Here is a 46,525-nt window from a genome sequence, read left to right as displayed (position 1 = left end):
GGTCCCTGCCGGGGGGACCACCGGCGGCGCAGCCGTACGGTCAGGCTCCGGACGCCTCCAGCATGGCGCCGCGCTCCACGACCTTGATGCGCTCACGGCCCTGTTCCGCACCGAGAGCCTGCTCGTGAGCGTCCAGGCGGTGCCAGCCGTCACGCGTGGTGTAGCGGACACCGCGCGCCTGGAGGAAGGCGACGACCGCGTCCGGATCAGGCTGCGTCGGGGCCGGCAGCAGGCCCGCGGCCCGGTCCTCCAGCAGACAGGCGACCGTTTCGTTGGCGTCGCCCTTGGTGTGGCCGATCAGGCCGACCGGTCCCCGCTTGATCCAACCGGTGACGTACACCGAGGGCATCGGCTCCGCACCCTCGACAACCCGTCCGGCGACATGAGGGACCGTGCCGGAGGTGGGGTCGAACGGAAGCTTCGGCAGTTCGTCCGAGTAGTACCCGACCGCCCGGTAGACGCTCTGGACGTCCCAGTCGGTGAATCGTCCCGTGCCGCGGACGTTGCCGGTGCCGTCCAGCTCCGTCCGCTCCGTCCGCAGGCCGACCACGCTGCCGTCCTCCCCGAGAACCTCGACCGGGGACTCGAAGAAGTGCAGGAACAGCTTGTGGGGCCGGTCGCCCACGTCCCGGATGGCCCAGTTCTCCAGGGTGGAGGCAACCATGTTCGCCTGCTTGTTTCCCCGCCGTGTCTCGACCGATCCCGCGTCGTACTCGATGTCCTCGGGGTTGACGATGACCTCGATGTTGGGGGAGTGGTCCAGCTCCCGCAGCTCCATCGGGGAGAACTTGGCCTGCGCCGGACCGCGCCGCCCGAAGACGTGCACCTCCAGCGCCTTGTTCGCCTTGAGGCCTTCGTACACGTTCGCCGGGATCTCCGTGGACAGCAGCTCGTCCGCGGTCTTGGCGAGCATGCGCGCCACGTCCAGGGCCACATTGCCCACCCCGAGAACGGCGACCTTCTCGGCCGTCAGCGGCCAGGTGCGCGGCACCTCGGGGTGCCCGTCGTACCAGGAGACGAAGTCGGCCGCACCGTAGGAGCCGTCGAGGTCGATCCCCGGTATGTCGAGGGGGCGGTCCGCTTCGGCGCCGGTGGAGAAGATCACGGCGTCGTAGAAGGAGCGCAGTTCGTCGAGGCCGATGTCATGGGGGTAGTCGACGTTGCCGAACAGCCGCAGCTGCGGCTTGTCCAGTACCTGGTGCAGCGCGGTGACGATGCCCTTGATCCGGGGGTGGTCAGGGGCCACTCCGTAACGGATCAGGCCGAAGGGGGCGGGCATGCGCTCGAACAGGTCGATCGATACACCCGGGTCCAGTGCGCACTCGGATTTCAGCAGCGCGTCGGCTGCGTAGATGCCGGCGGGGCCGGCTCCGACAATGGCGACGCGGACAGGGCGTGTCATGGGGCTGTTGTTCCTTCGTTCCATGGGGCGGTTGAACGCGGGCAGAGAGCATTGGAAGTAAGGCTTGGCTTAGTACTCTCCACCCCACACGCTATGTCCTGCCCCCACCGGCCCTCCGACCGGGGGGCCATCCGGGAGGTGACAACCCCGCTTGCCCGCCTCCGCGCCGACCGCTCCGCGGAGCCCGACATGCAGCGCGGCGTTCCCGGGCGACCAGGGACGCGCCTGCGGAAGTCACTCGTCGAGCCGGGCCGCGTAGCGCAGACCTCCCAGTACATCGGCGCGCATACAGTGGCCCGCAGCCCGCCCGTGCGATCACGCGCGAGCGGCGTGGGCAGCCCCGCAGTGGGCTCGGGGACCGAGTTGCTCCCGGGCTGTACGGCGCGCTGTGAAGTCCCGTGGACCGCCCGGCCGGTGGCGACGGCGCGTACCGATGCAGACCGGACGTTGAACAGCCGTACTCGGGTCCTGTCCCGGAACCGTCCACGCGCACCGAGTGGTCGCTTCCGCGAGCGGTCTGCGGCCAGGCCGAGCAGCTGATCCACGGGACCCGGCGTTGCCCGCCACCCGCTCGATCCAGCAGGATGAGTGGGAATGGATCATGCCGGAGCGAAGGGGAGCGCATGGCTGACCAGTGGGTGAAGCTCGAACTCGATCTGACGACATGCCCTGTGCAACGGTTCGAACCGTATCTGTCGGCGTGTCGCGGAGCCGGCATCCGATTGACCACGCTGGCAGCGTTGGGTGACACCCCCGATCATCGCCGCACACTCTATGAGCTGAACAAGGAGTGTTCCGCCGACATCCCGGACAGGGGTGAGTTCTACACATTCGACGAATATGTCCAGCAGCGGATCGAGGTCCCGTCCTATGATCCACGCGGCATTGTGATCGCTCTGGACGGCGACACATGGGTGGGGATGTCCGCGTCGTCGAAACACAGCGGTTTCGTCTTCAATGAGATGACGGGTGTGAGAGCCGGCTATCGCGGCCGTGGCATCTCCGTCGCGATGAAGGCGTTCGGTCTGAGCTTCGCGGAGCTGTGTGGCGTAACCACGGTCCGGACTCTCCATCACCCCGCGAACGCGAATGCCATCGCCATGAACCGGACCATGGGCTACGTCGACGCGGAGTGGGAGCTATGACCGGGGCCGGACAGCCCGGCAGCCGGTGAGTGTTCCATTCCGCCGACAACGGCAGCCCTCGGCTCGCCACCGGTAGGCCGGTCACGTGTCGCGGTGAGGCCGCAAGTCCCGCCGTTGGTCAGCGGGGCGGGGATGGGCTCAGGGCCGGCCGCTCGGCTACGGCCACCTGTGCCGCGCGCATCAGGTGTGCGCCGACCCGGTAGCCGGGGCGCAGCACCTCGGTGCAGGTCGCGCCGGTGGTGCCGGAGGCGGTGGTGGAGGTGAGGGCTTCGTGGATGTGGGGGTCGAACGGTTCGCCTGCCTCGCCCACGCTGTGCAGGCCCAGCGCGGCGAGGTGGGACTCCAGAATCCCGGCGACTCGGTGGAAGCCACCGGTGACGTGGCCCTGTGCGCGGGCCCGGTCGATGGCGTCCAGGACGGGCAGCAGCCCGGCGAGGACATTGGCGACGGCCACCTCCCGGATCGCGAGGCGGTCCCTCCGTACACGTTTGCGGTAGTTGTCGTACTCCGCCTTGACCCGCTGCAGGTCCTCGGTGCGCTCGGCCAGGTCCGCCTCCAGCTGCCGGATGCGGTCCTCTGGGCCGGACGGACTGCGGGCGGCGTACCTGCCGGCAACCGGTGGGCCGGCCGTCGCCGCCGTGTGTGCCGACGGTGTGGCCTCCTGACCTTCGGGTCGGCGGGGCCGGAGAGCGACGGGATCGATGCTCCTGCGGTCGCGGATGACCACGAGGGGTGGGAGATCCGGACGCGGGGGCCGGGCCGGCTGCTTCATCACGTGCCTCCCTTCGCGGTGTCGTCGTCCACGATCTCCGCGTCCACGACTTCTTCCTCGCCGCCCTGTCCGGCGTCGGCAGCAGGACCGGGGGGCTGATCCGTCCGGGCCTGCGAGTAGAGGGCGGTGCCGATCTTCTGAGCAGCTGTGGCTGCTCGTTCCACGGCGGAACGGAGGGCGGCGGTGTCGTCGCCCTTGAGCTTCTCCTTGACGTCGGCCAGCGCGTTCTCCACGTCCGTCCTGACGTCCGCGGGGATCTTGTCAGTGTTCTCGGCCAGGAGCTTCTCGGTGGTGTAGACGAGGTGTTCGGCGCTGTTACGGGTGTCGGCGGCCTCCTTCTGGCGGCGGTCCTCCTCCGCGTGGGCCTCGGCATCGCGCATCATCCGCTCGATGTCGTCCTTGGGCAGCGCGGAACCACCGGTGATGGTCATCTTCTGTTCCCTGCCGGTGCCGAGGTCCTTCGCGGCGACGTGCATGATGCCGTTGGCATCGATGTCGAAGCTGACCTCGATCTGCGGGAGGCCGCGCGGGGCCGGGGGCAGGCCGGTCAGCTCGAACACGCCGAGCTTCTTGTTGTAGGCCGCGATCTCGCGTTCGCCCTGGTAGGCCTGGATCTGGACGGACGGCTGGTTGTCCTCGGCCGTGGTGAAGATCTCCGAGCGTTTGGTCGGGATCGTGGTGTTGCGTTCGATCAGTTTGGTCATGATGCCGCCCTTGGTCTCGATACCCAGGGACAGCGGGGTGACGTCCAGCAGCAGGACGTCCTTGACCTCGCCCTTCAGGACACCGGCTTGCAGGGCCGCGCCGATCGCGACGACCTCGTCCGGGTTCACACCCTTGTGCGGTTCCTTGCCCGTCAGCTCCTCCACCAGTCCCGTGACGGCGGGCATCCGGGTGGAGCCGCCGACCAGAATGACGTGGTCGATGCCGGAGACCTTGATTCCAGCGTCCTTCACGGCCTGATGGAACGGGTTCTTGCAGCGCTCCAGGAGGTCCGCGGTGAGCTTCTGGAACTGGGCACGCGTGAGCTTCTCGTCGAGGTGCAGCGGGCCCTCGGCGGAGGCGCTGATGTAGGGAAGATTAATGGTCGTCTCGGTCGCCGCGGACAGTTCGATCTTCGCCTTCTCCGAGGCCTCGCGCAGCCTCTGAACGGCCATTTTGTCCTTGGCGAGGTCGACCCCGTAGTTGTTCTTGAACTGCTTCACCAGGTGGTCGACGATCCTCTGGTCCCAGTCGTCGCCGCCCAGGTGGGTGTCGCCGTTGGTGGACTTCACCTCGACGACGCCCTCGCCGATGTCCAGGAGGGACACGTCGAACGTGCCGCCGCCGAGGTCGAAGACAAGGATCGTCTGGTCGCTCTCCTTGTCCAGACCGTACGCCAGGGCCGCAGCGGTCGGTTCGTTCACGATCCGCAATACCGTGAGACCGGCGATCTCCCCGGCCTCCTTCGTGGCGGTGCGCTGCGAGTCGTTGAAGTACGCGGGCACCGTGACCACGGCGTCGCTCACGTCCTCACCCAGATAGGCCTCCGCATCGCGCTTGAGCTTCTGCAGGACTCTCGCGGAGATCTCCTGCGCGGTGTAGCGCTTCCCGTCCACGCTGCCGGAGTCCGGGAACCGCCAGGCCGCCTCACCCATGTGCCGCTTCACCGACCGGGCGGTGCGCTCCACATTGGTCACCGCCTGCCTCTTGGCGACCTCGCCGACCAGCACGTTGCCGCCCTTGGCGAATGCCACAACGGACGGGGTTGTCCGGGCGCCCTCGGCGTTCGGGATCACAGCCGGTTCGCCGCCCTCCAGAACGCTGACGACAGAGTTCGTCGTACCGAGGTCGATACCGATCGAGCGTGCCATGATCCCGCTCCTTCTCCATGCTCCTCGTCGGGCAGGTGCCGGGGCTGCTCCGCGGCGCCCGGGGCGCGGCGTCCGGGCCCGGCGAATCGCGGTCGGCATCCGCACCGGCCGGTTTCGGCCTCGAACGTGCCTTTCACCCTCAGATTCCGGGATACGTCGACTGCCAACCGCTGTCAACGCGGCCCTGCGCCGAAGCTTCGAAGCGACGCCGCCGGACCGTGAGCGCGGAGACCGAGTGGGGCCTCGGACCGCACTCGCCACGTCCGAAGGGGAAGCCCTCATGACCTCCATGTTGCCTTGATGACCCGACCGACCGGGACCGACCCTGCCCCCGACGGAGGCCTGCCTCCGCTGCCGCACCGACGAGGCGCCCACCGAGTGCCTGCCCCGCCTGCGCGGGAGGGTGGGTATGCCCTCTGCGTCGTAGGTATGCGGCTACGGACCACGGCTGCAGAGGAGGCCGTGCGCCGCCTCGGCCACGAGCAGCCCTGCAGCTGGACGGGACCGTCAGGACGCCGCGCCGTGGCTTCACGGCTCGTGTCCGGACTGCATGTGTCGGGTCCGGGCGATGAGCAGGGCTACGTCGTCGTGGTCGTCCCGGTGGCGCAGCGCGCCCAGCAGGAGGTCGCAGGTCTCCTCCAGAGGACGGCGGGGGGTGCTGAGCAGGTCGGTGAGCGCCTGGAGGCGGTCGTCGATGTCCTGGTCGCGGGTCTCGACCAGCCCGTCGGTGTAGAGGACCAGTTCGTCGCTGACACCCAGATGGAACTCGATCGTCTCGAAGGGAACGCCGCCGACACCCAGTGGGGCTCCGGTGGGCAGGTCGAGCAATTTCGGCACGTGACCCGGCCGGGTCAGCACGGGAGGCAGATGGCCGGCAGTGGCCATGCGGCAGCGCAGGAGGTGCGGGTCGTAGACGGCGAAGACGCAGGTGGCCATGGCGCCGTCCAGACCCACGGCGATGTCGTCGAGTTGAGCGAGGACGGCATCGGGTTCCAGCCCGAGTGCGGCGAGGGTGCGAGCGGCGATGCGCAGCTGGCCCATGGTCGCGGCCGCGTTGATGCCGCTGCCCATCACATCGCCGACCACCAGCGCGGTCTGCTCACCGGGCAGCGGGATGACGTCGAACCAGTCCCCGCCGGCCTCGTCGGCCGCCGCAGCGGGTTGGTATCGGTAGGCGATCTCCAGTCCGGGCCTGGGAGCGGGCTCGGAGGGCAGCAGGTGGCGCTGCAGGGTGAGCACGGCGCGGCGTTGACGCTGGTACCAGCGGGCGTTGTCGATGGATACCGCCGCGCGGGCGGCGAGTTCTACAGCGAGGACTTGATCGTCGTGGTCGAAGGGCTGCTGATTGCGGGCGCGCTTGAGGTCCAGCACGCCGAGGACCTCACCGCGGGCGATCAGCGGCACCGCGAGATAGGAGTGCAGGCCCGCCTCCTTCAGCAGGGTGGCGGCCTCCGCGTCGCGGGCGATGCGGGCAAGGTCGCTCTCCCGCACGCGGGACACCAGGACGGGGCGGGCGGATCTCGCGCTCTGCGTGACCAGCCGGGTGGCGTCGTAACTCGCCAGTTCGCCGACCGGGTCGGCGGCCCGGACTGCCGGCGTGGGGTAGGCGGTCTTCACCGCGAGCGCACGGAACGACGCCGTGTCGCCGTCGTCGTGGGGTTGCGTGCCCCCCAGCACGGAGTCGAGGACGTCGACGGCGACTATGTCGGCGAACTCCGGCACGACGATGTCGGCCAGCTCCCGGGCGGTGACCTCGAGGTCGAGGGAGGTGCCGATCCGCGCGGACGCGTCGGCGATCAGGGCCAGGCGCCGCCGAGTCCGGACGGCGGCGGCAGCTGCCCGCAGCTGCTCGGTGACGTCCACGATCGAGGTGGCCAGTCCGATCACTTGTCCGGACGCGTCCTCCAGCCGGTAGAACGACACACGCCAGGCGTGCTCCGTGCCGGGGTCGGCCGCGGTGCGGCCGGTGGTGAACTGGTTCAGCCGAGGCACGCCGTCCGCAAGCACGCGCCGCATCGCCGATTCGGTGGCGTCGGCGTCCAGGAACGACAGCACCTCGCCGACGCGTCGGCCCAGGTGCTGCTCGGCGGGCAGGCCGTTGATGCGCTCCAGCGCCGGGTTGACCAGCACGTACCGCAGGTCGGTGTCCATGACCGCAAGGCCCATCGGGGATTGCGACACCAATCGCATGGACAAGGCCAGATCACGCTCCACCCGTTGCAGCGTGGCGCGGTCGGAAGCGATGCCCAGTGCGTAGAGGTGGCCGTGCTCGTCCTCGAGACGCATGTTGCGGAACTCGGCCAGGCGGGTGCTGCCGTCCTTGTGGCGCACCGGGAATACCCCGGCCCAGGCCCCGCAGCCCGCCATCACCTGCGCGAACAGCGACGTCACCCGCTCTCGATGCTGTTCCTCGATGAGCAGGTGGATCGCGCTGCGGCCCAGTGCCTCCCCGGCGGTGTAGCCGAACAGTTCCTCGGCCTGAGGGCTCCACAGAGCGATCCGGCCCTCGGCGTTCAGGACCACCGCGGCCACACCCAGCACATCGAGCAGCCCGCCCGGAGCGGCCGAAGGATCAGCCGCTCCCGGCGCAGCGTCGCCCAGCAGGCCGTCGGCCTCTGTCACGGCCGGACCCTCCTTCCCCTCAGAGGTCCATCACACCGCCCGCGCGAACAGCCTCGCCGCCCTGGCTCCCGTGCATAGCTTTCAGTGTGTCCATCGTCCCCCTACCAGCCGCCACCGGCAGATCCGAACCGGGATTCGGGGCCGTCGCCCGAAGGGGTGTTGCCGGGGCGTCGGACCGCTCAGCTTCCTGCTGCAGCTCCGTGCACGGGAGCTGGGTGTGAACCAGGGGAGGGATCGGGGCAGCATCTATGCTCCTACCCGGCCGGCCCGGGACTCCAGGTAGCGTTGCTCGGCGATGCTGGCGGTGGACTTCGCGGCGCGCCGGTAGTGCTCGTACGCCCCGGCCGTGTCGCCGGTCTTCTCCAGCAGATGCGCCCGCACGGACAGCAGCCGGTGGTGCCCGGCCATCCGCTCGTCCCTGTCCAATGTGGACAGCAGGGCCAGCCCGGCCGACGGGCCCTCGGTCTCGGCGAGCGCGATCGCCCGGTTGAGGGTGACCATCGGGTTGGGCGCGATCCGTTCCAGGATGAGGTAAAGGGTGTGGACCTGCGGCCAGTTGGTCTCCTCGGCCGTCGCCGCGTCGGCGTGCGTGGCGGCGATGGCGGCCTGCAGTTGGTAAGGCCCCAGCGCCGGGCCGGCCAGCGACGTCTTGACCAGCTCGGTGCCCTCGTCGATCAGCCTGCGGTCCCATCGCGTACGGTCCTGCTCGTCCAGCGGCACCAGGTCGCCGGCCGCGGTTGTACGTGCCTCCCGGCGGGCGTGGGTCAGCAGCATCAGCGCGAGCAGCCCGGTCACCTCGCCGTCCTCGGGCAGCTGCGTGTGCACCATCCTGGCCAGCCGGATCGCCTCGTGCGCGAGGTCGGCGCGGTGCAGCTCGCTGCCCGAGGAGGCGGTGTAGCCCTCGTTGAAGATCAGGTAGAGCACGTGCAGGACAACCCGTAGTCGCTCCTCGCGCTCCGCGCCCTCCGGCAGGCTGAACGAGCTCCCGGTGGCCTTGATGCGCTGCTTGGCCCGACTGATCCTGGCCGCCATCGTGGCCTCCGGCACCAGGAATGCGCGGGCGATCTCGGCAGTGGTCAGGCCGCCGACCGCCCGTAGCGTCAGGGCGGTCTGGGAGGCCGCGGTCAGCGTCGGATGGCAGCACAGGAGCAGCAGGACGAGCGTGTCGTCGGTGTCCGGTACGTCCTCGGGCACCACCTCGGTGGCCGTCGCCGACTCCCGCTCGCGGCGCGCGTGGTCACTGCGCATCTGGTCGATGAGCCGCCGGGACGCGACAGTCACCAGCCAGCCGCGCGGATTGTTCGGCACTCCCTCGGCCGGCCACTGCACGGTGGCGGCGAGGACGGCTTCCTGTACGGCGTCCTCACACCCTTCGAACTGGCCGTGCCGACGTACCAATGCGCCAAGGACCTGCGGCGTGAGCTCACGCAGCAGGTCCTCGATGGCTCGTGCTGTCATGCCTCCAATTGTCCGTCAGCGAACATCACCTGCCGCACCTCGACCCCGAGACCCTCGATCGTGGTGTCCGGGATCTGCGATGCCAGTTCGATCGCCCGCTCCTTGTTCTCGCAGTCGATCAGGTAGAAGCCGCCCAGATACTCCTTGGACTCCAGGAAAGGTCCGTCGGTCACCACCGGCTGGCCGTTGCGTACGGACACCACAGCGGCCTGGGACGGATCGACCAGCGCCTGCGTGGTGATCAGCTCGCCGGACTTCTTCACCGCCTCGATGAACCTGCCGTGGCCGTCGCCGATCGCCGCCTTCTCCTCGTCGGTCAGCGCATCCAGTACGGCCGGGTTGATGTGCATGCTGATCAGGAACTGCATCTTGTACTCCTCGTGGTTCGCGGGCCCCGGCTGGGCCCTTCGACCGGTTGGTCGGAGCCGCCGTCGTCGTCTTGACATCCCCCGCCCGAACGTTCGCATGAGTTTTCTCCATCGCATCGCCCGGATCGCGAGGTCGTCATTTCTGGTGACGCCCCACCGTGGCAGACGCGAGAGATTTCCGTCCGTGCTGATGTCAAGAAGCTCTCGACCGCTCCGACCAACCGGCGAAACGTCGAGAGAACAGGGAGTTTCGGATATGCGAGTCAACCGGGCGTGGCTGGGACTGGTCGTCCTCATGCTGCCGACATTGCTCGTCGCGATGGACATGACGGCGTTGCTCCTCGCGCTCCCACGGCTGAGCGCCGACCTGGGTGCCACCAACGTCCAGCAGCTGTGGATCAGTGACAGCTACGGATTCATGGTGGCCGGCATGGTCATCACGATGGGTACGCTCGGCGACCGGATCGGCCGTCGACGGCTGCTGATGATCGGCGGAGCGGCGTTCGCGGTGCTGTCGGTCGTGGCCGCCTTCGCGGCCGACCCGCTCACACTGATCGTCGCGCGTGCGCTGCTGGGCGTCGCCGGCGCGACCCTGGCGCCGTCCACACTTGCCTTGATCACCAACATGTTCCGCGACGAACGGCAGCGTGGGCAGGCCATCGCGATCTGGGCGACCTGCCAGTTCACCGGCGGCGCGCTCGGACCCGTACTCGCCGGATTCCTGCTCCAGCACTTCTGGTGGGGATCGGTGTTCCTGGTCGCCGTGCCGGCGATGGCGTTGTTGCTGCTCGCCGGGCCGGTCCTACTGCCGGAGTACCGCAGCGACCGGGCCGGCCGACTGGATCTGGCCAGCGTCGGTCTGTCGCTCGTGGCAGTACTTTTGATGGTCTATGGCATCAAGCAGTTGACCGTCGAGAGCGAGCCGGCCGGTTCGTCGGTGGCCCTCGTCGTCGGCGCCGCCATCGGATTCCTGTTCGTACGCCGACAACTGCGGCTGGAGACGCCGCTGCTCGACCTGCGACTGCTGCGCAACCGCCCGTTCACGGCCGTCCTCGTCGCGCTGGTCTTCGCCGGCATCGCCATGGCCGGTACGGGCCTGCTGGTGACCCAGTACCTGCAGAGCGTGCTGGGCTACTCGCCGTTCGCGTCGGCGGTGCTGTTCGCCCCCATGGGCCTGGGCGTGGCGGTCGGCACCATGACCGCGCCGGCGCTGGGCCGGCGGATGAAGCAGACGACCGCGATCGCCGGCGGGCTGGTGGGGTCGGCGCTGGGCAGCCTGCTACTGGTCGGCGTCGACGGTGCGGGCGCCCTGCCGCTGGTGATGATCGGCATCGCCGTACTGGCGCTGGGCACCGGTCCGCTGTTCGCACTGGGTACCGGGCTGGTCGTCGGGTCCGTACCGCCGGAGCGCGCAGGCTCGGCGGCGTCGATGTCGGAGACCGGTAATTACTTCGGCGGCTCTCTCGGCTTCGCGCTGCTCGGTGTGGTGGCCGCGGTGGTCTACCGCAGCCGGACGGACGGCACATCCGACTCGCTGGCCGGCGCGGTCTCCGCCAGCGAGCGCCTTCCCGCCGGGCAGGGCGCGGAACTGTTGCACACCGCGCGGGAGGCGTTCACCGCCGGCCTGCACGTGACGGGTGTCGTCGCCGCGGTCATCTTCGCCGGGCTGGCCGTACTGGTCCTGACCATGCGCCCGGCTACCCGGACCACCCCGGCCGCACTCCCCGACTACGAGGCCACTCGTTCATAGAATCCTGCCGAGGTCGAGTCGTGGTTGTCGTATCCGAACGCGGCACTCCGTTGTCGCCTCCACCGATGACGAGCATGTTCGGTCGGGAAGGGGTGGGCGGCGGCGACGAGGGTGACGTGCCGGTGCCGGCGAGAAGAGTCATCCAGTTCGACCACGCCACCGTGTCGGCGGACCTCACCGAACGTCGACGGCCCTGACACCATCGGCGTGGTATCAGGGCCGTCCCGCGGGTCCGGCGTGGGGCACCGGATTACTGCAGTTGTCTAGCACATTGCTGCAGAGGGGATGTGAGAGACACGCGCGCTCGAAGCGACGTGACCTCTTACGAGCGATGGGTCCGCCAGGCGCTTGGCCGATGGCCCGGCTGAGCTGCGCCTTCATTCCGGGCCGGTGACTTCTTCCGTCGATGGCCCGGGCCATGGTGGCGATCGCAGGACGTGCATGGCATGCCGACGCCGTCCTGGTCCACGAGAGGGGCGTGGTCGGTCGGGGTGGTCGGGGTGGGGTGCCGGTGACGGCTGTTCAGGGCGGTGGGTGAGGTTTTTCGGTGTGCGGGGGCCGGGCGACATGCTGCCGACAGGGTGATCGGACGTCATCAAGTCGCCCAGAAGGCCTAATCATGTGCCAAATAAGCTTATTTTTACATGTATTGACGGCGTGTCATGTGGCGATCGACGGGCGGAGCGGGGCGTGCGTACACCCGGTCGGCCCCCTGGCGATACGTCCGAGATGCCAGCTAAAGGCGCCATAAGTACGTTCGTCACAGGCCGGTTGCCCGGCCGACCCTCAGAGACAAGGGAGAAGTGACATGAAGACGCGTACCGTCGCCGTGACCGCTGCCGCAGTGGGTGCGGCGGTCATCGCCACTACCGGCATCACCTACGCCTCGGCCGCCGGATCCGCCCCGGCTGCTGCCCCGTCCGTCCAGCAGGCCGCCCCCGACGCGGCTCCGCTCGGTGGTGAAGGCGGTGGCAACGCCGGCAACGGGGGCAAGGGGAACGAGGGCAAGGGGAACGAGGGCGGCTACGGCGGTGGCGGCTACGGTGGTGGCAACGAGCGTGGTGGTTTCCGCTACAAGGAGGAGGGCCGGATCTTCATCAACGAGCGGTCGTACTCGGCTCGTGGTGAGGACGGCTGCATCACGGTGGTGAGCGGTCTGGGTGCCCGGAGCTTCAACGTCCGTAACGACAGCCGCCGGACTGTTGAGTTCTTCCGCGGGGCGACCTGCGACAACGGTTCCCCGGTTGCGACGGTCGGTCCCTGGAGCACCAGCAACGGTGTCTTCACCCGTCAGCACATCCGTGGCGGCGTGTTCGTCAAAAACGGTGTCGTGGGCAGCTTCCGGGTGGTCCGGGACCACTACGGCAGGGAGTGGTGAGGGACCACCTCCACAGGTGGTGACGCGGGTATCTGTATGACATGGAAGCCCCGGCCCGTCGGAATCGGGCCGGGGCTTCCGGTATGCGGGGGTATCCCTCGGCACACCCCCGGGGCGGGTCGGTATCCGGTTCGTCGTGGGCCCATTGCCGCGCGTGCCCGGTGGGCGGCGTCCTTGCAGAGCCCTGCCGGGCATGCTTCCGCCAGGGTCGCCTCGGCAGGCGACGCGGGGTGCGGTCACCGCAGACCGGAAGCCGGCCGGAGCGCACGCCCGCGTTGCTGGAGGCCGCCAGCGGCAAGGCCGGCCACGGCGTCGGGGTGCTCAGGTTCTTCGCAGAGCTCGGCCATGCATTGACGCGGAGCAGCGCACGCAGATCAGTGATGCGCTCACTGCGTCCGGCGTACGGGCCGAGAAAGGTGTGTGCCCGGGGGCCCGGCACGCCCTCTTCGTCCCCGGACGTGAGGGCGCGTCAACCGCATCAAGATGCATCGGACGCCGGACGCCGGACGCCGGACGCCGGACGCCGGACGCCGGACGCCGGACGTCGGCCGTGTCGGTTTCACGCTCCGACGCAAGCGCGGCCTGTCGGCTCTCGGATCGATGTCAGCCGTGTCAGGCGCACCTGTCACGGGAGGAAGTGGAGACCGTCTGTGGCTGGACGGTGCTCGTGCCCCTGTCCCTCGACGAGGAGATCTGGTTGCCCATCAACTCCGGCTACACGGATTCGACCATGGTCGCCGGCGCTCCTCAGGCCCTGGCGATCGCGGAGAAGCTGGCGGCAGCTGTCGACCTGCCGGCCGAGACCCCGGCGATGTGCGACAACCTCGACCTGACCGCGTGGTTCATGGACGGAGCAGCGAAGGAACTGGCCGCCGTTCGACCGGGGTCGTGGGGCGGTGACCTGGACACAGCCTTCTACGTCGCACTGTTCCTGCGCGCTGCCCAGCATTCGATCCGGCGTGGCTGCCCCATCGTCTACATCTGATATTTGTCCTCGGTGCCGCTGGCCTCCTGACGCATATCACTCACAGCAACGTGGTGACGGAAGTTGAGGCAGGACGATGAATGGCTACCGGGGCCGCTACATGCTTTCCACGAAGCTCCGGAGCGGGCTGATCAAGGCGTCGGCAGCGATTCCCGCCGCTTCTCGCCGGCGCCCTGCGCGAGCAAAGGAGCGCTCTGCGGCAGGCTGAACAGGTCTTGGGGACTCTGCGGGCTCGGGCTGCGACCGTCTGTGACGTGCCGACATCGGGGCAGAGGTGCCTGGGGCGGCCGGACGAACAGCCGCAGCCCCGATCGTCACAGGCGACATCGATCGGGGCGGACTGGTGCTGATCCGGCCCGGCTCGCCTCCGCCGCGGCTGTCCCGGCGCGATGGCCCGCCTGGCCGCTGCCACCTACGCCGCCGCGGTCTGTGGGCGGTCTCCAGTGCCGCTTCACCTACTGGTGGAGGAGACAAGCGAAGCCTCAAAAGAGTACAAATGTCATATGAGCGAGAAATCGGAAAATCTGCAAGGCGTAGATGAGTGGGCCGACCGAATCCGGGACGCCTCGTCCGGGGCCGATACCCAGGCTGTCCGCAAGGTCGTCAGCGACATCTACCGCGCCGCCCAGGATGAACTCGACAAGAAGCGGGCGCAGGCTGAGTACGAACGCGAGGAGTAGCCGTTCGAGCTCATTCCGTGTCCGGAGTTGAGCCGAGGGGGACGTGCGACCCGGAACGGCGGGACCGGAGGTTGTCCGCCGCCGACCGCCGGATCGATGCTGGTCTGAACGTGCTGGTCATGGCGAGGACGGCGGTCTGCGTGGTGGCCGGGAAGGGGCCCTTCCTCCCGGATCTGTGAATGAGTGAGGCGGGGAGGGCCTCACTCTTCGGCGCTGTCACGATCGACGGGAGGCGCGTCGCTTCCCAGGCCTCGGTCGACTCCGTGAACCGCTTCCGCGGCCTGCGTATCCGTTGGGCGGCCAAGGCCGACATCCAACCAGGACTTCCTCACTCCAGGCTCTGCGGCCATCTGCCGGCAACGCCTGCGTCCCGCATTGCGTGAGGAGTTCAAGACGCCTGCTTGCCGGCCTGCCATTCCGGCGCAAGGACCGACGGATCGTCGTCGTGCCGCTTCCCCCGGTGAAGGTGGCTCTCCCGCAGTACACCGTCTTTGGTCATCCCGAGCCGCCACAGCGATGCCGGCGGCGGCCCGATGTCCCGGACCGGTCCGGGTGGCGAAACCTGTGCTCGGCTTCAGGAGCAGCGGCTCGGACCACTCCCGCGGCCCGTCCGGCATGATCCGCGGCGACACGCCCACGGCCCATCAACGGGCAACCGGCCTCCCAGCGGCAGTCGGAAAGGTCGCAGCCGCTCGATGGCGTGAGCGCCGCATATGCATGGGTGGCCAAAGGTCCTGAAACTTCGTCGACCGCTGCGAGGGGGCGTGCGCCGTCGTGGTGCCGGTTGGTGCGGGTGTGGCCGGTCTGGGGTGGTGAGGGTGTGTTGGCTGTGGCGGGACGGTGATGGGCGGGGCGGTGGGGCGCTGGGTGATGGTTGTTCAGCGTGGAGGTGGGGTGTGGTCTTTGGGTGTTGTGGGGGGTGATGGGTTGGGGTGGGGTGCTGCCGAGAGGGTGAGGGGGTGGGCGCATGTCGCCCGGAAGGGCTAATCCTGTGCCAGGAGGGCTTACTTGCCTATTATTTGATGACCCGTCAGATAATTCTGGAGTGGACGGGGGGTGGGGTGCGTACACCCGGTCGGCCCTGTGGTGTCATGCCGTGGATCTATCCCGATATGACAGGTAATGGCGCGGTAAGTACGTTCGTCTCAGGTCGGCTGCCCAGCCGACGTCTCTGAGACAGGAAGAAGTGACATGACCACGCGCACAGTCGCTGTAACCGCTGCCGTAGCAGGCGCAGCGGTTCTGGCTACTACCGGCATTACGTATGCCTCGGCTTCCGGGTCCGCCCCGGCAGTTCAGCAAGCTGTTGCTCCGCTGGCTGACGGCGGCAACGGGAACGGCAACGGCAACGGCAACGGGAACGACAGAGGGAACGGCAACGGGAACGGCAACGACAGGGGCAACGGGAACGGCAACGACAGGGGGAACGGCAACGGGAACGGGAACGGTTACGGGAACGGGAACGGGAACGGTTACGGGAACGGGAACGGTTACGGGAACGGCAACGGAGGCAAGGGGAACGAGGGCGGCTACGGCGGTGGCGGCTACGGTGGCGGCAACGAGCGTGGTGGTTTCCGCTACAAGGAGGAGGGCCGGATCTTCATCAACGAGCGGTCGTACTCGGCTCGTGGTGAGGACGGCTGCATCACGGTGGTGAGCGGTCTGGGCGCCCGGAGCTTCAACGTCCGTAACGACAGCCGCCGGACTGTTGAGTTCTTCCGCGGGGCGACCTGCGACAACGGTTCCCCGGTTGCGACGGTCGGTCCCTGGAGCACCAGCAACGGTGTCTTCACCCGTCAGCACATCCGTGGCGGCGTGTTCGTCAAAAACGGTGTCGTCGGCAGCTTCCGGGTGGTCCGGGACCACTACGGCAAGGAGTGGTAAGGAACCACCTCCACAGGTGGTGACGCGGGTATCTGCATGACATGGAAACCCCGGCCCGTCGGAATCGGGCCGGGGTTTCCGGCATGGGAGCGCCTGTGGGCGTGGCCCCGTTCGGGGCGGTGGTACGCGCGGCGGGTACCCGGTGCCCTGTACATCGGCTTCCGCCATACTAACTTGATCTTCAACCTCGGAGGTCGAACGCGAGGGCGGCCTTCGGCACCTCAACTACTCACAACCGAAGCAGGCCCACGCCGCGACCGACGGGGGCCGCACCGCGATCGGTCGCAGCTCGACCTCGCCGGCCGCCTCGACTTGGACACCCGATCCTGGACGCAGCCACGTTTCTCGTCCACCCCGCCCTGACCCGCCACCACCGCCAAGCAATGGCCGGCCTCGTCCGCACCGACGTCAGGCCCCTGGTGGTGACACCCTGAACGCGAAGTGGAGCCCAGACCTCAGGGTCAGGGGACGAGGACGGTCAGGGAGGTGCTGGTGAGCTTGAATCCGAGCTTCTCGTAAAGATGACGGGCGCGATTGCCGTCACTCACCACCAGCGCCATCTCCGTGAGACCGGAGGCCGCGGCGTCTGCCAGCATCCGGCGCAGAAGCACGGAGCCAAGACCGGCATAGCGGGGATCTGGCCGGCGGAAGACGGTCGCGATCCACGGAAGGCCGTCACGGTTCGTAACGATGACTCCGGCGATCACGCGGTCTGCTTCATCTGTCGCCAGTGTGCTGCAGGGCATGACCGGCCCCAGCACTTCGCCGGTCAGCAGCGGGGCCAGCTGTGTGTCCAGTGCCTGCTCGTCGCTTCCGTGCGAGTGATCCGGATGTTCGGGAGAGAAAGCAGCCCGCCACGCCGGGAACAGGTCACGGGCCGGACGGTCGCAGGGGGCGATGCGGAGTCCGTCGGGCAGGTCGGTGGTCGACCACTCGGACGGGGAAGGGCCGGAGGCCAGGTCAAAGTGCATGCTGTGGGCGTGTCGCATGACATGTGCGCCGTGCTGCATCAGTTGTTCGCCAAGTTCCACGGATCCTGACACGGCCCACCCGGACATGCTGGTGAGGATGGACGGCACTGGATCGGGGCCGACCACCTCGGCGAGGTCGGCCCAGGGATGACCGTCGCGAGTGCCTTGGATGTAGGTCAGAACCGGCAGCCCATCGGGGCCGGTGAGGGTCTGGCGTTGTTCGTCGTGCAGGGTCACTTATGTGTGCCTATCGGTAGCGAAATCGCTTTCAGTCGACCCATGCTCCGGTGTCCGACTCGAATAGGCAATCGAAATTCGGTTACATCGGCTCAGCGGCTTGCTGGGGGGCTTCCTCGCTCGTCCGGCGGTTGGCCAAGTCCGGGTCAAACGCGGGGCGTGATCATCTTCCGGACCACGTCGACCCGCAGCTCGCCGGCCGCGCTCAGCGGTCTGCCGGCCGGCTTCGCCGCTCCCACGGTCTGCCGGGCTCCCGTCTGCTGCCGTCCGGAGGGAGGACGGCCCGGTGACGGCGGTGGGCGGTGCAGCGATCGACCGCACTCCGGCTGGTTTCGAGGAGCTTCACGGTGGCGACGGCCATGGCCGGAAGCCGGCGTCGTTCACACAGGTGGCGAAGAGGCGATACGCATCACAGGTCCTCTCCGGCCGGCGCGAGACGGGCCTCGGCCGCGTCCCAGGCGGCGGGGTCGCCGCCGGGCGTGTAGTGGCGCAACTGCTGGGTGTCCGCGACCAGTCGGCGCATCGAGGAGAGGTCACCGACCAGACCGGCGGCCCTGGCCTGGACGAGGATGTTGCCGAGCGCGGTGGCTTCGGCGGGGCCCGCCACCACCGGCAGCCCGCAGGCGTCGGCGGTCAGTCGGCACAGCAGCTCGTTGCGCGAACCGCCGCCCACCAGATGGACCTGAGTGATGTCGTGGTCGGCGAGCCGCGCGGCCTGCCGCAGGACCCGACGGTGGGCCAGTGCCAGGCTCTCCACGATGCAGCGCACCAGGGCGCCCTGACTGCCGGGGACAGGCTGCCCGGTGCGGCGGCAGTAGGCGCGGATCTGCTCCGGCATGTCACCGGGGGCGAGGAACTCCGGCGCGTCCGGGTCGACCACCGAGACGAACGGCCGGGCCCGGCCGGCCTCGGCGAGCAGCTCGGGCAGTCCCGTCGGCAAACCCTGCGCCGCCCAGGTACGGCGGCACTCCTCCAGGAGCCACATGCCCATGATGTTGCGCAGGTAGCGGATGGTGCCGTCGACGCCGCGCTCGTTGGTGAAGCCGGCCTTCCGGGACTCCTCGCTCAGGATGGGGGAGTTCAGCTCCAGTCCCGCCAAGGACCAGGTGCCGCAGGAGATGTACGCGAAACGGGGGTCGGCGGCCGGTACCGCGACGACGGCGGAGGCGGTGTCGTGGGAGGCGACCGTGGTCACCGGGGTGCTGGTGCCGAGTCCGGTGTACGCGGCGACGTGCGGCAGCAGGGTGCCCGCGGAGTCACCAGGTGCGCGCAGCGGCGGCAGCAGGCCGGGGGCGAGGGAGAGCCGGTCGAGGAGGTCGGGGCGCCAGGTGCCGGTGCGGGCGTCGAAGAGTGCGGTGGTGGAGGCGTTGGTCTCCTCGGCACCGACGGTTCCGGTCAGCCAGTGGATGAACAGGTCGGGGACGAGCAGCAGGGTACGGGCGGCGTCCATCTGGGCGGTTCCGGCCGCGGAGGCGAGCTGGAAGACGGTGTTGAAGGGCAGGTGCTGAAGGCCCGTGATCCGGTACAGCTCCTGGGCGTCGATCCGGGAGAACACGGTGTCGGCGGCACCGTCGGTGCGGCTGTCGCGGTAGTGGAAGGGGTGCCCGAGCAGCGCGCCGTCACGGTCCAGCAGCCCGTAGTCCACCGCCCAGCTGTCCACCCCTACGGAGGCGATTCGACCGTCGGTACTGCGGGCGGCCCGGCGCAGCCCGTCGAGGACCCCCTGGAAGAGGGCGAGTACGTCCCAGTGCAGCCCGTCGGACAGCCGCACCGGTGTGTTGGCGAAGCGGTGCAGCTCGGTGAGGACGAGGCGGTCCGGCGCGACTTCGCCGAGGACGACTCGTCCACTGGTGGCACCCAGGTCGGCCGCGGCGAACAGGGCGGGTGACGCGGAGGGGGGTGGGGTGGTGGTCATGAGGTGGCTCCTCCGCGGGGCGTGCGGTGGTGTCGATGGAGGGGGCGGGCCCGGAGCGGCGTGACGTGGCCTTGCCGGCCCGGCAGGGAACCGGGCGCGCGGGGCCCCTGCCGTCCTCGGCCCCGTGGGCGTGGGCGCACGGGGACGTCCGGAGGGCCTGTGCGGTGGTGAACCGTCCGGACGTACCCCGTGCGGGGGAAGCCGGGGCCGGCGGTGCGGGGCCGGCGCCGGCGGGGTCGGCGGGCTGTCACCGGCCGGGCGCGGTGCGCCCTTGGCCGGTGACAGCGTTTGCGTTATCGCAGGAAGGCGGCGGCGACGCCGGCGTCGACCGGGACGTGGAGGCCGGTGGTGTGTGTGAGGTCCCCGCCGGTCAGCGCGAACACCGCGTTCGCGACGTGCTCGGGGAGTACCTCGCGCTTGAGCAGGGTGCGCTGGGCGTAGAACTCGCCGAGCTTCTCCTCCTCGATGCCGTAGGTCGCCGCGCGCTGCGCGCCCCAGCCGCCGGCGAAGATTCCGGAGCCGCGGACCACGCCGTCCGGGTTGACGCCGTTGACGCGGATGCCGTGCTCGCCCAACTCGGCCGCCAGGAGCCGTACCTGGTGGGCCTGGTCGGCCTTGGTGGCGGAGTAGGCGATGTTGTTGGGGCCGGCGAAGACCGCGTTCTTGGAGGCGATGTAGACGATGTCGCCACCCAGCTCCTGCTGGATCATCACGCGGGCCGCCTCGCGGGAGACGAGGAAGGAGCCGCGGGCCATGATGTCGTGCTGGAGGTCCCAGTCCTTCGCGGTGGTCTCCAGCAAGGGCTTGGAGATGGAGATGCCCGCGTTGTTGACGACCAGGTCGACGCCGCCGAAGGCCAGTACCGCTGCCTTGAACGCCTCGGTGATCTGTTCCTCGGAAGTGACGTCCACGGTGACCGCGACGGCCCTGTCGGGGCCGCCCAGCTCGTCCGCGACCGTCTGCGCGTTCGTCGCGTCGAGGTCCGCGATCACGACGCACGCGCCCTCGGCGGCCAGTCGGCGGGCGATCGCCCTGCCGATGCCGCTGCCCGCGCCCGTCACCAGCGCGACGCGTGTGGCGAGCGGCTTGGCCTTCGGCATCCGCTGGAGTTTGGCCTCCTCCAGAGCCCAGTACTCGATGCGGAACTTCTCCGATTCCTCGATCGGCGCGTATGTGGAGACGGCCTCGGCTCCGCGCATCACGTTGATCGCGTTGACGTAGAACTCGCCGGCCACGCGCGCGGTCTGCTTGTCCTTGCCGAAGGAGAACATGCCGACGCCGGGGACGAGCACGATCGCCGGGTCGGCGCCGCGCATCGCGGGGGAATCGGGCTCCGCGTGCCGCTGGTAGTAGGCGGCGTACTCCTCGCGGTAGGCGGCGTGCAGTTCCTTCAGCCGGGCGGCCGCCTCGTCCAGGGGCGTGGCCGGTGGCAGGTCGAGGACGAGCGGGCGGACCTTCGTACGCAGGAAGTGGTCCGGGCAGGAGGTGCCCAGCGCCGCGAGCCGGGGGTGCTCGGCGCGGGCGAGGAAGTCGAGGACGACGTCGGAGTCGGTGAAGTGGCCGACCTGCGGGCGGTCCTGCGATGCGAGAGCCCGGATGTACGGTGCCAGTGCCGCTGCCCGATCCCGGCGCTCCGTCTCGGACAGGGCCTCGTACCCCTCGACGACCGGCCCGAACGGCTCGGCCCTGCCGTGCTCGGCGAGGAAGGTTTCGGCGGTGCGGATGATGTGCAGCGAGTTGCGCTCGCATTCCTCGGCCGTGGCACCCCAGGCGGTGATGCCGTGGCCGCCCAGGATGCAGCCGATCGCCTGCGGGTTGGCCTCCTTGACCGTCGCGATGTCCAGGCCGAGCTGGAAGCCGGGGCGGCGCCAGGGAACCCACACCACGCTGTCGCCGAAGCACTCGGCGGTCAGCTTCTCGCCGTCGGCGGCGCAGGCCAGTGCGATACCGGAGTCGGGGTGCAGGTGGTCGACGTGGGGCGCGTCCACCAGGCCGTGCATCGCGGTGTCGATGGACGGAGCGGCGCCGCCCTTGCCGTGCGCGCAGTAGTCGAACGCGGCGACCATCTCGTCCTCGCGCTCCACACCGGGGTAGACGTCGGTGAGGGCGCGCAGCCGGTCCAGGCGCAGCACGGCCAGACCCGACTCGGTCAGGGTGCCGAGGTCGCCGCCCGACCCCTTGACCCACATGAGTTCGACGTCGCCGCCGGTCACCGGGTCGGTTTCGGTGCCCTTCGCGGAGGTGTTGCCGCCCGCGTAGTTGGTGTTGCGGGGGTCGGCGCCGAGCCGGCGGGACCGGGCCAGCAGGGCCGCGGCTTCGGGATGGGGAGCCATGTTCCTAGTCCTTAAGAGAGAGTGTCTGCTTGTGCTCGGAAGCCCCGAAGGGCGCGGGGAGCCGAGGCGCCGGCCGTGCGGCTCCGTCGGGGCGCGCGGAACCGTGCCGCCTTGGCGGGCGGCCGTGCGGCGGATCCATGCCGTTCCGGCGGGACCGCCGCACGCTCGCGGTCCCGTGGCGGCCCGGCCGAATCCGCCGCGGCGCTCACGCGCCCCAGCCGGCCTGCTCCCCGCCGACCCGCTCCTCGGCGATCTTTGCCGCCCAGCCGGAACGGTGGTACGCGGCGACCGGGTCCGCGTCCAGGCCCAGCTCCTCACGCACCTCGCCCAGCAGCGGACGTACGTCCGTGTTGTAGGCGTCCATCAGTACAGCGTTCGCGGTGAGCACGTCGCCCGAGCGCTGGGCGGCCGTCAGCGCCGCACGGTCGACGAGCAGCGCCTTGGCCGTGGCCTCCTGGACGTTCATCACCGAACGGATGATCGCCGGGATCTTGGCCTCGATGTTGTGGCACTGGTCGAGCATGAAGGCGACGTCCGGGGTGAAGCCGCCGCCGCGGATCACCTCGTACATGATCCGGAACAGCTGGAAGGGGTCGGCGGCGCCGGCCATCAGGTCGTCGTCCGCGTAGAAGCGGGAGTTGAAGTCGAAGGCGCCGAGCTTCCCCTCACGCAGCAGGGTGGCGACGATGAACTCGATGTTGGTGCCCGGGGCGTGGTGCCCGGTGTCGACGACGACCTGAGCCCTGTCGCCCAGCTTGAGGCAGTGGGCGTACGCCGTGCCCCAGTCCGGCACGTCGGTCGTGTAGAAGGCAGGCTCGAAGAACTTGTACTCGAGCAGCAGCCGCTGGTCGTCGCCGAGCCGCTCGTACACCTTCGCCAGGCCCTCGGCGAGCCGGTCCTGGCGCTCGCGGACGTCGTCCTGGCCGGGATAGTTGGTGCCGTCGGCGAACCACAGCTTGAGGTCCTTCGAACCGGTCGCATCCATGATGTCGACGCATTCGAGGAGGTGGTCCAGGGCCTTGCGGCGGACGGTGGCGTCCGGATGGCAGACACTGCCCAGCTTGTAGTCGTCGTCCTGGAAGGTGTTGGAGTTGATGGTGCCCAGCTTCAGGCCGCGCTCCTTGGCGTACGAGGCGAGCGCCGCGTAGTCATCGACCCTGTCCCAGGGGATGTGCAGCGCGACGGTCGGCGCGGCCCCGGTGAACTCGTGGACCTTCGCCGCGTCGTCCAGCTTCTCCCACGGGGTGCGTGGCACTCCTGCCTGGGCGAACACCTTGAAGCGGGTACCGGAGTTGCCGTAGCCCCAGGACGGCGTCTCGATCCGCTGTCCGGCGAGTGCGGCCTTCACGGCAGCGATGTCAGTCATGTTCACCTCGGGAAGCGCGACAGCCCGGAACTGGGCCGGCAGACACACAAATGTGTGAATCGATTCATTACACGGGAAAGCTAGCCCCGAGTTTCGCGGGCGTCAAGGGTCTCCGCTGAAGGCTGCCGCGTTACGCAATCGTGTTATTGGTCTTCCGCTGCCCGCAGACAGGCCTTATTCCGTACAGGTCATGGGGGATTGGCCGGTGTACTTGCTTGCCCTTCTCCTGTTTCGCCCCGTTGCGCCGAAGTCGACCCCTTGACCTGAGGGGCGGGCAGGGCTAGCTTCCGGGCAACCTCACTGAAACATTTCATGCCGGGTGATCGCATCGGCACGGTTCGGCGTGCACAGATCCCCTGGCCGACCCTGACCCCCATGGAGAGACACATGACGCAACCCGAACCGGATGCCACTCCGGTCCTCGCGCTGGAGGAGGTGAGCAAGTCCTTCGGCGCCGTCCGGGCCCTGCGCGGAGTCTCCCTGCGGCTGTACGCCGGAGAGGCCCACGCCCTCGCCGGCGAGAACGGTGCGGGCAAGTCGACCCTGATCAAGGCCCTGGCCGGCGTTCACCGGCCCGACACCGGTACGGTGCTGCTCGACGGATCGCCGGTGGAGTTCCACGGCCCGGCCGACGCCCGTGACGCGGGCGTCGCCGTGATCTACCAGGAGCCGACGCTCTTCCCCGACCTCTCGGTCGCCGAGAACATCTTCGTGGGCCGCCAGCCCACCCGCTCCTTCGGCCGGGTCGACCACCGCGCCGTGAAGCAGGCCGCCGCCGCCCTCTTCGCTCGCCTCGGAGTCGACCTCGACCCCGAACAGCCCGCCCGCGGACTGTCCATCGCCGACCAGCAGCTCGTCGAGATCGCCAAGGCGCTCTCCTTCGACGCCCGCGTGCTGATCATGGACGAGCCGACCGCCGCCCTCACCGGCAGCGAGGTGTCCCGCCTCTTCGGCGTCGTCAGGACGTTGCGCGAGCAGGGCGCCGCCGTGCTGTTCATCTCGCACCGCCTGGAGGAGATCTTCGAGCTGTGCCAGCGGGTGACCACCCTGCGCGACGGCACCTGGATCAGCAGCGAGCCGCTGGCCGGACTCACCGAGGACGACCTGGTGCGCCGCATGGTCGGCCGCGACCTCGACGAGCTGTACCCCAAGCAGGAGACCGAGACGGGCGAGGCGGCGCTCACGGTGCGCCGGCTCACCCGTGAGGGCGTCTTCACCGACGTGTCCTTCGAGGTGCGGCGCGGCGAGATCGTGGGCCTCGCCGGCCTGGTGGGAGCGGGTCGCAGTGAGGTGGCACGGGCCGTGTTCGGCGTCGACCGCTGGGACGGCGGCGAGGTCGAGGTGCTCGGCAAGAAGCTCAAGCCGGGTGCTCCGAGCCTGGCCATGGCCGCGGGCCTCGCCCTCGTCCCGGAGGACCGCCGCGCCCAGGGACTGGTGATGGACATGTCCATCGAACGCAACATCGGGCTCACCGGCTTCGCCGAAACCACCCGCGCCGGCCTGATGAACCGCGGGGCCGAGCGCGACCGCGCCGTCGACTGGGCCGTGAAGCTCCAGGTGAAGTACGCCCGACTGGCCGACGTCGTCGGCACCCTGTCGGGCGGCAACCAGCAGAAGGTCGTCCTGGCCAAGTGGCTCGCGACCGCGCCCCAGGTGCTGATCGTGGACGAGCCGACCCGCGGCATCGACGTCGGCACCAAGGCCGAGGTGCACCGGCTGCTCTCCTCGCTCGCCGCCGAGGGCGTCGCGGTGCTGATGATCTCCTCCGACCTGCCGGAGATCCTCGGCATGGCCGACCGGGTGCTGGTGATGCACGAGGGCCGCCTGGCCGCGGAGATACCGCGCGCGGAGGCGACCGAGGAGACCGTGATGGCGGCGGCCACCGGCCGCGCAGCCCGAGGGAGGGACGCGGCATGACCACGACCGCCGAACCGGTGCGGAGCGCACCCGCATCCCGGACCGCCGGCGCGCGCACCTTCATCGACAAGATGTTCAAGGCGCGCGAACTGGCAGTCCTCGCCGTGCTCGTGGTGATGCTCGGCGCCACCCAGATCTACAACGGCGAGTTCCTGTCCGAGCAGGGCATCAAGGACCTGCTGCTCAACGCGACCATCCTGGCCCTCGTCGCCACCGGCCAGGCCGTCGTGGTGATCACCCGGAACGTCGACCTGTCGGTCGGCTCGGTGCTCGGCATCTCCGCCTTCGCCGCCGGCAACTGGCTGAACGGCGGGGGCAGCCCGCTGCTCGCCGTACTGCTCGCAGTCGCGCTCGGAGCGCTCTTCGGGCTCCTCAACGGCGCCCTGGTCAGCCTCGGCAAGGTGCCCGCCCTCGTGGTCACCCTCGGCACCCTCTACATCATCCGCGGCATCGACTCCATCTGGGTCGGCTCCCGTCAGATCACCGCGGACGCGCTGCCCGAAGGCTTCGTCGGCTTCGGCCACGACGGCATCTGGGCGGTTCCCTACCTCGCCCTGCTCGCCCTCGTCGTACTCCTCGCGGTCGGCTACTACCTGCGCAGCTACCGCAGCGGACGCGACCTGTACGCCTTGGGCTCCAGCCCCGAGGCGGCCCGCCTCGCAGGTGTCCCGGTCCGAGGCCGCATCATGACCGCGTACCTCCTGTGCGGCGCCCTCGCCGGACTCGCCGGCGCCCTCTACCTCGCCCGCTTCGGCAACGTCGACTCCGCCACCGGCAACGGCTACGAACTCACCGTCGTCAGCGCCGTCGTGGTCGGCGGCGTCGCCTTCACCGGCGGCTCCGGAAGCGTCTACGGAGCGGCGCTCGGGGCCGTCCTGCTCACCTCCATCAACAGCGTGCTCCCCGCGATCGGCGTCAGCTCGGTCTGGGTCACCGCGATCAACGGCATCCTGCTGCTGCTCGCCATCGCCGTCGACCGGATCCTGGCCCTGCGGGTCGCCGCAGTGCTGCGCAAGAAGGCCGCACAGATGAGGAGTGCCCGCCATGACTGACACCACTACGAAGGCCACGGCCCGGCGCGGCCTCGGCGGCACGGTGCGCTGGGACACCGCGGTGGGCGCCCTGTTCGTCGTCCTGCTGCTGTGCTCCTTCTCGTTCGTCGACAACTTCGGCAACGCGCTCAACGTCTCGTTCCTGATCGGCAACACCCTGCCGATCGCCCTGATCGCGCTGCCCATGACGCTGCTGGTGGTCTCCGGCGAGGTCGACCTTTCGGTGGGCTCCACCGCGGGCCTGTCCGGAGCGGTGATGGGTGCCCTGTGGAACGAGGGCATGAGCATCGAGACGATCATCCCGCTGTGCCTGCTGCTCGGTGTGGTCTGCGGTTTGATCAACGGACTGCTCGTCACCCGCCTCGGCCTGCCCTCCCTTGCCGTCACCATCGGCACCATGGCCGCCTACCGGGGCATCGCCCAGATCATCCTCGGCTCCGACTCGGTCACCGACTTCCCCTCCCAGTACCTGGACTTCGGCGCGGGCCGGATCGGCGACACCTTCATCCCGTATGCCGCACTGCCGTTCCTCGTGCTGCTGGCCATCGCGGTGATCGTCCTGCACGCCACCCCCGTCGGGCGTTCGCTGTTCGCGATCGGCGCCTCCGAGGAGGCGGCCCGGTTCGCCGGCATCCGCGTCAAGCGCCTGAAGCTGTCCATGTTCGTCACCACCGGTCTGCTCTCCGCGCTCACCGGTGTCTTCTGGGCCCTGCACTACGCCAGCGCCCGCTACGACAACGCCACCGGCCTCGAACTCTCCGTCATCGCCGCGGTCCTGCTCGGCGGCATCGACTTCGACGGCGGCAAGGGCACTCTCGGCGGCGCGATCGCCGGTGTGTTCCTGCTCGGCACCCTGCAGAACGTGATGAGCCTGCTCAACGTCTCCGCCCAGTCCCAGATCGTCGTCACCGGTGTCCTGCTGGTGGTCTCGGTCCTCGCCCCGCGCGTCGGCCGGCAGATCGCCCAGAGCAGGGCTCGCAGAAAGGCGACCGCGGTTCCCCTGAGACCGCCGGCCGCCACCTCCTGAAGGGAAGCCGACACCGTCGGCAGCCCTTCCCGGGAGGAGGAGCGGCGCCGTCCGCCGTGCCCCGAACCACTCGACACCCCCGTACAAAGCCGTACTTCGCAACGATAGGACGCTCATGTCTCTCGCCACCGTCAGAACCCGTCGGCTCACCCTCGCCGTCGCCACCGTCACCGTTCTCGCCCTGGGCGCCACCGCCTGCGGCGGAACCACCAAGAACGACACGGACAAGAAGTCCGGTTCCGCTGTGACCGGGAAGGCCGACGCCAACGCGGAAACCAAGAAGGGTCTGAAGATCGCCTTCCTGCCCAAGCAGGTCAACAACCCGTACTTCACCATCGCCGACACGGCCGGCAAGAAGGCCGTCGAGGAGCTCGGTTCGACCTACCAGGAGGTCGGCACCAGCAGCGGCACCGACACCTCCGGCCAGGTCTCCTACGTCAACACCCTGACCCAGCAGCAGGTGAACGCCATCGCGGTGTCCGCCCAGGACCCCGGTGCCCTGTGCACCGCGCTGAAGCAGGCGATGAAGAACGGCGTCAGCGTCGTCACCTACGACTCCGACACCAAGACCGACTGCCGCCAGGTCTTCGTCTCCCAGGCCTCCGCGGAGGACCTCGGCCGTACCCAGGTCCAGGAGATGGCGAAGCAGATCGGCGGCAAGGGCGAGATCGCGATCCTGTCCGCCGCCCAGACCGCCACCAACCAGAACACCTGGATCGACTTCATGAAGGAGGAACTGAAGAAGCCCGAGTACAAGGACATCAAGCTGGTCAAGGTCGCCTACGGCGACGACGACGCCCAGAAGTCCTTCCAGCAGACCCAGGGCCTGCTCCAGGAGTACCCCGACCTGAAGGGGATCATCTCGCCGACCACCGTCGGCATCAAGGCCGCTGCCCAGTACCTGTCCGGCTCCAAGTACAAGGGCAAGGTCAAGCTGACAGGCCTGGGCACCCCCAACGACATGCGTGCCTACGTCAAGAACGGCACCGTCGACGCCTTCGAGCTGTGGGACCCGAACAAGCTCGGTGAGCTTGCTGCCCGCACCGCCGTCGCCCTGCAGTCGGGCCAGATCACCGGCGCCGAGGGGCAGACCTTCAAGGCCGGCGGCATGGGGACGTACACCATCGGCAAGGACGGCGTGGTCTCCCTCGGCAAGCCGACCGTCTTCGACGCGAAGAACATCGACCAGTACAAGTTCTGATCCCAGCACAGGTGGGGCCGCTCCGCCGCGACCGCGGGGAAGCGGTCCCACCCCCGTACGCACCCACCAAGGACATGACATGCAGCGTGTCTGCTTCCTGCTCAAGGTCAGGCCCGACCGGGCCGAGGAGTACCGCGAACGCCACCAGCACGTGTGGGCCGAGATGCGCGATGCGCTCTCCGCGACCGGCTGGCACAACTACTCGCTCTTCCTGCGCGAGGACGGTCTGCTGGTCGGCTATCTGGAGACCGAGGACTTCGACGCGGCCCGCGCCGCCATGGAGGCCACCGACGTGAACGCGCGGTGGCAGGCCGAGATGTCCGAGTTCTTCGAGGAGCTGGACGGCCGGGCACCCGACGCCGCCATGCTCCCCCTCACGGAGGTGTTCCACCTGCCATGAGAACCGGGCTGGGCTTCTCCGGGACGGACGGCTCCCTGCCGTTCCCGCCGACCGACGGCCCCGTCATTCGCGGAGCCGACCGAGAAGGCGCCTCGGCGAGGCGTACGACGGGCGACCGGTCCGCAGTCGGCATCAAGGACGTGGCACGGGAGGCGAAGGTCTCCGTCGGCACCGTCTCCAATGTGCTCAACCGCCCCGAACGGGTCTCCGACCGGACCCGCCGCCATGTCCAGCAGGTGATCGCCCGCCTCGGCTACGTCCGCAGCGAGTCCGCCCGCCAACTGCGGGCCGGCCGCAGCCGTATCGTCTCGCTGCTGGTCCTGGACATGGGCAACCCGTTCTTCGTCGACGTCGTGCGCGGCGCCGAACGCACCGCACGCGACGCGGGATTGGGCGTCATGGTCTGCAACAGTGGCCAGAGCGTCCAGGAGGAGGCGGACTACCTCGCGCTCTTCGCCGAGCAACGGGTGCGCGGGGCACTGGTCACCTCTGCCGACTCCAGCGGCCGTACACTGCGCGAGTTCCGCCGGTTCGGCATTCCCTTCGTGGTCGTGGACCGGGTGGACGGCAACGAGGAGGGCTGCTCGGTCGCCGTCGACAACGTGGCAGGCGGCGCCCTGGCCATCAGGCACCTGACGGCCGCAGGCCACCGCCGGATCGCCTTCGTCAGCGGGCCCGAGCATCTCAAACAGGTGCAGGACCGGCGGGCGGGCGCCCTGGCGGCCCTCCACGAGGCGGGGCTGCCCCACGAGGCACTGCACGAACTGCCCACCGACCGCCTCGACGTGGCCGCTGGCCGCGACGCCGGGGCCCGCCTGCTGGGACTGGCGCGGCGGCCCACCGCGGTGTTCTGCGCCAACGACCTGCTGGCCCTGGGAGTGCTCCAGACGCTGTACACCGCGGGGGTGAGAGTGCCCAACGACATCGCCATCGTCGGTTACGACGACATCGAGTTCGCGGCCGCGGCCACCGTGCCGCTCACCTCGGTGCGTCAGCCCGCCTACGCCATCGGCTCCATCGCCGCCGACCTGTTGCTGCAGGAGACGGGGGAGAAGGCCGGCGAGCACCGGCACGAACACGTGGTACTCCCGCCGGAGCTGGTGGTACGGCAGTCGAGCACGGCCGGCGGCTGAGGAACGCCGGGGCCACGGAGCACCAGGGTCCGGAGCGCCGGGGTCCGCAATGCCGGGCTCAGGAGCGTCGAGGTCCGCGATGCCGGGCCTGGAAACACCGGGGTCCGCTTCCCGAAGCCGGGGGAGCGGACCCCGGTGTTCTGCGTTCTGCCATGCCCACGCGGCCCGGCCGCCCCGGCCGCCTCCCGTTCCCGGTCCTCCCCGTACGACACGGCGGGCCGGGGCGGGGACACCTGGTCTCCGCCCCGGCCCGCGCGCTCACCGCGATGCCCTGCTCACGCGCGCACGGTCGCGGTCCCGTACGGCACCACCCGCACCGGGCCCAGCAGCCCGTACGCCTGACGTGTGGCGGCGCCGAACACCGGCGCATCGGCCACCCGCAGCCGGTTCAGCAGCGTCGTCGCCACCTCTACCTCGACGGTGTTGGATCCCCGCCGCAGCCGCGAGCCCAGGTCCACCACCCGCGTCACCTGGTCCGCCGGCGGAAGGTCCCGGCCGTTGACGCGGATGCGGAAGGTGTCGCAGACCTCGCCCAGCTCCAGCCGCGCCCCGGTCCCCTCGGTCCACTCCTCGCCCAGGGTGAACGCCGCGCGGTAGGTACCCACGCCCGACACGTCCTCCAGCCCGATGATCTGCGACCACGGCAGCAGTCCGTCCGGCAGCGACAGCTGGTGCCGCACCCGGACGGTCTCGGTGGCCTTCGAGCCCGGCTGCCAGTCCTCCACGTCCAGCTTCCACGACTTCAGGGCGAACGGCGCGGGCACCGCCCGGACGACGGCGTTCACCGAGCGCCCGTTGTCGAACGTGGTGCGGTAGGCGCCCGCGGCGGCGGCCCGCACCTCGAACGTCCGGCCGTCGGCGGTGACCACCTCGTCGGCGTGGGTGGCGGTGACGTGCCGAGCAAGGACGCCACCGGTGGGCCGGGACAGCCGCACGATGCTCACGGCACCGGGCGCCAGGTCCACGGTGAGACGGATCCGCCCGTCCTCGGTGCGGGTGTACGCGGCGAGCGGCGTGACCGAACCGGTCCACGGGTCGAGCAGGTGGGGGACTGCCCCGCGGACATGGCCGGTCAGGGTGACATCGTGGCGGATCCGGGAACCCGTCGACCCCTTCTTGCTGACCGCGTCGTTGGCGAAGAAGAAGTAGTCCGCGTCGTCGTCCCGGCGGTGTGCGTGCAGCAGCATCGATGACTCGGCGTACTCCACGTCGCGCCGCAGTCCCAGCGCCTCGATGGCCTCGGGCACGTTGGGACGGTCCGCGACGGTGTGCACGGTGGGCCGCTTCTGCAGCTCCACGAGCAGCTCGCGCAGCCGGGTGTTGTCGTCCGCGGCGGCGGGCATCCCGGGCACGTGCGCGTCCGACCAGTTGCCTATCAGGATGATCGCGAGACCCGCGTCCGCGTAGGTCACCAGTCTCCGGGCCACATCGAGCTGGAGCGTGTGTTCACGGCCGCTCATGACGTCGCCGTCGACGACCAGAGCCTTGCAGGAGGGGCCGTCGGGGGCGAACCGGCCGTTGCGTACCACGGCACTGGGCAGGTCGAGCAGACGCGGGCTGAGGAAGGTGTGCGTCCAGCCGACGGGCACGCCGTCACCGGTGAACCAGGGCGCCCCGAGCCCGGAGCCCGCGTAGCCCTTCTGCCGCAGCACCCCCACATCGACCCGGTTGACCCCGGTCTGCAGCACCTGCTGGATCCTGGCCAGGCAGTCGGCGACGATGTCGGCGTGCTGCCAGGTCGGCTGGCGCGGGCCCCAGGCCTCGCCGTACCCGGCACCGCCTCTGTACGGCGAGAAGGCGGCGAAGCCCGGCCAGGCGGCGCCGGGCGCGTCGGCGTAGGCGAAGCCGTGGAACACCGCCTGGTTGACGCCGGCCGCGTACTGGATGACCAGCTTCTTCAAGGTGGCGGACCAGGTGGTCGAGTAGGCGCCGTTGGCCACACCGCCGGCCTCGTTCGACAGGACGAGCCGGCCGCCCATGTCCCGGCCGCCCGCCAGGCACCGGAAGTCGTCCAGGTTCTTGAAGCCGAGGGACTCGCCTTCGGGGATGTCCAGGATCGCCGCTTTGTAGATCGCGTCGGTCTCGAGGCCGTACGGCTGGATGCGCAGCTTCAGGCCCAGAGTGTGTGCCCAGTTCTGCAGCGGACGCAGGTGGTGTTCGACGTACAGCTCGGTGATGACGTCCATGACGTCGCTGCGCACCGGCTTGTCGACGGCCGGGCCGAAGCTGAAGACGGGCTTCTCCTTCTTCTCGACCACGGTCGCCAGGTACGGCAGCAGCGAGTACCCCTTGCGGCGCTCGAACTCGGCGGGCAGCTTCGGGGTCCACAGGGTGGCGTCGGTCTCCAACTCGATGGAGTCCTCGAAGAGCGCGCCGCCCACGTCGCGCAACAGCGACCGGATCTCCGGGGTGAGGATGTGCTTCTCCCAGAAGCCGGTGACGGCGCCGGTGCCCGCGTCGCTGAAGTGGTCGACGACGTAGGAGAGCGGGGCGGTGTGTGCCGGGCCCTCCGGGCGTTGGCCGGAGCCGCGCTCCCAGTAGGCGATGACCAGCCAGCTGCCGTCGTCAGGCGCGGTCCAGGTCAGGGTGGAGCCGCGCACCGCCGAGGTGAGGTCGGTGACGCTGGACTGGTCCAGGACGACGGGGACGGCGCCGGCCGAGCTGCCCGTGGCGACCCGGACGGCCTGCACCAGCAGCGGACGCTGGACGGTGACATCCTCGGAGGCCTCGGACACGGCGGCCGGAAGCGGCCCCGAGTAGGTCTCGCCCGGCGCCACCACGGCCTGGCCGTGCGCGAGTTCCTTGGCCGCCGCGGTGCTGTCCGGGGTGATCGAGGGAACCGCGGCCGGCCAGGCCGGGCCGACCGTCAGGTCCACCACCACGTCGTGCCGCTTCGCTGCTCGCAGCGCGGCCTCGACGGCCGCCGTCCACGCCGGGGTGCCCCAGCCGTAGCGCTGGGCATCGATCTGCCGGCTGAGGCTGTGGGTGACGGCCGCGATTTCCACGCCGCCGAAACCGGCGGCGGCGATGCTCCCGATCTCGTCCGCGATCTCACGGGTGTTCACCAGCGCGTCGGGCCACCACCAGCGGAACTTGGGGCGCACACCGGACTCGGGGTCGCCGAAGCCGCGCGGAACGGTGCTGCCCTTGCCTTCCTCCGCCGCCGCGGGAACTGCCGTCAGGGGCAGGGAAGTCGCGGCCGCACCGGCCAGGGCCCCCATCGTCAGTACGGTTCGCCGTCGCAGGCTCATGTTGCTCCTTGTCGGGTCCACCGGGGCGCGAAGCACCGGGACCCGGAACGCAGGTTCACTTGAAACGTCGTTCAAACGATTCAATTAACGCGCCGGAAATCTACGTGCTCGGTGTACTCAAGGCAATAGGGGTGAAGGAAAGAGCTGTTGCGTACATCTTGACGCGCGGCGATCCCCGCCCCCAGAGTGGCCGTCGACCAAAAAAACGATTCAACTCTTGCTGTGCAGAGGAGTCGCCGCATGCCACGACAGAACCTGACGCGAAGACGCTTCGTGATCGGAACCGGGGTGGCGGTCGGGGCTTGGGCGGTCGCCGGGGCGCCGGCCGCGGCGACCGACGACCACGGGCCCCGGGCCGGGTCCACGCCCTCCAGCCCCGCGCTGGCCGAGTTCGCGCCGGGATCGGTACGGCTGCTGGCCAGCCCCTTCCGCGACAACATGCGGCGCACCTGCGCCTACCTCGAAGCCGTCGACATCGACCGTCTCCTGCACACCTTCCGCACCAACGTCGGCCTGCCGTCGAGCGCGCAGCCATGCGGCGGCTGGGAGGCCCCGGGCGTTCAACTGCGCGGCCACAGCACCGGCCACCTGCTGTCCGGCCTCGCGCTCGCGCACGCCGGCACCGGGGACGACCGGTACGCGGAAAAGGGCAGCCGCATCGTCGACGCCCTGGCGGAGTGTCAGGCGGCGTCCCCCGCCGCGGGATACGGCGAGGGCTACCTCTCGGCCTTCCCCGAGCAGGTCTTCGCCGACCTGGAGGCGGGCTCGAAGCCCTGGGCGCCGTACTACACCATCCACAAGATCATGGCCGGTCTCCTCGACCAGTACCAGCTGTGCGGGAACGAGCGGGCCCTGGGCCTCGTCGAAGCCATGGCAGCCTGGGCCGACCGCCGCACCGCCCCGCTCACCGCGGATCAGCTCGACCACGTGCGACGGGTGGAGTGGGGCGGCATGAACGACGTGCTCGCCGCCCTGCATCTGGCCACCGGCAGCCAGGCGGCCTTGCGTACGGCCCGCCGCTTCGACCAGGAGGATCTGTTCGGCCCGCTCGCCGAGGGGCGCGACGAGCTGAACGGCCGGCACGCCAACACCGAGATCGCCAAGATCGTGGGCGCGGCCCGGATGTACGAGGCGACCGGCGAGCAGCGCTACCGCGCCATCGCCTCGAACTTCTGGGACATCGTGGTCCACGACCACTCCTACGTCATCGGTGGCAACGCCAACCAGGAGTTCTTCGGCCCGCCCGGCGAGATCGTCAGCCGGCTGTCCGAGGAGACCTGCGAGAACTGCAACACGTACAACATGCTCAAGCTGGGGCGGCGGCTGTTCCTCCACGACCCCGCCCGGGTCGAGCGCATGGACCACTACGAATGGGCCCTGTACAACCAGATGCTCGGCGAGCAGGACCCCGACTCCGAACACGGCTTCGTCACCTACTACACCGGGCTGTGGGCGGGGTCGCAGCGTCAGCCCAAGGGCGGTCTGGGCGCCGCGCCCGGCAGTTACAGCGGGGACTACGACAACTTCTCCTGCGACCACGGCACCGGCCTGGAGACCCACACGAAGTTCGCGGACAGCATCTACTTCCACTCGGCCCGCGCCGGCCGCCCCGAGCTCTACGTCAACCTTTTCATCCCCTCCGAACTGCACTGGCAGGAAGAGAAGGTGACGATCCGCCAGGAAGGCGGTGGATATCCGGATTCCGGGCGGGTCAGGCTCACGGTCACCGGCTCGCCGTCCCGGTTCCGGCTGCGGATACGGATACCGGGATGGCTCGCCGACGGCACGCGCCGTCGGACCGCCCGCATCACCGTCAACGGCCGCACCGTCGACTGCGACGTCAGGCCGGGGACGTACGCGACACTCGACCGGCAGTGGCGGTCCGGTGACACCGTCGAGATGACCCTGCCCCGCGAGGTCGTGGAGCGCCCTGCCCCGGACAACCCGCACGTGGTGGGGTTGTCCTACGGGCCGCTGGTGCTGGCCGGTGAGTACGGAACGACCGGGTCCGTGACGATCCCCACTCTTGAGGGCGGCCCGGTACGGCCGACTGCGGACGGGGGGACCGCGTTCACAGCGCGCGCGGACGGGAGGCCGGTCACCCTGCGGCCCTTCCACCAGGTCCACCACCAGCACTACAACGTCTACTTCGCGCGCCCGCCCCACCAGGACGGACCCCGAGAAATCGCCCGCTACCTGCTCGACGAGGGTGCCGGTGCCGCCGTCGCCGACACCACCGGACACCACCCCGACGGCCGGCTCGCTGAGGGCGCGGCATGGACCGCAGGACGCGGAGCGGCCGGAGCGGTGGCCCTGGACGGTGCGGGCGGCCATGTCGTGCTGCCGCGCGGCCTGCTGACCGGCCTGACCGAGCTCACGGTGAGCGCCTGGACGCGCCTGGACTCGGTGGCCAACTCGGCACGGATCTTCGACCTCGGCTACCACAAGGCCACCTATCTCTTCCTCGCCGCCCGCACCGGAAAGGGCTTCCCGCGGGCCGCCCTCAAGATCGCCGGGATGGAGGGCGAGGACGTCGTGGACTCCGGCGTGTCGCTGCCGCAGGGCAGGTGGGTCCATGTGGCGCTCACCCTCGGCGGCGGCACCGGAGTGCTGTACATCGACGGGGCCGAGACCGGCCGCAACGAGGACATGGTCTGCTCACCCCTGCTGCTCGGCGAGACCAGCCGCAACTACCTGGGGCGTTCGCAGAACGCCACCCATCCCTACCTGCACGGTGCCGTGGCGGACTTCCGCATCCACAACCGGGTGCTGTCGCCGCAGGACATGGCGGCGCTGGCACGCAGATGAGGCCGTCCCCCGACGGCTGAGGACCGATCGGCCGGGGACCATGGGCCCTCGGCCGGCGGGGGCCCGGCGCGATCCGGGCCGCCCCCCCGTGCCGGCGGCCGGACGCCGTCGTCCCCGGACATGACAGATCGTCATTCTCCCGTGCCGTCACGCAAATCCGTGGCGCGCCGTCCCTTCGCAGACCAGCACAGAAAGCAGAGCGCACAGCCATGCCGCACATGTTCAGCTCTCCCGAAGGCGCCTCCCGCCTGACCAGGCGCCGCTTCGTGACCCTGGCCGCGCTCACCGCCGCCACCGTCACCGGCGGCGCTCTGAACGGCCTGCCCGCCTTCGCCTCCGGGCACTTCGGTCACTCCGACGTGACCTCCCTGCCCGCCTTCGGCGACGTCGACTTCACCGACCCCGGCCGCGACAGCCGGCCCGCCGTCTACTGGTACTGGAACGGCCCGGTCACCAACGAGCTCGTCGACACCCAGATGGCCGACCTCCGCTCCAAGGGCATGTACGAGGTCATCGTCTTCCCCTACGACAACGCCGAGATGCAGCCGGCCTTCTTCACCGAGGGCTGGTTCGACGTCATCGAGCACGTGCTGACCACCGCCGAGAAGACCGGCATGAAGGTGTGGCTGTTCAACGACAACCACTTCCCCAGCGGCCGGGCCGGCTACTTCATCACCCAGGGCGGCACCGTCGGTTCACGCACCTACCAGGCCCGCCCCGACCTGCGCCTGAAGGGCCTGTGGCGCTCCACGCACATCGTCCAGGGACCGACGAGCGCGCGTCCGACCCGGACCACCGGTGTCGGCGTCGACACCGGGAGCCTGGTGGCCGACGCGGCGGTCCTCGCAGGCCCCGCAGTGCTGAGCGACAGCGCCGGATGGGGTGACTGCACCGTCTCCGGCAGCGTCAAGCCCGACGTCACCGCGGCCGGAATGCTGGTGAAGGCCTCGGCGACGGGCGAGAACGCACTGCTGGTGGAGTTCGAGCAGACCGGTGTCGTCACCATCAGCCGGGTCGTCGGCACCATGGTCGCCCAGCTCGCCCGGTCCACCCGCACCGACGGCTTCAACAAGACCAAGTTCCACACCCTGGCCGTCAAGGTCACCGGCGCCACGGTCACCGTCACCCTCGACGGCAAGGACAAGGGCACCGTCACCGACGAGACCCTGGTCCAGGGCGGCGTCGGCGTGCACGCCCGGGACGGGCAGCGCTCCCTGTGGGACAACCTGACCGTCACTGCCGCCGACGGCACCGCCCTCTACCAGCAGACCTTCGACCAACCGTCCGCCGCTGGCGACTTCAACGTCCGGGACCTGCCCAAGGACGCCGCCCGTCCGGTCGCCGCCACCGCCCGCCCCGTGGGCTCCACCGACGCGGGCGACCTGGTCGAACTCACCGGACACCTCGACGGCACCTGGCAGGTGCCCGCGGGGCGCTGGCAGATCGACCTGTTCGGCGGGGCGACGCTCACCGACGACTCCAGGGGCTACACGCGCGGGTACGCCGACCTCCTCGACGACGAGCCCGTCGAACTCTTCCTCGACATCGTGCCCGGGGAGTACTACCGCCGCTTCCGCCGCTTCTTCGGATCCGTGATCAAGGGCTTCTGGGACGACGAGCCGTTCATCGCCTCCGCCGCCCCGCACCCCTTCAAGCGCCGGCCCTGGTCACCCACGCTCGCCGCGGAACTGAAGGCCGTCGGCGCCGAGCCCGGCGCCGCCTACGCCAGCGTCTTCGACGACCTCGGCGAACAGGGACGGATCCTGCACGGCCGCTACTGGGAGGCCGTCTCCAACCGGTTCGCCCAGTACTTCGCCAAGCAGGCCGCCTGGTACGGCGACCGCGGCGTCAGCCTCATCACCAACCCCCTCTACGACGAGACGGCCCCCTCCAAGCGCATGCAGTCCACCGGCGACCTGCACAAGGTCAACCAGTGGGCCCAGGTCCCGGGCGGCGACGTGATCACCGCCGAGTACGAACTCGACACGCCCACCATGGACCCGCGCAACCCCGCTTCCGTCGCCCATCAGATGGGGCGCCCGCGCGTGCTGATGGAGGCCTTCGGCAACATGGGCTGGCAGGTCGCCCCCGACTTCATGCGGGCCCTGCTCGGCGCGTACGCGACCCGCGGCATCAACTTCACAGCGCTGCACGCGTTGTGGACCGACGAGACCCATGTCTTCTTCGCGCCGCCGTTCGGCCCCCGCAACCCCTGGTGGTGGGCGATGCCTCCGATCACCGCCTGGATCGGGCGGGTCATGGAGCTGGCCCGCGGCACCTCAGGCGCCCGCACCGCGCTGCTGCAGCCGCAGCGTGCCGCCGAACAGTTCACCGCCACCGCCCGCCAGGGCGAGGTCGATGCCGCCTTCGGCGAGACCGCGTTCGCCCTGGAGCGCGCCCAGGTCGACTTCGATCTGGTCCACGAGGGCGCCCTGGCCGGTGACCCGGACCTGCTCGCGCACGCCGAGCCGCGCGACGGTGCGCTCCGGGTCGGCGAGGCCTCCTACGACCTGGTGGTGCTGCCGGTGACCCCGGTGCTGGAGACGGCCGCGGTGCACACCCTGGCCTCGTTCGTCCGGGGCGGCGGCACCCTCATCGCCGTGGGCGACCTGCCCGCCCTCGCCGCCGACGGGGACAACACCACGCTCAGGCGTTCCCTCGCGGAGCTCTTCCCGTCCGGCACCGGCAGCCGCACCGTCGGCCGGGGCAAGGCCGTGCGGGTCGCGGACGGCGCCGGGCTCGGCGTCGCCTGTCAGGCGGCCGGGGCCGCCGCGGCGGTCCTCGAACCGTCGGCCGAGGCCGTGCGGGTGCTGCGCACCCGGCGCGGCGAGGACGTCGCCTTCCTGTTCAACAACGAGAGCGGCACGGCCGTCACCACCCAGGCCCTACTGCCCGCCCAGGGCGTGCCCGAGGTGTGGGACCCGGCGACCGGCGCCACCGGCCCCGCCCTGGTGCGCGGCCTGCCCACCTCCAAGGGCGTGCGGGTGCGGCTCACCCTGTCCCCCTACGAGACCCTCGCGGTCGTGGTGCGCCGGAAGGCCGAGGACACCCCCTATCTCACCGAGACAGGCGGCCTGCCGGTCACCGGCATCACCCGGCACGGCAACAGGCTGCGGGTGACCGCCCTGGGCGAGGCCCCCGGTACGTACCGCCTCACCGCCCGCGACGGCAATCACATCCGCACCGGGACGGCCCGCGTCACCGAGCAGCTCACCCCCATCGCCCTCGACGGCGACTGGACGCTCACCCTTGCCCAGGAAGGCGCCGAACCCGTCACCCGCCCCCTGGCCGACTGGAGCGACATCGCCCGTTTGTACTCGGGCAGCGGCACCTACACCAAGGACGTCACCCTCGACGCCGGCGCCCTGGCCGGGCGGCACCACATCCTCGACCTCGGCACGGTCCGCGAGGTCGCCGAGGTCACCGTCAACGGGCACAAGCTCGCCCCGGCCCTGTGGTCCCCCTACCTCGTCGACGTCACCGAGGCCCTCAAGCCGGGCGTCAACCAGTTCTCGGTACGGGTGTCCAACACCCTCTCCAACGAGCGGAACAAGCCCCTGCCCTCCGGCCTGCTCGGCCCCGTGAAGCTGCTTCCGCGCCTGCCGCTCACGGTCGAACTGGACTGATGCCCGGACCGTACCGGTCGCCCCATCCTTCCGACGTACCCGTGGAGTTCCGCATGTCTCGCACATCCCGTACACCCCGCACGTCAAGACGATCCCTCGTGCTCGCCTCCGCGCTGACCGCCCTGGTCACCACTGCGCCCTTCGCCCCGCCCGCCGCGGCCTCCCCGCTGCAGGGCACGGTCACCGCCGAGCAGCTGCGCACCCAGCACCTCAACAACGCCCTCGGCATCGACGACACCACCCCCGACCTGAGCTGGCGGCTCATCTCCAGCGGCCGCGACACGGCCCAGACCGCCTACCGCATCCAGGCCGCCACCACCCGCGACCGGCTGATGTCGGCTCGGCCCGACCTGTGGGACTCCGGCAAGGTCGAGTCGTCCGTCCCGCAGACCACCTACGCCGGCCGCGCGCCCGGCTCCCGCACCCGCGTCTACTGGAGGGTCCAGCTCTGGTCCCGCGGCGGCTCACGCCCCGGCAACTGGAGCAGCCCCGTCGTCTTCGAGACCGGCCTGACCCGCGCCTCCGACTGGTCCGCGGACTGGATCACCCATGACGACTGGCAGCTGAGCAAGCACACCGTCGAACCGGTCACCGTCAAGGTGCCCCGGACCACCGCCCGGTACGTCCGTCTCGACGTCACCGAGCTGGGTCTGCCCCTCGCAGACGACTTCCCCGCCCTCGCCCACCGGCTCCAGCTCGCCGAGATCGAGGTGCGCGACAGCGACGACCCCGGCACCGACCTCGCCCAGGGCGCCACGGTCACCGCCTCCGAGTCGGACACCGAACGCAAGGTGTGGGAGCCGAAACTCGTCACCGACGCCGTCACCAACAGCGCCTGGAACCAGGCAGCCGGCTACTCCAGCCTGCCGCACACCGGCTCCGACGTCTCCGACGCACCCGTCACCGTCACCCTCGATCTGAAGGTGACCAAGACCTTCGACCAGGTCGTGCTGTACCCGAGGGCCGACGTCCTCACCGGCGACGGGCAGGTGCCCGGCTTCCCCGTCGACTACACGCTGTCAACCTCCGACGAGCCCGGCGGCTCGTACACCCGGGTGGCACAGGTCACCGGCCAGAAGCCGCCCAAGCCCTACCTGCCGTCCGCACTGCCGTTGTTCGCGAAGGACTTCACTCTCCCGAGGAACATCCGTTCGGCCCGCCTCTACATCGCCGGACTCGGCGTGTACGACGCCAGTGTCAACGGCGCACCGGTCGGCGACGCCGTCCTGGAACCCGCAAACACCGACTTCGCCGACCGAGTCCAGTACGCCACCTATGACGTGACGAACCGGCTGCGCGTCGGCGACAACACGCTGGCGGTCGAGCTGGGCAACGGCATCTCCAACCAGCTCAGCACCGCCGACCGGTACCGCAAGCTGTACGGCAACCGGAGCGACCCCAAGCTGATCGCCCAGCTGGAGGTGACCCTCGCCGACGGCACCGTGCGCCGCATCGCCACCGGCGACGACTGGCGCACCACCCTCGGCGCCACCACCTCCTCCAACTGGTACGGCGGCGAGGACTACGATGCCCGGCGCGAGATCCGTGACTGGGACGAGCCCCGGGGCGACCGTTCCCACTGGGACCGGGCCGTCACCCTCGGCGCCGACTCCGCCCCGGCCGCCCTGAGTGCCCGTGAGACGGAGCCCGTCCGGGTCGTCGAGACACTCAGCGGCAAGGAGGTCGACGGGGCCGCCGAAGGCAGCCGGATCTTCGACCTCGGCCGTAATATCGCCGGCTGGCCGGAGATCACCGTCTCCGCCCCCGAAGGCACCACCATCCGCGCCTACCCGGCCGAGAGCCTCAAGGGCGGGCACGCCTACCAGTCCATCAGCAACGTCGGCGGCCCGCTGTGGGACAGCTACACCACCGGCAACGACAAGCGGTCCGAGACCTGGCACCCCAAATTCAGCTACCACGGTTTCCGTTACATCGAGATCAAGGGCCTGCCCAAGGATGCCACCGTCTCGGTGAACGGCAAGGTGCTGCGGGCCGACAACGACTCCGCCGGCGCCTTCTCCAGCTCCGACGACCTGATCAACGGCATCCACTCGCTCATCCGGCGCTCCGTCGAGGGCAACATGATGAGCATCCTCACCGACTGCCCCAGCCGTGAGAAGCTCGGCTGGCTGGAGCAGGACCAGCTGGTCTTCCCCACCCTCGCCACCAACTACGACATGCGCGCCTACCTCCGCAAGATCGTGCGGGACATGTCCGACGCGCAGACCGGTGAGGGCCTGATCCCCTCCACCGTCCCCGACTACGTCACACTCGCGGGCACATACCGCAACGACGCCAACTGGGGCGGCGCGTTCGTTCTCGTGCCCTGGCAGCTGTACACCACCTACGGCGACCAGGAGACGATGCGCGCGTACTACCCCCAAATGAAGAAGTACGTGACGTTCCTGGAGCAGAAGGTCTCCGGCGGCATCCTCGACTACTCGCTCGGCGACTGGTTCACCCCGGACAAGACCTTCCCCAAGGCGGTGTCGGGAACGTACGGCTACTGGCACATCGTCGACACCCTGGCCGACATGGCGAAGGTGTTGGGAGACGACGAGGACGCGGCCGCCTACCGCGCCAAGGCCGACGCGAGCGCCAAGGCCCTGTCGGACAAGTACTACGACCAGCAGGGCGGCACCTTCGCCGGCGGCGGCCAGGGCGCGGAGGCCCTCGCCCTGGACATGGGTGCCTACCCGGAGGGCGAACGCGACCGTCTCCTGGACCACTTCACGGCGTCCGTCGAGGCAGCCGACTACCATCTGCTGCTCGGTGAGATATCCCTGCCGGCCGCGTTCCGTGTTCTGTCCGGTGCGGGCCGGGACGACATCGTCCACCGGATCGCCACGCAGACCACCAGCCCCAGCTACGGCTACCAGGTCCTGGCGGGCAACACCGCGCTCGGCGAGTCCTGGGACGGCGGCTCGGGCCAGTCGCAGAACCACTTCATGCTCGGCGCCATCGACTCCTGGTTCACCACCCGCCTGGCGGGCCTCGACCAGGCACCGGGATCGGTCGGTTACCGCGCGCTCCGGATCGCCCCGGCCGTCGTCGGTGACCTGACCTCGGCACGCGCCACCTACACCACGCCGTACGGCGAGGCTGCCAGCCAGTGGGAGCGCGACGAGGACAGACTCTCCCTCACCGCGCGCGTCCCGGCCGGCACCACGGCCACCGTCGAGGTTCCGTCCACCTCGGGCCAGGTCACCGCCCCCGACGGCGCCCGCCCGGCCGGCCACCGGGACGGAGTGCAGATCTACGAGGTGGGATCGGGCACCTGGACCTTCACGTCGAGCTTCACCCCTGCTACGTGACCGCAGCCCTCTTGCAGGGCCGCGCGAAAGTGACGGGGGATTGAGATCCTCCCCGGCCTGCAGTTGTCCGCCGGGGAGGATCTCAATGTTCGGCGTCAGGTCGGCAGGTGGAAGGTTCGGTGCATCTCCTGCAGACGGCCGGCCAGAGCCGGAACAGGGCCCTCGACCACGAGCCCGGGCACTACGTCCTGGACCGCCAGGGAACGCACCGGTGATGACGGTACGCCGAACTCGGTCAGCCACTGCGTCAACTGGGCCGCGGAGTGCGCATAGACGATGCGGCCGAGGCCGGCCCAGCCGTGTGCGGCCGAGCACATGGGGCAGTGCTCGCCGGAGGTGAAGACGGTGGCCGCGGCCCGCTGGCGCGCCGGGAGGTGCACGGCGGCCCAGCGGGCCAGTTCGAACTCCGGATGCCGGGTGCTGTCGCCGAGACTGTGCACACGGTTGCGGTCTTCGGCGAGAACCTGTCCATCGGCACTCACCAGGACGGAGCCGAACGGCTCGTCCCCGGCCTGCAGTGCCTCGGCCGCCAGCTGTACGGCCCGCTCCAGGTGCTGGTGTTCCACGTCGGTCAGTTCGGCAGATGACAAGACTCGCTCCTCACGTGTACAGGATCATCCTCGCCGTCGGGGACAGATCCCACAGAACCCACCGTGCCAGGCCGTGGCTTGCGGCGTCCAAGAGATGTCGGCCATCCCGGCCATCGGCGGCGTCTATTGCCACGTGTGATCGAAGTCTGCATCCGTGGTGTTCCACAGGAACCAACTGTGGCCGTCAGCGGTATGAACGCCCCTCGTGCTCCGAGACCCACTGGTGAGCTCCATGGTGGTCCCGGATCCATTCGATCTGGTCATTGACCCAGCGTTGACGGCCGGCGTCGTCGCTCAGCCGGTGACTGACTCGGTCGTGGCCCTGCATCCATTCGATCTGGTCATTGACCCAGCGTTGACGGCCGGCGTCGTCGCTCAGCCGGTGACTGACTCGGTCGTGGTCCCGCATCCATTCGATCTGGTCATTGACCCAGCGTCGACGGCCGGCGTCGTCGCTGTCCCGGCCCTCGTCCCAGCTGCCGAGCCGAACCTTGTCATGAGTGTCGAGGAGCCGCACGGGGTGGGATACGACGGCTGCCCGGCCATCGGTCGGGAGGGCCGCTGCCGAGGCGGGACCACCCGTCGCGAGGAGTCCGGCCGCTGCGACCGTCACAGAAGCGGCCGCGACAGCAGCGCGTCGCGCAATCCTGAAAGCCATGTTGTTTCCTCCTTGCTTACCCCGTGACCTGCACAACAGGCCGGGAGGGCTTGCCTTTGATCAGGCACTGACGACAGTACTCGTAAGTGGTTGAATGGTGAACTACCTGCGGAGTGAGGTACGCCATGCCCCGAAAAATCGTTGCCTCGGAATACTTTAGGTAGCCCCCATCAGCCGTCGGCCGCACCGGGGTTGGGGCAGCCGGCAGAGCAGCTTCTTCTTCGCGTCGATGCTGACGACCGACCCGCCGTCGCCTTGGTGCTGCTCGACCTGCCGACCTGAAGGATCGGACGAGGGCGAACGCCGTGTGGGTCGCGTGAAGGCGCTCGGTCAGTGAGTGTCCGCGCGGTCCAGGTCGGCGAGCAGCCTCTCCACGTCGGTCATGAGTGAGCCGTAGACGTGCCACGCACCCGGCTCGGTGAGGGTGCCCCGGCCGATCATGTCGGTCATGGTGTCGTGCCAGGCCAGCGCGCCGTCGATTGCTCCGCGCAGGCGTTCACGGGGAGATGTGTCCGGTGAGCCCTTCGCCGGGCCCGATTCGACGAATGCCTGGACGGCCGCTCCCGCCAGCTGGAGGGTTTCGGCGTACCGGTCGAGGAACTCATGCCCCAGGTGGTGATCGACGTGGTTGTCGTGTGCGTTGTCGGCCAGGGTCCGTGCGATTCCGCGTACCTGGATCGACACGCCGCGCAAGGCCATGAATGTGTCGTTGAAGGTCGTCTCCTTGCGTCGCGTGTGCGCGACGCAGCGCGTGTTCCACCGCAGGCTCTCGTCGGCCTGCCGCACCTGTTCCTCTGCGCGAGTGAGGCGTTTGTCCAGGTTGCGCGCCTGGTGCAGCCAGTTGTGGGCCTTCGAGGTGAGCTGCCGCCGGGAGAGGCCGTTCCCCATGTCGTGCAGCAGCGTTCCCATGGAACGGGCGAGGTCGCGTACGGCGGAATCGGACTCGTTCAGGTAGAGCGGAGGCAGGATGAGAGCGTTCACCGCGATGCCCACGGCCGCGCCGGTGAGCGTTTGGAGCGCGGGGGATACGAGACTGCCCATGGGATCGGTTGCCGTGGCGGCCAGCGCGATGACTGCGGTGGAGGCGATCTGGAGACGGTCGTCAGCAGTGCGGCGGGGGCCTGCCAGGACCGCGATGACCGCGATGACCGCTACGGCGCCCGCGGTCGGTCCCAGCAGCCGGGCCGTCGCGAGGGCGAGGATCAGCCCGACAACCCTCGCTACCACACTTTGTGTCGCCTTGGTCACGGACTGGTAGACCGTGGACGCGTTGACCATGAGCAGGGCTGTGGCGACCGCCATGTAGGGCCGGCCCTCGGGGGACCAAGGGGCCACGATGCCCCAGGTGAGTAGTGCTGCGATGAGGGTTTTGGCCCCGTGCACCACGTGGTCGGCCCGTTTGGTGCGGAGTCGGCCGGTGAGGCGACGTATCGACTCTGTCATCGCCACCGGAGTGCGCTCCAGCTGAATGGTTGAATCTTGCACGACATCGATGATGGCATCGTTTGTCCGTTTTGACCTCGTGACGTCGGCCACGGTCAGCCGTGGCGCCCCATGGCTGCGCCGTCTTCGCTGCCGTCGTGCCGGCCCGTCGCGGTCGGCGTCGGGCGGGCAGGGCGGTCAGGCGCGTGTCGAAACCGGGCCTCCAGGTATCCCGTGGCGGTTCAGGGCGCTCCGTCCAGGAATTGGGCGAGGTGGGATTCGAGGTCCAGTGCCTCGGCTTCCCGGCCGACGGGCACGAGCTGGTATGTGCGGCGCAGCCACCGCTCGACCGCAGCGAGTGGGGCTGTGAGGTGGGCGGACCCGTGGGGGGAGGACAGGAGGAGGTGCAGGAGAGCCTCGGGGCCGGTTTCTGTGGGCCAGACCCGCACGTCGCCCTCCCCGCTGAGGGCCTGAGTCCCTGCGGCGAGAAGGTCGCGTGCGAAGACCCACGGGATCGGGCCCTGGAGACTGTCCTGGAAGAGGAGCTGTACGGCGAGCGGGTCCTGCGAACTGTAGAGCAGGTGGGTCGGCACGAGGATCCGCTCACCCAGAGGGGACGCGAGCTCCATGTGGAGCATGTGTTCTACGCAACTGGTCATGGTTCGACGTGTTGGGGCCGGGGGCGCCGGGCACGGGAACATGGATCGGTGCCCGGGCCCGGCGCTTGCCGTGGTCCGTGGGGTCAGCGGAAGATGCTGTAGTCGAAGCCGTGCGCGTTACCGATCACGACGACCCATGTGCCGCGCTCCCACTGGTAGAAGCGGTGGTTGTCGAAGCGGTAGCGGTGGCCGTGGTCGTGGCTGTACCAGTACCGGCCTTCGCGCTCCCAGCGGCGGTGACCGTCCCAGCGCCAATCGCCGCGGTGGCCGTTTCGGTCGCTCCACCGGTGGTCGTTTCCGATTCGGCCGCTCCAGCCGTCGCGGTGGCCGTCCCGGTCTCCACGGTGG

General features: G+C 69.7%; 32 protein-coding genes and 1 pseudogene. 16 read left to right on the top strand and 17 right to left on the bottom strand.

Going from position 1 to position 46,525, the window contains the following annotated elements:
* Positions 1 to 40 precede the first annotated feature (40 nt).
* Positions 41 to 1,402 (bottom strand): FAD-dependent oxidoreductase, encoded by a 1,362-nt coding sequence (locus tag ACFU6I_RS30260; RefSeq protein WP_384372405.1) that lies wholly within the window; start codon positions 1,400 to 1,402, stop codon positions 41 to 43.
* 623 nt (positions 1,403 to 2,025) lie between these two features.
* Between ACFU6I_RS30260 and ACFU6I_RS30255 the strand changes: the two genes are divergently transcribed.
* On the top strand, positions 2,026 to 2,547 hold the full coding sequence (locus ACFU6I_RS30255) for a GNAT family N-acetyltransferase (RefSeq protein WP_384372403.1): 522 nt from the start codon (positions 2,026 to 2,028) through the stop codon (positions 2,545 to 2,547).
* A gap of 118 nt (positions 2,548 to 2,665) precedes the next feature.
* On the opposite strand, the gene grpE is transcribed toward ACFU6I_RS30255, so the two are convergent.
* The 5 genes from grpE to ACFU6I_RS30230 all read right to left on the bottom strand — a co-directional run bounded on the left by grpE (position 2,666) and on the right by ACFU6I_RS30230 (position 9,620).
* Positions 2,666 to 3,319 carry a nucleotide exchange factor GrpE gene (gene grpE, locus ACFU6I_RS30250; protein ID WP_384372401.1) on the bottom strand — a complete coding sequence of 218 codons (654 nt, stop codon included), beginning with the start codon at positions 3,317 to 3,319 and terminating at the stop codon, positions 2,666 to 2,668.
* Entirely contained in the window at positions 3,319 to 5,172 is a 1,854-nt protein-coding gene (dnaK, locus tag ACFU6I_RS30245) for a molecular chaperone DnaK (RefSeq protein WP_384372399.1), read from the bottom strand. The genes grpE and dnaK overlap by 1 nt, the downstream gene beginning before the upstream one ends.
* 528 nt (positions 5,173 to 5,700) lie before the next feature.
* The gene (locus ACFU6I_RS30240) at positions 5,701 to 7,794 is read right to left on the bottom strand and encodes a SpoIIE family protein phosphatase (RefSeq protein WP_384372397.1); all 2,094 of its coding nucleotides are present in this window, start codon (positions 7,792 to 7,794) and stop codon (positions 5,701 to 5,703) included.
* 246 nt (positions 7,795 to 8,040) lie between these two features.
* Positions 8,041 to 9,252: an RNA polymerase sigma factor gene (locus ACFU6I_RS30235; RefSeq protein ID WP_384372395.1), complete on the bottom strand. Its 1,212-nt coding sequence runs from the start codon at positions 9,250 to 9,252 to the stop codon at positions 8,041 to 8,043.
* On the bottom strand, positions 9,249 to 9,620 hold the full coding sequence (locus ACFU6I_RS30230) for a YciI family protein (protein ID WP_384372393.1): 372 nt from the start codon (positions 9,618 to 9,620) through the stop codon (positions 9,249 to 9,251). Before ACFU6I_RS30230 ends, ACFU6I_RS30235 begins: the two co-directional genes overlap by 4 nt.
* Positions 9,621 to 9,876: 256 nt before the next feature.
* On the opposite strand from ACFU6I_RS30230, the gene ACFU6I_RS30225 reads away from it, so the two are divergent.
* From ACFU6I_RS30225 to ACFU6I_RS30205, 5 genes are all read left to right on the top strand, one after another.
* Positions 9,877 to 11,370: an MFS transporter gene (locus ACFU6I_RS30225; RefSeq protein ID WP_384372391.1), complete on the top strand. Its 1,494-nt coding sequence runs from the start codon at positions 9,877 to 9,879 to the stop codon at positions 11,368 to 11,370.
* 65 nt (positions 11,371 to 11,435) lie between these two features.
* Positions 11,436 to 11,567, top strand: coding sequence for a hypothetical protein (locus tag ACFU6I_RS30220; protein WP_384372389.1), 132 nt, complete (start codon positions 11,436 to 11,438; stop codon positions 11,565 to 11,567).
* 611 nt (positions 11,568 to 12,178) lie between these two features.
* Positions 12,179 to 12,748: a hypothetical protein gene (locus ACFU6I_RS30215; RefSeq protein ID WP_384372387.1), complete on the top strand. Its 570-nt coding sequence runs from the start codon at positions 12,179 to 12,181 to the stop codon at positions 12,746 to 12,748.
* A gap of 637 nt (positions 12,749 to 13,385) precedes the next feature.
* Positions 13,386 to 13,733, top strand: a complete 348-nt coding sequence (locus tag ACFU6I_RS30210; RefSeq protein ID WP_384372385.1) for a hypothetical protein — start codon at positions 13,386 to 13,388, stop codon at positions 13,731 to 13,733.
* A gap of 503 nt (positions 13,734 to 14,236) precedes the next feature.
* Positions 14,237 to 14,413: a hypothetical protein gene (locus ACFU6I_RS30205; protein ID WP_384372383.1), complete on the top strand. Its 177-nt coding sequence runs from the start codon at positions 14,237 to 14,239 to the stop codon at positions 14,411 to 14,413.
* Between the two features lie 388 nt (positions 14,414 to 14,801).
* On the opposite strand, the pseudogene ACFU6I_RS30200 reads toward ACFU6I_RS30205, so the two are convergent.
* Positions 14,802 to 14,921 (bottom strand): annotated as a pseudogene (locus tag ACFU6I_RS30200) (RimJ/RimL family protein N-acetyltransferase); the annotation flags it as partial.
* Between the two features lie 683 nt (positions 14,922 to 15,604).
* Here ACFU6I_RS30200 and ACFU6I_RS30195 point away from each other — a divergent pair.
* Positions 15,605 to 16,297 carry a hypothetical protein gene (locus ACFU6I_RS30195; protein ID WP_384372381.1) on the top strand — a complete coding sequence of 231 codons (693 nt, stop codon included), beginning with the start codon at positions 15,605 to 15,607 and terminating at the stop codon, positions 16,295 to 16,297.
* Between the two features lie 461 nt (positions 16,298 to 16,758).
* Here ACFU6I_RS30195 and ACFU6I_RS30190 read toward each other — a convergent pair whose 3' ends face one another.
* The 4 genes from ACFU6I_RS30190 to rhaI form a co-directional block, all read right to left on the bottom strand.
* On the bottom strand, positions 16,759 to 17,505 hold the full coding sequence (locus ACFU6I_RS30190) for a GNAT family N-acetyltransferase (RefSeq protein WP_384372379.1): 747 nt from the start codon (positions 17,503 to 17,505) through the stop codon (positions 16,759 to 16,761).
* Positions 17,506 to 17,914: 409 nt separating this feature from the next.
* Positions 17,915 to 19,420, bottom strand: a complete 1,506-nt coding sequence (locus tag ACFU6I_RS30185) for a rhamnulokinase family protein (RefSeq protein WP_384372377.1) — start codon at positions 19,418 to 19,420, stop codon at positions 17,915 to 17,917.
* Between the two features lie 293 nt (positions 19,421 to 19,713).
* A complete protein-coding gene (locus ACFU6I_RS30180; RefSeq protein WP_384372375.1) occupies positions 19,714 to 21,753 on the bottom strand; it encodes a bifunctional aldolase/short-chain dehydrogenase in 2,040 nt (679 codons plus the stop codon).
* Positions 21,754 to 21,958: 205 nt separating this feature from the next.
* On the bottom strand, positions 21,959 to 23,119 hold the full coding sequence (gene rhaI, locus ACFU6I_RS30175) for an L-rhamnose isomerase (RefSeq protein ID WP_384372373.1): 1,161 nt from the start codon (positions 23,117 to 23,119) through the stop codon (positions 21,959 to 21,961).
* Positions 23,120 to 23,506: 387 nt separating this feature from the next.
* On the opposite strand from rhaI, the gene ACFU6I_RS30170 reads away from it, so the two are divergent.
* The 6 genes from ACFU6I_RS30170 to ACFU6I_RS30145 all read left to right on the top strand — a co-directional run bounded on the left by ACFU6I_RS30170 (position 23,507) and on the right by ACFU6I_RS30145 (position 29,849).
* A complete protein-coding gene (locus ACFU6I_RS30170; RefSeq protein ID WP_384372371.1) occupies positions 23,507 to 25,036 on the top strand; it encodes a sugar ABC transporter ATP-binding protein in 1,530 nt (509 codons plus the stop codon).
* On the top strand, positions 25,033 to 26,088 hold the full coding sequence (locus ACFU6I_RS30165; protein ID WP_384039295.1) for an ABC transporter permease: 1,056 nt from the start codon (positions 25,033 to 25,035) through the stop codon (positions 26,086 to 26,088). Before ACFU6I_RS30170 ends, ACFU6I_RS30165 begins: the two co-directional genes overlap by 4 nt.
* On the top strand, positions 26,081 to 27,115 hold the full coding sequence (locus ACFU6I_RS30160; RefSeq protein WP_384372369.1) for an ABC transporter permease: 1,035 nt from the start codon (positions 26,081 to 26,083) through the stop codon (positions 27,113 to 27,115). Before ACFU6I_RS30165 ends, ACFU6I_RS30160 begins: the two co-directional genes overlap by 8 nt.
* 115 nt (positions 27,116 to 27,230) lie before the next feature.
* Positions 27,231 to 28,316 (top strand): rhamnose ABC transporter substrate-binding protein, encoded by a 1,086-nt coding sequence (gene rhaS, locus ACFU6I_RS30155; protein WP_384372367.1) that lies wholly within the window; start codon positions 27,231 to 27,233, stop codon positions 28,314 to 28,316.
* Between the two features lie 79 nt (positions 28,317 to 28,395).
* Positions 28,396 to 28,716, top strand: a complete 321-nt coding sequence (locus tag ACFU6I_RS30150; RefSeq protein WP_384372365.1) for an L-rhamnose mutarotase — start codon at positions 28,396 to 28,398, stop codon at positions 28,714 to 28,716.
* Positions 28,713 to 29,849, top strand: coding sequence for a LacI family DNA-binding transcriptional regulator (locus ACFU6I_RS30145; RefSeq protein WP_384372363.1), 1,137 nt, complete (start codon positions 28,713 to 28,715; stop codon positions 29,847 to 29,849). The genes ACFU6I_RS30150 and ACFU6I_RS30145 overlap by 4 nt, the downstream gene beginning before the upstream one ends.
* A gap of 275 nt (positions 29,850 to 30,124) precedes the next feature.
* On the opposite strand, the gene ACFU6I_RS30140 is transcribed toward ACFU6I_RS30145, so the two are convergent.
* Positions 30,125 to 33,100 carry a glycosyl hydrolase gene (locus ACFU6I_RS30140; RefSeq protein WP_384372361.1) on the bottom strand — a complete coding sequence of 992 codons (2,976 nt, stop codon included), beginning with the start codon at positions 33,098 to 33,100 and terminating at the stop codon, positions 30,125 to 30,127.
* Between the two features lie 240 nt (positions 33,101 to 33,340).
* On the opposite strand from ACFU6I_RS30140, the gene ACFU6I_RS30135 reads away from it, so the two are divergent.
* The 3 genes from ACFU6I_RS30135 to ACFU6I_RS30125 all read left to right on the top strand — a co-directional run bounded on the left by ACFU6I_RS30135 (position 33,341) and on the right by ACFU6I_RS30125 (position 42,848).
* On the top strand, positions 33,341 to 35,908 hold the full coding sequence (locus ACFU6I_RS30135; protein WP_384372359.1) for a beta-L-arabinofuranosidase domain-containing protein: 2,568 nt from the start codon (positions 33,341 to 33,343) through the stop codon (positions 35,906 to 35,908).
* Between the two features lie 218 nt (positions 35,909 to 36,126).
* Positions 36,127 to 39,534, top strand: a complete 3,408-nt coding sequence (locus tag ACFU6I_RS30130; RefSeq protein ID WP_384372357.1) for a glycosylhydrolase-like jelly roll fold domain-containing protein — start codon at positions 36,127 to 36,129, stop codon at positions 39,532 to 39,534.
* A gap of 53 nt (positions 39,535 to 39,587) precedes the next feature.
* Positions 39,588 to 42,848: a family 78 glycoside hydrolase catalytic domain gene (locus tag ACFU6I_RS30125; RefSeq protein WP_384372355.1), complete on the top strand. Its 3,261-nt coding sequence runs from the start codon at positions 39,588 to 39,590 to the stop codon at positions 42,846 to 42,848.
* A gap of 95 nt (positions 42,849 to 42,943) precedes the next feature.
* Here ACFU6I_RS30125 and ACFU6I_RS30120 read toward each other — a convergent pair whose 3' ends face one another.
* The 5 genes from ACFU6I_RS30120 to ACFU6I_RS30100 form a co-directional block, all read right to left on the bottom strand.
* Positions 42,944 to 43,438, bottom strand: a complete 495-nt coding sequence (locus ACFU6I_RS30120) for a nucleoside deaminase (RefSeq protein WP_384372353.1) — start codon at positions 43,436 to 43,438, stop codon at positions 42,944 to 42,946.
* Positions 43,439 to 43,622: 184 nt separating this feature from the next.
* Positions 43,623 to 44,096 (bottom strand): hypothetical protein, encoded by a 474-nt coding sequence (locus ACFU6I_RS30115; RefSeq protein ID WP_384372351.1) that lies wholly within the window; start codon positions 44,094 to 44,096, stop codon positions 43,623 to 43,625.
* Positions 44,097 to 44,426: 330 nt separating this feature from the next.
* Complete coding sequence (locus tag ACFU6I_RS30110) at positions 44,427 to 45,581, bottom strand: aromatic acid exporter family protein (RefSeq protein WP_384372349.1); 1,155 nt, start codon at positions 45,579 to 45,581, stop codon at positions 44,427 to 44,429.
* A 179-nt stretch (positions 45,582 to 45,760) separates the two neighbouring features.
* The gene (locus ACFU6I_RS30105; protein ID WP_384372347.1) at positions 45,761 to 46,156 is read right to left on the bottom strand and encodes an SsgA family sporulation/cell division regulator; all 396 of its coding nucleotides are present in this window, start codon (positions 46,154 to 46,156) and stop codon (positions 45,761 to 45,763) included.
* A gap of 104 nt (positions 46,157 to 46,260) precedes the next feature.
* The coding region (locus ACFU6I_RS30100) for a hypothetical protein (protein ID WP_384372345.1) at positions 46,261 to 46,525 on the bottom strand (265 nt) is incomplete at its 5' end.

Source organism: Streptomyces sp. NPDC057486, assembly GCF_042802415.1.
Taxonomy (GTDB): domain Bacteria; phylum Actinomycetota; class Actinomycetes; order Streptomycetales; family Streptomycetaceae; genus Streptomyces; species Streptomyces yanii.
The sequence above is the reverse complement of the archived record's forward strand: the minus strand, read 5'-3'. Positions and strand labels throughout refer to the sequence as shown.

What these genes read in the sequence shown, in the direction of transcription:
- ACFU6I_RS30140 (WP_384372361.1), bottom strand. Translation starts at nt 33,100, where the DNA reads ATGAGCCTGCGACGGCGAACCGTACTGACGATGGGGGCCCTGGCCGGT.
- ACFU6I_RS30260 (WP_384372405.1), bottom strand. Translation starts at nt 1,402, where the DNA reads ATGACACGCCCTGTCCGCGTCGCCATTGTCGGAGCCGGCCCCGCCGGC.
- ACFU6I_RS30230 (WP_384372393.1), bottom strand. Translation starts at nt 9,620, where the DNA reads ATGCAGTTCCTGATCAGCATGCACATCAACCCGGCCGTACTGGATGCG.
- ACFU6I_RS30115 (WP_384372351.1), bottom strand. Translation starts at nt 44,096, where the DNA reads ATGGCTTTCAGGATTGCGCGACGCGCTGCTGTCGCGGCCGCTTCTGTG.
- ACFU6I_RS30215 (WP_384372387.1), top strand. Translation starts at nt 12,179, where the DNA reads ATGAAGACGCGTACCGTCGCCGTGACCGCTGCCGCAGTGGGTGCGGCG.
- ACFU6I_RS30225 (WP_384372391.1), top strand. Translation starts at nt 9,877, where the DNA reads ATGCGAGTCAACCGGGCGTGGCTGGGACTGGTCGTCCTCATGCTGCCG.
- grpE (WP_384372401.1), bottom strand. Translation starts at nt 3,319, where the DNA reads ATGAAGCAGCCGGCCCGGCCCCCGCGTCCGGATCTCCCACCCCTCGTG.
- ACFU6I_RS30195 (WP_384372381.1), top strand. Translation starts at nt 15,605, where the DNA reads ATGACCACGCGCACAGTCGCTGTAACCGCTGCCGTAGCAGGCGCAGCG.
- ACFU6I_RS30255 (WP_384372403.1), top strand. Translation starts at nt 2,026, where the DNA reads ATGGCTGACCAGTGGGTGAAGCTCGAACTCGATCTGACGACATGCCCT.
- ACFU6I_RS30145 (WP_384372363.1), top strand. Translation starts at nt 28,713, where the DNA reads ATGAGAACCGGGCTGGGCTTCTCCGGGACGGACGGCTCCCTGCCGTTC.
- ACFU6I_RS30160 (WP_384372369.1), top strand. Translation starts at nt 26,081, where the DNA reads ATGACTGACACCACTACGAAGGCCACGGCCCGGCGCGGCCTCGGCGGC.
- rhaS (WP_384372367.1), top strand. Translation starts at nt 27,231, where the DNA reads ATGTCTCTCGCCACCGTCAGAACCCGTCGGCTCACCCTCGCCGTCGCC.
- ACFU6I_RS30130 (WP_384372357.1), top strand. Translation starts at nt 36,127, where the DNA reads ATGTTCAGCTCTCCCGAAGGCGCCTCCCGCCTGACCAGGCGCCGCTTC.
- ACFU6I_RS30150 (WP_384372365.1), top strand. Translation starts at nt 28,396, where the DNA reads ATGCAGCGTGTCTGCTTCCTGCTCAAGGTCAGGCCCGACCGGGCCGAG.
- ACFU6I_RS30170 (WP_384372371.1), top strand. Translation starts at nt 23,507, where the DNA reads ATGACGCAACCCGAACCGGATGCCACTCCGGTCCTCGCGCTGGAGGAG.
- ACFU6I_RS30125 (WP_384372355.1), top strand. Translation starts at nt 39,588, where the DNA reads ATGTCTCGCACATCCCGTACACCCCGCACGTCAAGACGATCCCTCGTG.
- ACFU6I_RS30135 (WP_384372359.1), top strand. Translation starts at nt 33,341, where the DNA reads ATGCCACGACAGAACCTGACGCGAAGACGCTTCGTGATCGGAACCGGG.
- ACFU6I_RS30180 (WP_384372375.1), bottom strand. Translation starts at nt 21,753, where the DNA reads ATGGCTCCCCATCCCGAAGCCGCGGCCCTGCTGGCCCGGTCCCGCCGG.
- ACFU6I_RS30220 (WP_384372389.1), top strand. Translation starts at nt 11,436, where the DNA reads ATGACGAGCATGTTCGGTCGGGAAGGGGTGGGCGGCGGCGACGAGGGT.
- ACFU6I_RS30205 (WP_384372383.1), top strand. Translation starts at nt 14,237, where the DNA reads ATGAGCGAGAAATCGGAAAATCTGCAAGGCGTAGATGAGTGGGCCGAC.
- rhaI (WP_384372373.1), bottom strand. Translation starts at nt 23,119, where the DNA reads ATGACTGACATCGCTGCCGTGAAGGCCGCACTCGCCGGACAGCGGATC.
- dnaK (WP_384372399.1), bottom strand. Translation starts at nt 5,172, where the DNA reads ATGGCACGCTCGATCGGTATCGACCTCGGTACGACGAACTCTGTCGTC.
- ACFU6I_RS30165 (WP_384039295.1), top strand. Translation starts at nt 25,033, where the DNA reads ATGACCACGACCGCCGAACCGGTGCGGAGCGCACCCGCATCCCGGACC.
- ACFU6I_RS30185 (WP_384372377.1), bottom strand. Translation starts at nt 19,420, where the DNA reads ATGACCACCACCCCACCCCCCTCCGCGTCACCCGCCCTGTTCGCCGCG.
- ACFU6I_RS30105 (WP_384372347.1), bottom strand. Translation starts at nt 46,156, where the DNA reads ATGCTCCACATGGAGCTCGCGTCCCCTCTGGGTGAGCGGATCCTCGTG.
- ACFU6I_RS30235 (WP_384372395.1), bottom strand. Translation starts at nt 9,252, where the DNA reads ATGACAGCACGAGCCATCGAGGACCTGCTGCGTGAGCTCACGCCGCAG.